This is a genomic window from Pseudomonas sp. NY15354, assembly GCF_048068075.1.
GTDB lineage: Bacteria > Pseudomonadota > Gammaproteobacteria > Pseudomonadales > Pseudomonadaceae > Aquipseudomonas > Aquipseudomonas guariconensis_C.
Map to the genome: position 1 here is coordinate 55547 of NZ_JBLUPV010000015.1, position 54440 is coordinate 109986.

General features: G+C 64.3%; 54 protein-coding genes (1 of these 54 cut by a window edge). 25 read left to right on the forward strand and 29 right to left on the reverse strand.

The window, feature by feature from the left end:
* Positions 1-304 precede the first annotated feature (304 nt).
* Complete coding sequence (gene sutA / locus ACNFCH_RS15755; RefSeq protein ID WP_043213429.1) at positions 305-631, forward strand: transcriptional regulator SutA; 327 nt, start codon at positions 305-307, stop codon at positions 629-631.
* A gap of 142 nt (positions 632-773) precedes the next feature.
* On the opposite strand, the gene ACNFCH_RS15760 is transcribed toward sutA, so the two are convergent.
* The 6 genes from ACNFCH_RS15760 to lptM are packed head-to-tail and all read right to left on the reverse strand — an operon-like array spanning position 774 to position 5393.
* Positions 774-1469, reverse strand: coding sequence for an HAD family hydrolase (locus tag ACNFCH_RS15760; RefSeq protein ID WP_337157628.1), 696 nt, complete (start codon positions 1467-1469; stop codon positions 774-776).
* Positions 1466-2365, reverse strand: coding sequence for a tyrosine recombinase XerC (gene xerC, locus ACNFCH_RS15765; protein WP_337157627.1), 900 nt, complete (start codon positions 2363-2365; stop codon positions 1466-1468). The genes ACNFCH_RS15760 and xerC overlap by 4 nt, the downstream gene beginning before the upstream one ends.
* Positions 2365-3069, reverse strand: a complete 705-nt coding sequence (locus ACNFCH_RS15770; RefSeq protein WP_196163212.1) for a DUF484 family protein — start codon at positions 3067-3069, stop codon at positions 2365-2367. Before ACNFCH_RS15770 ends, xerC begins: the two co-directional genes overlap by 1 nt.
* A 13-nt stretch (positions 3070-3082) precedes the next feature.
* On the reverse strand, positions 3083-3913 hold the full coding sequence (gene dapF, locus ACNFCH_RS15775) for a diaminopimelate epimerase (RefSeq protein ID WP_196163213.1): 831 nt from the start codon (positions 3911-3913) through the stop codon (positions 3083-3085).
* A gap of 4 nt (positions 3914-3917) precedes the next feature.
* Positions 3918-5165, reverse strand: a complete 1248-nt coding sequence (gene lysA / locus ACNFCH_RS15780) for a diaminopimelate decarboxylase (protein WP_337157626.1) — start codon at positions 5163-5165, stop codon at positions 3918-3920.
* A 9-nt stretch (positions 5166-5174) separates the two neighbouring features.
* Positions 5175-5393, reverse strand: a complete 219-nt coding sequence (lptM, locus tag ACNFCH_RS15785) for an LPS translocon maturation chaperone LptM (protein WP_196163215.1) — start codon at positions 5391-5393, stop codon at positions 5175-5177.
* A gap of 303 nt (positions 5394-5696) precedes the next feature.
* On the opposite strand from lptM, the gene cyaY reads away from it, so the two are divergent.
* From cyaY to rnk, 3 genes are all read left to right on the forward strand, one after another.
* The gene (cyaY, locus tag ACNFCH_RS15790) at positions 5697-6029 is read left to right on the forward strand and encodes an iron donor protein CyaY (protein WP_043213409.1); all 333 of its coding nucleotides are present in this window, start codon (positions 5697-5699) and stop codon (positions 6027-6029) included.
* 1 nt (position 6030) lies between these two features.
* Positions 6031-6252: a DUF1289 domain-containing protein gene (locus ACNFCH_RS15795; protein ID WP_416743089.1), complete on the forward strand. Its 222-nt coding sequence runs from the start codon at positions 6031-6033 to the stop codon at positions 6250-6252.
* A gap of 133 nt (positions 6253-6385) precedes the next feature.
* Positions 6386-6796 carry a nucleoside diphosphate kinase regulator gene (gene rnk / locus ACNFCH_RS15800; RefSeq protein ID WP_337157624.1) on the forward strand — a complete coding sequence of 137 codons (411 nt, stop codon included), beginning with the start codon at positions 6386-6388 and terminating at the stop codon, positions 6794-6796.
* Between the two features lie 152 nt (positions 6797-6948).
* Here the strand turns inward: rnk and ACNFCH_RS15805 are convergent, their stop codons facing one another.
* The 3 genes from ACNFCH_RS15805 to ACNFCH_RS15815 all read right to left on the reverse strand — a co-directional run bounded on the left by ACNFCH_RS15805 (position 6949) and on the right by ACNFCH_RS15815 (position 10614).
* On the reverse strand, positions 6949-9813 hold the full coding sequence (locus ACNFCH_RS15805) for a class I adenylate cyclase (protein ID WP_416743090.1): 2865 nt from the start codon (positions 9811-9813) through the stop codon (positions 6949-6951).
* A gap of 182 nt (positions 9814-9995) precedes the next feature.
* The gene (locus ACNFCH_RS15810; protein ID WP_337157622.1) at positions 9996-10241 is read right to left on the reverse strand and encodes a TIGR02647 family protein; all 246 of its coding nucleotides are present in this window, start codon (positions 10239-10241) and stop codon (positions 9996-9998) included.
* Between the two features lie 64 nt (positions 10242-10305).
* Positions 10306-10614 carry a hypothetical protein gene (locus tag ACNFCH_RS15815; protein WP_084855390.1) on the reverse strand — a complete coding sequence of 103 codons (309 nt, stop codon included), beginning with the start codon at positions 10612-10614 and terminating at the stop codon, positions 10306-10308.
* A 145-nt stretch (positions 10615-10759) separates the two neighbouring features.
* Here ACNFCH_RS15815 and ACNFCH_RS15820 point away from each other — a divergent pair, with 145 nt between their 5' ends.
* Entirely contained in the window at positions 10760-11419 is a 660-nt protein-coding gene (locus ACNFCH_RS15820) for a glutathione S-transferase (protein ID WP_337157621.1), read from the forward strand.
* Between the two features lie 228 nt (positions 11420-11647).
* Here ACNFCH_RS15820 and argH read toward each other — a convergent pair whose 3' ends face one another.
* Entirely contained in the window at positions 11648-13042 is a 1395-nt protein-coding gene (argH, locus tag ACNFCH_RS15825; RefSeq protein ID WP_070572082.1) for an argininosuccinate lyase, read from the reverse strand.
* Between the two features lie 308 nt (positions 13043-13350).
* Between argH and ACNFCH_RS15830 the strand changes: the two genes are divergently transcribed.
* From ACNFCH_RS15830 to ACNFCH_RS15860, 7 genes are all read left to right on the forward strand, one after another.
* Positions 13351-14094, forward strand: a complete 744-nt coding sequence (locus ACNFCH_RS15830; RefSeq protein ID WP_337157620.1) for a LytTR family DNA-binding domain-containing protein — start codon at positions 13351-13353, stop codon at positions 14092-14094.
* Positions 14095-14199: 105 nt separating this feature from the next.
* A complete protein-coding gene (gene hemC, locus ACNFCH_RS15835; protein WP_416743091.1) occupies positions 14200-15141 on the forward strand; it encodes a hydroxymethylbilane synthase in 942 nt (313 codons plus the stop codon).
* A complete protein-coding gene (locus ACNFCH_RS15840) occupies positions 15138-15908 on the forward strand; it encodes a uroporphyrinogen-III synthase (RefSeq protein WP_416743092.1) in 771 nt (256 codons plus the stop codon). The genes hemC and ACNFCH_RS15840 overlap by 4 nt, the downstream gene beginning before the upstream one ends.
* A gap of 45 nt (positions 15909-15953) precedes the next feature.
* Positions 15954-17054 (forward strand): uroporphyrinogen-III C-methyltransferase, encoded by a 1101-nt coding sequence (locus ACNFCH_RS15845; protein ID WP_196163225.1) that lies wholly within the window; start codon positions 15954-15956, stop codon positions 17052-17054.
* A complete protein-coding gene (locus ACNFCH_RS15850) occupies positions 17051-18289 on the forward strand; it encodes a heme biosynthesis HemY N-terminal domain-containing protein (protein WP_416743093.1) in 1239 nt (412 codons plus the stop codon). Before ACNFCH_RS15845 ends, ACNFCH_RS15850 begins: the two co-directional genes overlap by 4 nt.
* 220 nt (positions 18290-18509) lie before the next feature.
* On the forward strand, positions 18510-19016 hold the full coding sequence (locus ACNFCH_RS15855; protein ID WP_337157617.1) for a disulfide bond formation protein B: 507 nt from the start codon (positions 18510-18512) through the stop codon (positions 19014-19016).
* Positions 19017-19248: 232 nt separating this feature from the next.
* Positions 19249-19719 carry an Rsd/AlgQ family anti-sigma factor gene (locus ACNFCH_RS15860; RefSeq protein WP_043213381.1) on the forward strand — a complete coding sequence of 157 codons (471 nt, stop codon included), beginning with the start codon at positions 19249-19251 and terminating at the stop codon, positions 19717-19719.
* 9 nt (positions 19720-19728) lie between these two features.
* Here ACNFCH_RS15860 and ACNFCH_RS15865 read toward each other — a convergent pair whose 3' ends face one another.
* Positions 19729-20391: an FKBP-type peptidyl-prolyl cis-trans isomerase gene (locus ACNFCH_RS15865; protein ID WP_337157616.1), complete on the reverse strand. Its 663-nt coding sequence runs from the start codon at positions 20389-20391 to the stop codon at positions 19729-19731.
* Positions 20392-20615: 224 nt separating this feature from the next.
* On the opposite strand from ACNFCH_RS15865, the gene ACNFCH_RS15870 reads away from it, so the two are divergent.
* Positions 20616-21680: an AlgP family protein gene (locus ACNFCH_RS15870; RefSeq protein ID WP_337157615.1), complete on the forward strand. Its 1065-nt coding sequence runs from the start codon at positions 20616-20618 to the stop codon at positions 21678-21680.
* On the opposite strand, the gene ACNFCH_RS15875 is transcribed toward ACNFCH_RS15870, so the two are convergent.
* Positions 21656-22138, reverse strand: coding sequence for a TIGR02444 family protein (locus ACNFCH_RS15875; protein ID WP_416743094.1), 483 nt, complete (start codon positions 22136-22138; stop codon positions 21656-21658). The two genes, ACNFCH_RS15870 and ACNFCH_RS15875, sit on opposite strands and share 25 nt — an antisense overlap.
* Positions 22139-22207: 69 nt before the next feature.
* On the opposite strand from ACNFCH_RS15875, the gene abc-f reads away from it, so the two are divergent.
* The 3 genes from abc-f to ACNFCH_RS15890 all read left to right on the forward strand — a co-directional run bounded on the left by abc-f (position 22208) and on the right by ACNFCH_RS15890 (position 25567).
* Complete coding sequence (gene abc-f, locus ACNFCH_RS15880; protein WP_070093896.1) at positions 22208-24118, forward strand: ribosomal protection-like ABC-F family protein; 1911 nt, start codon at positions 22208-22210, stop codon at positions 24116-24118.
* On the forward strand, positions 24118-24705 hold the full coding sequence (locus ACNFCH_RS15885) for a mechanosensitive ion channel family protein (RefSeq protein ID WP_337157613.1): 588 nt from the start codon (positions 24118-24120) through the stop codon (positions 24703-24705). Before abc-f ends, ACNFCH_RS15885 begins: the two co-directional genes overlap by 1 nt.
* A 229-nt stretch (positions 24706-24934) precedes the next feature.
* Complete coding sequence (locus ACNFCH_RS15890) at positions 24935-25567, forward strand: LysE family transporter (protein ID WP_337157612.1); 633 nt, start codon at positions 24935-24937, stop codon at positions 25565-25567.
* A 56-nt stretch (positions 25568-25623) separates the two neighbouring features.
* Here the strand turns inward: ACNFCH_RS15890 and ACNFCH_RS15895 are convergent, their stop codons facing one another.
* Both ACNFCH_RS15895 and ACNFCH_RS15900 read right to left on the reverse strand, forming a co-directional pair.
* Complete coding sequence (locus tag ACNFCH_RS15895; protein WP_337157611.1) at positions 25624-26376, reverse strand: slipin family protein; 753 nt, start codon at positions 26374-26376, stop codon at positions 25624-25626.
* A 2-nt stretch (positions 26377-26378) separates the two neighbouring features.
* Positions 26379-27725: a nodulation protein NfeD gene (locus tag ACNFCH_RS15900; protein ID WP_337157610.1), complete on the reverse strand. Its 1347-nt coding sequence runs from the start codon at positions 27723-27725 to the stop codon at positions 26379-26381.
* Between the two features lie 95 nt (positions 27726-27820).
* On the opposite strand from ACNFCH_RS15900, the gene ACNFCH_RS15905 reads away from it, so the two are divergent.
* The 3 genes from ACNFCH_RS15905 (at position 27821) to ACNFCH_RS15915 (ending at position 29291) form a co-directional block, all read left to right on the forward strand.
* Positions 27821-28279 carry an aminoacyl-tRNA deacylase gene (locus ACNFCH_RS15905; protein ID WP_043208200.1) on the forward strand — a complete coding sequence of 153 codons (459 nt, stop codon included), beginning with the start codon at positions 27821-27823 and terminating at the stop codon, positions 28277-28279.
* Between the two features lie 60 nt (positions 28280-28339).
* Positions 28340-28582, forward strand: a complete 243-nt coding sequence (locus ACNFCH_RS15910) for a DUF2789 domain-containing protein (protein ID WP_070094712.1) — start codon at positions 28340-28342, stop codon at positions 28580-28582.
* A gap of 70 nt (positions 28583-28652) precedes the next feature.
* Positions 28653-29291: an NADH:ubiquinone oxidoreductase subunit N gene (locus tag ACNFCH_RS15915; RefSeq protein ID WP_070094711.1), complete on the forward strand. Its 639-nt coding sequence runs from the start codon at positions 28653-28655 to the stop codon at positions 29289-29291.
* A gap of 120 nt (positions 29292-29411) precedes the next feature.
* Here ACNFCH_RS15915 and ACNFCH_RS15920 read toward each other — a convergent pair whose 3' ends face one another.
* From ACNFCH_RS15920 to ACNFCH_RS15985, 14 genes are all read right to left on the reverse strand, one after another.
* Positions 29412-29849: a CBS domain-containing protein gene (locus ACNFCH_RS15920; protein ID WP_416743095.1), complete on the reverse strand. Its 438-nt coding sequence runs from the start codon at positions 29847-29849 to the stop codon at positions 29412-29414.
* A 116-nt stretch (positions 29850-29965) separates the two neighbouring features.
* On the reverse strand, positions 29966-31240 hold the full coding sequence (locus tag ACNFCH_RS15925; protein WP_416743096.1) for a VWA domain-containing protein: 1275 nt from the start codon (positions 31238-31240) through the stop codon (positions 29966-29968).
* An 8-nt stretch (positions 31241-31248) separates the two neighbouring features.
* A complete protein-coding gene (locus ACNFCH_RS15930) occupies positions 31249-32487 on the reverse strand; it encodes a VWA domain-containing protein (protein ID WP_337157607.1) in 1239 nt (412 codons plus the stop codon).
* A 49-nt stretch (positions 32488-32536) separates the two neighbouring features.
* Positions 32537-33040, reverse strand: coding sequence for a hypothetical protein (locus ACNFCH_RS15935; RefSeq protein WP_070090851.1), 504 nt, complete (start codon positions 33038-33040; stop codon positions 32537-32539).
* A gap of 10 nt (positions 33041-33050) precedes the next feature.
* Entirely contained in the window at positions 33051-33788 is a 738-nt protein-coding gene (locus tag ACNFCH_RS15940) for a hypothetical protein (RefSeq protein WP_372340657.1), read from the reverse strand.
* A 26-nt stretch (positions 33789-33814) separates the two neighbouring features.
* A complete protein-coding gene (locus ACNFCH_RS15945) occupies positions 33815-35362 on the reverse strand; it encodes a formylglycine-generating enzyme family protein (protein ID WP_337157606.1) in 1548 nt (515 codons plus the stop codon).
* Entirely contained in the window at positions 35352-36575 is a 1224-nt protein-coding gene (locus tag ACNFCH_RS15950; protein ID WP_337157605.1) for an ABC transporter permease, read from the reverse strand. The genes ACNFCH_RS15945 and ACNFCH_RS15950 overlap by 11 nt, the downstream gene beginning before the upstream one ends.
* On the reverse strand, positions 36559-37257 hold the full coding sequence (locus ACNFCH_RS15955) for an ABC transporter ATP-binding protein (protein ID WP_070090848.1): 699 nt from the start codon (positions 37255-37257) through the stop codon (positions 36559-36561). Before ACNFCH_RS15955 ends, ACNFCH_RS15950 begins: the two co-directional genes overlap by 17 nt.
* A 6-nt stretch (positions 37258-37263) precedes the next feature.
* On the reverse strand, positions 37264-39222 hold the full coding sequence (locus ACNFCH_RS15960; RefSeq protein WP_337157604.1) for a vWA domain-containing protein: 1959 nt from the start codon (positions 39220-39222) through the stop codon (positions 37264-37266).
* On the reverse strand, positions 39219-40277 hold the full coding sequence (locus tag ACNFCH_RS15965; RefSeq protein WP_337157603.1) for a hypothetical protein: 1059 nt from the start codon (positions 40275-40277) through the stop codon (positions 39219-39221). The genes ACNFCH_RS15960 and ACNFCH_RS15965 overlap by 4 nt, the downstream gene beginning before the upstream one ends.
* Before the next feature lie 5 nt (positions 40278-40282).
* The gene (locus ACNFCH_RS15970) at positions 40283-42985 is read right to left on the reverse strand and encodes a virulence factor SrfC family protein (RefSeq protein WP_416743098.1); all 2703 of its coding nucleotides are present in this window, start codon (positions 42983-42985) and stop codon (positions 40283-40285) included.
* A complete protein-coding gene (locus ACNFCH_RS15975) occupies positions 42982-46062 on the reverse strand; it encodes a virulence factor SrfB (RefSeq protein WP_337157601.1) in 3081 nt (1026 codons plus the stop codon). The genes ACNFCH_RS15970 and ACNFCH_RS15975 overlap by 4 nt, the downstream gene beginning before the upstream one ends.
* Positions 46063-46079: 17 nt before the next feature.
* Positions 46080-47510: an SrfA family protein gene (locus ACNFCH_RS15980; protein ID WP_416743099.1), complete on the reverse strand. Its 1431-nt coding sequence runs from the start codon at positions 47508-47510 to the stop codon at positions 46080-46082.
* Between the two features lie 209 nt (positions 47511-47719).
* Positions 47720-49453, reverse strand: coding sequence for a dipeptidase (locus ACNFCH_RS15985; protein ID WP_416743100.1), 1734 nt, complete (start codon positions 49451-49453; stop codon positions 47720-47722).
* Positions 49454-49733: 280 nt separating this feature from the next.
* Between ACNFCH_RS15985 and ACNFCH_RS15990 the strand changes: the two genes are divergently transcribed.
* From ACNFCH_RS15990 to ACNFCH_RS16000, 3 genes are all read left to right on the forward strand, one after another.
* Positions 49734-50873 carry a hypothetical protein gene (locus tag ACNFCH_RS15990; protein ID WP_416743101.1) on the forward strand — a complete coding sequence of 380 codons (1140 nt, stop codon included), beginning with the start codon at positions 49734-49736 and terminating at the stop codon, positions 50871-50873.
* 55 nt (positions 50874-50928) lie between these two features.
* Positions 50929-51354 (forward strand): lysozyme inhibitor LprI family protein, encoded by a 426-nt coding sequence (locus tag ACNFCH_RS15995; RefSeq protein ID WP_070090840.1) that lies wholly within the window; start codon positions 50929-50931, stop codon positions 51352-51354.
* Between the two features lie 332 nt (positions 51355-51686).
* Positions 51687-52913: a tyrosine-type recombinase/integrase gene (locus ACNFCH_RS16000; RefSeq protein ID WP_416743102.1), complete on the forward strand. Its 1227-nt coding sequence runs from the start codon at positions 51687-51689 to the stop codon at positions 52911-52913.
* Here ACNFCH_RS16000 and ACNFCH_RS16005 read toward each other — a convergent pair.
* Complete coding sequence (locus ACNFCH_RS16005; RefSeq protein WP_416743103.1) at positions 52898-53449, reverse strand: hypothetical protein; 552 nt, start codon at positions 53447-53449, stop codon at positions 52898-52900. The genes ACNFCH_RS16000 and ACNFCH_RS16005 overlap by 16 nt on opposite strands.
* Before the next feature lie 211 nt (positions 53450-53660).
* Here ACNFCH_RS16005 and ACNFCH_RS16010 point away from each other — a divergent pair, with 211 nt between their 5' ends.
* The 3 genes in view from ACNFCH_RS16010 to ACNFCH_RS16020 are tightly spaced (each overlapping or abutting the next) and all read left to right on the forward strand, a layout consistent with a single transcriptional unit that may run on beyond the window.
* On the forward strand, positions 53661-53834 hold the full coding sequence (locus ACNFCH_RS16010; RefSeq protein ID WP_416743111.1) for a helix-turn-helix domain-containing protein: 174 nt from the start codon (positions 53661-53663) through the stop codon (positions 53832-53834).
* On the forward strand, positions 53798-54277 hold the full coding sequence (locus tag ACNFCH_RS16015; RefSeq protein WP_416743104.1) for a hypothetical protein: 480 nt from the start codon (positions 53798-53800) through the stop codon (positions 54275-54277). The genes ACNFCH_RS16010 and ACNFCH_RS16015 overlap by 37 nt, the downstream gene beginning before the upstream one ends.
* On the forward strand, positions 54274-54440 hold the 5' portion of the coding sequence (locus tag ACNFCH_RS16020; protein WP_416743105.1) for a hypothetical protein. It continues 88 nt past the right edge of the window; 167 of the gene's 255 nt are visible here — the first part of the coding sequence; its start codon is at positions 54274-54276; its stop codon lies off the right edge, out of view. Before ACNFCH_RS16015 ends, ACNFCH_RS16020 begins: the two co-directional genes overlap by 4 nt.

A 54440-nucleotide genomic window follows, 5' to 3' on the forward strand; every position in this document is an offset into this window, starting at 1 on the left:
CGAGCGCGCTAGAATGCGCGCCGAAGGGTGTTCGATGAGCTGTCCCCACACTTCTCCACCCTTTGCTAGGCTTGCCAGTAGCGCATGGCCAGCAGGTGCTGCCGGCGCTTTTTTCCGGCCGATGGCTCGATGATTTTTCAGGCTCTGCCAGGAGCAGGGCCTGTTGGGCGACAGTCTCCACATCAGGAGAGGGACGCCCGGGCAGTGGCCAACCCACGGCCAGTTGAATTTTCACTGGTGGCTGCCGGTCTACGGCTCCACTGGTCTATAACTAACCTGCTTTTCGCAAGTCATGAGGTAGAACATGAGCGACGACGATCTGGAAAATGACGACCTCGAAGTAGGCGATGAAGACGAGGCCGATGAGGGCCTCGAAGCTGCGGCTGACGACGGCGCGGAAGACGCCGGCGAAGACGACAGCCCCGCACCTGTAGCCAAGGGTAAATCCAAGGCGGCGGTCTCGGTGGACGAGATGCCAAGCATGGAAGCCAAGCAGAAAGAGCGCGATGCGCTGGCCAAGGCCATGGAAGAGTTCCTTGCGCGTGGTGGCAAGGTTCAGGAGGTCGAAGCCAACGTGGTCGCCGATCCGCCCAAGAAGCCGGACAACAAGTACGGCAGCCGCCCTATCTGAGTGGCTGAACGCAAAAAAGCCCGCCGTCGCTGCGGGCTTTTTTGTGGGCGGGGAAAGGGGACCACTCTGTGGCCCTTTCGCGGCACAAGGCCGCTTCTACAGATTGGCGTCGTGCCTGCGATGGGGCGCAACGCGGCCCTGATCAGCGCCAGCGCGACAGAACGTCCGGCAACTGCGACAACCGCTGGATCTGTGCATCCGGTGCCTGCTCACCCGCCCAGTCCTTGCCCTGGGGGTTGAACCACACCGCCCGCAACCCGGCGCGTTGGGCGCCTGCGACGTCGTCAGCGGGATGGTCGCCGATGTGCACCGCGGCATCGGCCCCGACTTCGCCTCGGCGCAGGGCTTCCATGAACGGCGCAGGGTCCGGTTTGCCGATGCCCAGGTCCTCGGCGCACAGGGCGAACTTGAAGTAGTCCGCCAGCCCCAGGCGTCGCACGTCGGCGTTGCCGTTGGTGACCACGCCGAGCATGTACTGGTGGCGCAGGATCTCCAGCACCGGCTGTACTTCAGGAAACACCTCCACTTGATGCCGGGCGTGCAGGAACACCTCGAAACCTTCGTTGGCAAGCTCAAGGGCCTGCTTCTCGCTGTAGCCGACGTCTTCCAGCGCATGGAACAGCACGCGGCGGCGCAGGGCACTGATGCGGTGCTTGAGGCCCGGTTCGGCCTGCACCAGGCGCTCGCGGATGGCGAACAGGTGCTCGACCGGCACGCCGCCCAGGATCGGGGCATTGGCCGCGAGCCAGTCGCGCAGGACGATTTCGGCGCTGGCGATCACCGGTGCGGTGTCCCACAGGGTGTCGTCCAGGTCGAAGGTGATCAGCTTGATGCTCATGAGTCTGTGCCTTTGCTGCGTTTGGCCCGAGGATGGGCGCTGTCGTACACCGCGGCCAGGTGCTGGAAGTCCAGGTGGGTGTAGATCTGCGTGGTGCCGATGTCGGCGTGGCCAAGCATCTCCTGCACCGCGCGCAGGTCCTGGGACGACTCCAGCAGGTGGCTGGCGAAGGAATGGCGAAGCATGTGGGGGTGCAGGTGCTGGCCCAGCTCGCGTTCGCCCGCGGCCTTGACCCGCATCTGGATCGCTCGTTGGCCGAGGCGGGTGCCTTGGCGGGTCAGGAACACCGCGTTGTCCCGAGGCGCGCTGATGCCGCGCAGTTTGAGCCACTGCTGCAGGGCCTCGCGGGCCTTGCGTCCGACCGGCAGCACACGCGACTTGCCGCCCTTGCCATGTACCTGGACCAGCCCGGCGGTGAGGTCCAGTTGGTCCAGGTCAAGATTGGTCAGCTCCGACAGGCGCAGCCCGGACGAGTAGAAGAGTTCGAGAATGGCCTGGTCGCGACGGGCAATGAAATCATCGTCCACGCCACCGTCGAGCAACTGCAGGGCGCGATCGGTGTCCAGGACCTTGGGCAGGCGGCGCTCGCCCTTGGGTGCGGTCACGCCAATGGCCGGGTTGTGCTGACACAGGTCTTCGCGGTTCAGGTAACGGTACAGGCCGCGCACCGCCGAGAGCAGGCGTGCCAGGCTGCGGGCGGACTGGCCATGCTGATGTTGACGCACCACCAGCTGGCGCAACTGCGGGACCTGCAGGGCATTCCAGTCGTCAATGCCCTGGGTGTTGCAGAACTCGATGACGTTCTGCAGGTCGCGACGGTAAGCCAGTTGGGTGTGCTCGGACGCCTGGCGCTCATTGCGCAGGTACGCGCAATAAGCCTCCAGCTGGCGCTCCATCAGCGCACCGGTCGCAGGGTTTGGGTGAAGCGTGGGACGACGCGGCCGAGCACTTCGGCGATGTAGCCCAGGAACAAGGTGCCGACGCTGCTCTTGTAGTGCTGTGGGTCGTGGCTGCCGATCGCCAGTACGCCATGCAGCCCTTGGTATTCGAGCGTGGCGACGGCGCTGGAGCCGACTTCCTTGCGCTGCTCGTCGCCGAACAGGAAAGCCAGCTCATGCTCGCGCAGGTTGCCGCTGACGGTCTTGCCGCTGCCCAGTAGCGCGCCGATGGCCTGTTGCGCCTCCCCGTTACTGGCCCAGCGCCCGACCGGGGCTGCGCTTTCGCCAAAGAGGATGAGGCTGACGAACGGCACCTGGAACTCCTGACGCAGGCTGTCCTCGACGGCCATGACCACTTCCTCGAGGCTGCCCGCATCGAGCAGGTCGAGGATCAGGCGACGGGTCTTGTCGAACAACCGGTCGTTGTCCCGGGCCACGTCCATCAATTGCGAGAGGCGATGACGCATCTCGATGTTGCGGTCGCGCAGCAACTTGAGCTGGCGCTCCACCAGCGACACGCTGTCGCCGCGCTGGTGCGGGATTCGCTGCTCGATCAGCAGCTCGTCGTGCTCGGCGAAGAAGGTCGGGTGGGCGCGCAGGTAGGCGACCACGGCTTCGGCGTCGAGGTTCTGCTCGGGTACAACCTGGGGCTGATCGGTCATGGCAGTTACTCGTTTAGAGACGAACCTGTCCTTCGTACACGCGTACGGCTGGGCCGGTCATCAGTACGGGCTTGCCGGGGCCGGCCCATTCGATGTTCAGACGGCCGCCCGGCAGGTCGATGCTCACCGGAGAGTCCATCCAGCCCTGGCTGATGGCTGCTACCGCGGCCGCGCAGGCCCCGGTGCCGCAAGCCTGGGTTTCGCCAGCACCACGTTCCCAGACCCGCAGGTTGGCGTGATGACGGTCGACGACCTGGATGAAACCGGCATTGACCCGCTGCGGGAAGCGCGGATGGTGTTCGATTTTCGGGCCCAGCTCATGCACCGGGGCCGTGCGCACGTCATCGACACGCAGCACCGAGTGCGGGTTGCCCATGGACACGGCGGCGATCGAATGGACCTGGCCGTCGACTTCCAGTGGGTAGTTCAGGGCCTGTTCATCGGCGACGAATGGAATCTCGGCCGGGACGAAGCGTGGCGGGCCCATGTCGACACACACCTGGCCGTCGTTGCGCACGTCCAGCTCGATGATGCCGCCCTTGGTTTCCACGCGGATGCGCTTCTTCGCGGTCAGGCGCTTATCCAGCACGAAGCGGGCGAAGCAGCGCGCGCCGTTGCCGCACTGCTCGACCTCGGAGCCGTCGGCATTGAAGATCCGATAGCGGAAGTCCACATCCGGATTGCTCGGCGCCTCGACGATCAGTAACTGGTCGAAGCCGACGCCGGTATTGCGATCTCCCCACTGCTTGGCATGCTTGGGCTGGATGTGCGCGTGCTGGCTGACCAGGTCCAGGACCATGAAGTCGTTGCCTAGCCCGTGCATCTTGGTGAAACGCAGCAGCATGGGCTCACTCCGGCAGCAGGCTTTCGCCGGCGAACAGTTCGGCAATGGTTTCACGGCGACGGACTTCGAAAGCCTCGTCTCCATCGACCAGCACTTCGGCGCAGCGGCCACGGGTGTTGTAGTTCGAGCTCATGACAAAACCATAGGCGCCAGCGGACTGAACGGCCAGCAGGTCGCCTTCGGCCAGGTTCAGGACGCGGTCCTTGGCCAGGAAGTCGCCGGTCTCGCAGATCGGGCCGACCAGGTCATAGCTGCGCCCTTCGCCTGCACGTGGCTTGACCGCGCTGACGCCCATCCAGGCCTGGTACAGGGCCGGGCGGATCAGGTCGTTCATTGCCCCGTCGATGATGGCGAAGTCTTTGTGTTCGGTGTGCTTGAGGTATTCGACGCGGGTCAGCAGGACGCCGGCATTGGCGACGATGTAACGGCCCGGCTCGAACACCAGGGCCAGGTCACGCTCGCCGACGCGCTCGCGGATGGCCTGGATGTAGTCCGACACCAGCGGTGGTTCTTCGTCGCGGTAGCGAACGCCGACACCGCCGCCCAGGTCCAGGTGACGCAGGTGGATGCCGCATTCGGCCAGGCGGTCGACCAGCACCAGCAGGCGGTCCAGGGCATCGAGGAAAGGCTCGACGGTGGTCAGCTGGGAGCCGATGTGGCAGTCCACGCCCACCACGTCCAGGTTGGGCAACTGCGCGGCGCGCACGTAGATGGCCTCGGCGTCGGCGATGGCGATGCCGAACTTGTTTTCCTTGAGACCGGTGGAGATGTACGGGTGGGTACCGGCGTCGACATCCGGGTTCACGCGCAGCGAGACCGGGGCGACCTTGCCCATCTCGGCGGCCACCACTTGCAGGCGCTCGAGCTCTTCGGTGGATTCGACGTTGAAGCAGTGCACACCGACTTCCAGCGCGCGGCGCATGTCGTCACGGGTCTTGCCGACACCGGAGAACACCACACGATCGGCGCGTCCGCCAGCGGCCAGCACACGCTCCAGTTCACCGCCGGAGACGATGTCGAAGCCTGCGCCCAGGCGGGCCAGGACGTTCAGCACGCCCAGGTTGGAGTTGGCCTTGACCGCGAAGCAGACCAGGTGCTCAGTGCCTTGCAGGGCGTCGGTGTAGCTGCGGTACTGGGCCTCGATGTGGGCGCGCGAGTACACGTAGGTCGGGGTGCCGAAACGTTCGGCGATGGCCGACAGGGCCACGCCTTCCGCGAACAGCTCGCCGTCGCGGTAGTTGAAAGCGTCCATTGGATTTCCTTAGTACTGCGCGGGCTGCGACTCTGGCTGGGCGGGTTCGGCAGGCTCGAGCGTCTCGGCCGGTTGAGCCGGCTGGGTCGCTTGATGCTGGTGCGATTTGCGGGCGTCCTTGCCGTCCTTGCCGTCTTCAGGCAGGTACAGGGGGCCCTTCTGACCGCAGGCCGAAACGAGGCAGGCAACCGCGACCAGCGCCGCGAGGGAGGAAATCAGGCGCTTCATTGGCGAATCCTTTGAAATATGCAGTATTGCGCCCGAGTATACCGAGCGCCTGCTGGATTGCCTATGCAAGGACCGGTCCGCCTGGCGGAGGGCCAACCCCCGAGTTGATTTGGCTATTCTTGTCCGGTCAGCGACGCCCGATCGCCGGGCAAGTCCGCGCCTGCAAGACGTAACGCAGGCCTTGTAGGTGCGGGCTTGTCCCGCGATTGGGCCAGTATGGACTGGCGCTAACCTTTGCATTCCCGGCACGTCGCCCGTATCTTGCCCGGCTTGCCGTAAGCAGCCAATTTCGAGGTTCCTGCAATGAGTTTGAGCGAAGCGCGTTTCCACGATCTGGTCGACGCGACCCAACAGGCCCTGGAAGACCTGTTCGATGAGAGCGGCCTGGACGTGGACATGGAGAACTCCGCCGGGGTGCTCACCATCAAGTTCGACAGCGGCAGCCAGCTGATCTTCAGCCGTCAGGAGCCGCTGCGCCAGCTGTGGTTGGCCGACCGTTCCGGGGGGTTCCACTTCGACTACGACGAAGAGAGCGGCAAGTGGGTCTGCGAGAAGAGCGAGGAGCTGCTGGGCGAGATGCTCGAGCGTATCGTCTGGGAGCGGGCCGGCGAGAAGCTGGACTTCGACGAGATCTGAGATGAGTGACCAATCCCGGCCGCCCAAGCCGCTCTACAGCAATGTCAGCCCGGCGGTGCCGTCGCCCTGCATCAGTGTGTGTCGGCTCGACGAGCGCCGGGTCTGTACGGGATGTTTTCGGCATGTCGAGCACATCCGCGAATGGCGTTCGGCCGACGACGAACGGCGTCGGCAGATCTGTCACCAAGCCCAGACCCTGCGCGAGCAGCACATCGGCCATTGACGGACCGGGCTTGAGTATTTGTCCGACTGTGGTAGTGTCGGGCTTGCGTCGATGACGCCAAAAGCATTCACAAACCCCGCCCTTGGGCGGGGTTTTGCTTTATCTGCCTGTTAAAAAGGAGTCTGACTGGATCATGAGCACCAAGCCTTCCCTCATCCTCACCCGATTGGACGTACAGCGTCTCGAGCGCCTGATCGACAGCCTCGACGAAAGTACGCCGGGTGTGCTCGCCCTGCAGGACGAGCTGGACCGCGCCGATCAGGTGGTCGGTCACGAGGACGTCCCGGCCGGTGTAGTGACCATGAACTCGCGCGTGCATTGCCGCGAGGAGGCCAGTGGCAAGGACTATCACCTGACCCTGGTCTATCCGAAGGATGCCGGTCCCGAGGGCAGTGTCTCGATCCTGGCACCGATCGGCTGTGCGCTGCTGGGGTTGTCGGTGGGCGACCAGATCGACTGGCCGGCCCCGGGCGGCAAGACCCTCAAGCTCAAGCTGCTGGCGGTCGAATACCAGCCGGAAGCGGCGGGCGACTTCGATCTCTAAGACTCGTTGTCTTGCATTGCGTGATCGGACACTTTCGCGGGTAAACCCGCTTCCACAAGGATCACCGCTGGCCCTGAGGAAGCGGGTTTACCCGCGAATACGATGCTTGTCTCACCGCCAGGCTCCCGGACCAGCCCGCGTCCTCGGAGGCATCAAGGCTCCAAGGTTGCCTTCAACTGTTCCAGGCCATCGTTGAGCGCCCGCTCCAGCTGGCTTTTGTAACGCAGGTAAAGCGCCGTGGAGCCTTGGTCGTCGCCCAGCAGTTCGGACAGGTCCAGATCGGTGATATAGCAGCGATAGCTGCCCGCGCTACGCCGTTGCCTCAGGATTTGCCGAGCGACCATGGCGTACAGCTGGTCGCCATGCTCCAGCTCGGAGAACTCCTGCTGGTTGCAGTAGAGGGTGATGTGTACCTCATCCGACGCGCTGGCCTGCAGGATCGCCTGGACTTCATAGTACGGCTGGCCTGCGCCTTCGCGCGGTGCCGGGCGTGGCTCCAGGCTCCGCGCCTTGCCAGGGCTCGATGGCAGCAACTGGTAATACATGATCTCCAGCGATGTCTGCTGCAGGCTGTCCAGTGGCAGTTGTGCATCGTGTCGCATCAGCACAGAGCGCAGGAAGCGTTGCAGTGGCAGCAACAGGTGTGCCTCATCCTGCAACAGCAGGCGCTGGTGCCACAGTGCGTTGTGCTCATCCAGCACGTACAGGTCGGCCCACCCCTCCAGCAAGCGATAGAACACCTGCAGGCAATCGCGGCGGCCCTGTTCCAGTACCAGCGGCAGGTCATGGTCCTGCAAGGCATTGGCGTCCAGATGCAGTGGGCTGTACTGGCCGCGCACCTCGCCCAGACAGCCGATGACCGCGTCATGGTCGGACAGAGTGGTCAGGGTGACTTGCCCTGGTTGCAACTCCAGTACGTGGGTGTGTTGCGCCACCTGGAGCAGGTAGCGGTGGTTGAGGTTCTGCTCCAGCAGCAATTGCGCCGTGTCGAAGATTTCCTCGACCCGCAGGGCGATGGCCTGGGCGCGATTGCGGCAGAAGCAGCGCACCCGGAGCCGAGGGCGTTGAACGCGCTGGCCGAGGCCGTTGAGGAGGTCTCGCAGGCAGCGCACCAGCGCGTGCTCGCCGTCATAGCGCTGGACCAGCACCTCGTTCCAGCTGTTGAGGGTGATCTGGTCGAGCGTCAGCACCAGGTTCTCGCGGACGCCGGCGTAGCTCAGCGAGTCGGTGCGTTCGGTGGTCATCAGGATGTTCAGGTCGCGGTGATGACGCAGCGGGTCGACGCCGACATTGACCAGCAGCAGGATCTCGTCGGCCACGCTCGGTTGCAGCAGGCGGACCTCGCTGACTGCTTCCAATGGCAGCGGGATGCTCTGCTGCAGGCTGCCCAGCAGGTTGAACAGCTCGAAGTCGGTCAGGTCACTGTCGCCGGGATGCAGGGCCAGGCGCGTGGTGTTGTCGATCACGCCATTGCGATGGGCCCAGGTGAGCAGCTCGAGCAACTCGCGGCAACGCTTGATGGGGCTAAAATGCTCCCATTCGTGTACGCCCAAGTTGCCGTTGTACAGGCCCCAGTGGGTTGTGCCTGGTTCCTTGCGATTGGGTGACTGGACCAGGGTCAGGGTGTCTTCGGCCAGGTCTGGTGCGATCCCGGGGTTGATCACTTCTATCTTGCCCGCCCGGCGCTCGAAGGCTGCGTACAAGCGACGGCCCAGTACATTGAGGTCGCGCTGGTCGGCCCGACTGCTGGCGCTCTGGTCGCGGGCGAATTGGGTGAGGAAGCGATAGCTGTGGTTGAGCTCGGCCACCAGCTCACGACGTTCGGCGGCCACCTGGCGGACTTTCCATTGGGCGCGGGTGTCGAGCATGGCCAGTTGGCGCTCGTCCCAGCCCCACTCATCGGCCAGGCGTGCGAGTAATTGGCGCTGCCAGCCGTCGGCGCGGGAGCGGCCGAGCTCGCTGAGTTTCCTGTTCACTTTCAGGTACAGGCTGCGCCGCACCAGCTCCAGACGAGTGGTCTCACCCCGTTGTTGCAGGTACTGCTCGATGCGCCGGTAGACCATCACGTAGGGGTCGAGTGCGTCGAGGTCCAGCTGGTTGGCGAACACCGCCTGTTTGTACTCCAGGCTCAGGCAACGCACATCGGGGTGTTCGCTGGCGTAGACCTCGGTGAGCAGCAACTTGAGCAGTGACTTGTAGGGTGAGTCGATACCTTTGAACAACTGCCACAAGCCGGCACCGACGAACTCTCCGGGCGGAATGTGCGCCAGGTGGCCGAGGTCCAGGTCGTCCTCGGCGCGGATGAAGCGCTTGGACAGCAGGGTCTGGGTGTAGGCCTGATAGTTGTGCTCCTCGTACACGGGCACCAGCCACCACAGGGGCGTGCGCCCCGCCAGCCAGATCGCGGTGCGATAGAACTCATCGAGCAGCAGATAGTGCTGGGTGGTTCCGCAGTCGTCGGAGCTGAGTTGGCCCTCGCGTTCGCCCTGGACGAAGCCCTGGGGTTCGATGAGGAAGAAATGCGCCTCGGCGCCCTGGCTGGCGGCCCAGGCCTCCAGAAGCTGGCATTTTCGCCGCAGCTCGGCCAGTTCGTCTTCCCGCAGCCCTGGGGCGTGACACACCCACAGGTCCATGTCGCTTTGCTCGGCCTGGGCCAACGTGCCCAGGCTGCCCATCAGGAACAACCCATGAATCGGCTGGGGCGAAGTGCCGTGGCGGGGTTTGTAGGTGAAGGAGCGGGCCAGGCGCTGGGCTTCGGCCAGCAGATCAGGGCCTGGCTCGAAGCCCGAAACCCCCGCCGGCGTCGTACCCGAGACATACCCAGGGAGCACGGGATGGTTGACGTGAAACAGCAAGGGCAATGCGGTCAGCACCTGCTGTTGACGGGTGGACAAGCCCTCCAGTGCCCGCGCCAGGCGGCCCTGGTTCAGGTGCAGAAAGCGCGCACGCAGCTTCGCCAGTTCCTTGCGGTCGATGCCTTGCTCGAGGTCGGGGCGGATTTCGTGGGGGCTGTTCATTGCGCACTCAGGACAGGGCCAGGGAAGCATCGGCGAGTTTAGCCTGAGTGATGGGGTCGGATAAGCAGAAACTGTTTTCTTGACGTCATTTCCCCGTCATCGCATTTCTTGTGCACAGCCGAGCCCGCCCCGACACAGGCGTGTATCGGGACGGGCTCGGCTGCAAAGGGGGGGCGAACGGTTCAGGCTGGCTGGGCGGTCTTGAGGATGGTCAGCACTTGCTGGACGCTCTGGGCGGCATCCAGCCCCAAGCTGGTCAGGTAGCCACCATCGGGCTGGTCGGTGAGTTGTTTGTCGTACAGGCGGCGGGCGGCGGCCACCAGGGCAGGGGCAGCATTGCTGTGGACCTTGATGCCTTCCTGGTGGGAATCCAGGTTGAACAGGGAGAGGACTTCCAGTTCGGCGATCAGTTCGGGGGTAAAGGACATGGCGACTCCTGACTTCCAGACAAGGACGGAGGCACCGTGGTCGGTGCCTGATCCTGGAGTGTAGTCAGGCTTCGTCGTTGTCGCCTTGATCTGCTTCAGGTGGCAGCTCGGGCAGGGCGCGCAGGGCGTTCTCGTACCACTCGCCGTTGAAGGGACGGTCCTCGTCGAGCATGGCATCGATTTCGATGGCCAGGACATGGGCCATGAGGTTGAGGATGTCCTCTCGCTCGTAGCCGACCAGGGTCAGCTTGTTGAACGTGGCCTTGGCCGCCGGCGGCTCGCCGCTTTCGATCTGGTTTTCGATGGCCTGGGTCAGGGTTGCCTCGACGAAGGCTTCCTCTTCGTTGTTGTCGATGTCGCTGGGCTCGCTCATGGCAGTGCTCCTGGGGTGGGATGCACAGTGTGCCATGCCTGCGCAGGCGATGCCTGGTCATCGACCGGGCCGATGATGCTGGTCAGCGCTTGGGGATGGGGCTATAAAAGCCGGGCCATCCCCACACGGCCTGGAGGCTGTAACAATGCTCAAGCTTCACGGATTCGCGGTCAGCAACTACTACAACATGGTCAAGCTGGCCCTGCTGGAAAAAGGCCTGCCATTCGAAGAGGTGCTGTTCGTTCCCAATCAGACCCCGCAGGCGCTGGCCATCAGCCCACGTGGCAAGGTGCCGGTGCTCGAGACCGAGCACGGCTTTCTCAGCGAAACCACAGTGATCCTCGACTACATCGAGCAGACCCAGGGTGGCAAGCCGCTGCTGCCGGCAGATGCCTTCGCCCAAGCCAAAGTGCGCGAGCTGATCAAGGAAATCGAGCTGTACATCGAGTTGCCCGCGCGAACCTGTTATTCCGAGGCTTTCTTCGGCATGGCGGTCGAGCCGCTGCTCAAGGAGCGCGCTCGCACCGAGTTGCTGGCCGGCTTTGCCACGCTCAAGCGCAACGGCAAGTTTGCCCCGTATGTGGCGGGCGAGATGCTGACGCTGGCCGATTTGATGTTCTGCTTCTCGGTGGACCTGGCCTGCGCGGTGGGCAAGAAGGTGCTGAACGTCGATTTCCTGGCGGAGTTCCCGCAGGCCAAGGCGTTGCTGGAGAAACTGGGGGCGAACCCGCACATGGCGCGGATCGTGGCGGACAAGGAAGCGGCGATGCCGGCGTTCCAGGAGATGATTCGTAGTAAACGCTGAGAGAAGAACCGGCCATATGCGGCCATGAGTAGCGGGTTCGCAATGTCTGGCACCGGCTGCGCCGGTGTTCGCGGCGGTTCGACGCCTCGATGAACCCGCTCCCACAGGTTTTGCGCTGCTCTGACTGCCGCCGCTGGACCTGTAGGAGCGGCTTTAGCCGCGAAACAGACGGCGCGGTTCTGGCGCCGGCTTTGCCGGTGTTCGCGGGCAAAGCCGGCGCGAGGTGGCTTAGCGCGAAGCCAGAAGCGCTTTGCCGCGCGCCACGGCAGCGCGCACCTGGGCAGGTGCGGTGCCGCCGATGTGGTTGCGCGCGTTGACCGAGCCTTCCAGGGTCAGCACGGCGAACACGTCCTGCTCGATCTGGTCGCTGAACTGGCGCAGTTCGTCCAGGCTCATCTCGGCCAGGTCCTTGCCGGTGTCGACGCCGTATTTCACGGCGTGACCAACGATCTCGTGGCAGTCACGGAACGGCAGGCCGCGACGGACCAGGTAGTCGGCGAGGTCCGTGGCGGTGGAGAAACCGCGCAGGGCCGCTTCACGCATGATGGCGTGCTTGGGCTTTATTGCCGGGATCATGTCGGCGAACGCGCGCAGGGAGTCGCGCAGGGTGTCGGCAGCATCGAACAGCGGCTCTTTGTCTTCCTGGTTGTCCTTGTTGTAGGCCAGCGGCTGGCCTTTCATCAGGGTCAGCAGGCCGGTCAGCGCGCCGAACACGCGGCCGCTCTTGCCACGTACCAGTTCCGGGACGTCCGGGTTCTTCTTTTGCGGCATGATCGAGCTGCCGGTGCAGAAGCGGTCTGGCAGGTCGATGAACTGGAACTGCGCGCTGGTCCAGAGCACCAGCTCTTCGGAGAAGCGCGACAGGTGCATCATCGCCAAGCTCGCCGCAGCGCAGAATTCGATGGCGAAGTCGCGGTCCGAGACGCCATCCAGCGAGTTGCCGGCCACGGCCTCGAAGCCCAGCAGCTTACAGGTCAGCTCGCGGTCTATCGGGTAGGTGGTGCCGGCCAGCGCGGCGCTGCCCAGCGGCATGCGGTTGGTGCGCTTGCGGCAGTCGACCAGGCGCTCGTAGTCGCGGCTGAGCATCTCGAACCAGGCCAGCAGGTGATGACCGAAGGTCACCGGCTGGGCGGTCTGCAGGTGGGTGAAGCCGGGCATGATGGTCTCGGCTTCACGCTCGGCCTGCTCCAGCAGGCCCTGTTGCAGGCGAGTGATCTCGGCCAGGATCAGGTCGATCTCGTCGCGCAGCCACAGGCGGATGTCGGTGGCCACCTGGTCGTTGCGGCTACGGCCGGTGTGCAGCTTCTTGCCGGTGATGCCGATACGGTCGGTCAGGCGTGCCTCGATGTTCATGTGCACGTCTTCCAGGTCGACACGCCAGTCGAAGCTACCAGCCTCGATCTCGCCCTGGATGGTCTTCAGGCCATCGATGATGGCATCGCGCTCGGCGTCGGTGAGTACGCCGACCTGCGCCAGCATGGTGGCGTGGGCGATCGAACCCATGATGTCGTGGCGGTAGAGGCGCTTGTCGAAATCGACCGAGGCGGTGAAACGGGCGACGAAGGCGTCGACGGGCTCACTGAAGCGGCCGCCCCAGGACTGATTGGTCTTGTCGGTGCTCATGGATTCACTCGTTGAAGGCGTGAACGAAAAAGTGGCGCCGATCATAGCAGGGTTGGAGCGCGCGCCGCAGGGCGCTGGTCGAGAGAAATCTCGCAAAACGCTGGGTGAATCGGTAGGTGGGGATATTCAACGATTGAACGGCAGTGTTCCACGGACCGTCTACAGTTGGACAGAGGACTGGCGGCGAATCTGCCGGGCCAGTGAATCTTTGGCCGTCGCATCGGTCTAGAGCGTGACCGCGTGTCGGTCGCCCTACACTTTGTCTACGCTATACCCATGCGAGACTCACTCAGGAATCCAGCGTAATTATGAATGTCCTGATCGTTGATGACGAACCCCTGGCCCGTGAACGCCTGACCCGGATGCTTGGCGAGCTGGAGGGCTACACCGTGCTGGAGCCCAGCGCCACCAACGGCGAGGAGGCCCTGGCCTTGATCGACAGCCTCAAGCCCGATGTGGTGCTGTTGGACATCGGCATGCCTGGCCTGGATGGCCTCCAGGTCGCCGCCCGGCTGTGCGAACGCGAAGCACCACCGGCGGTGGTGTTCTGCACCGGTGACGATGAGTACGGGAGCCAGGCCTTCCGGGAAAGCACCCTGAGCCATGTGACCAAGCCCATCCAGCCCCAGGCCCTGCGCGAAGCCTTGCGCAAGGCCGACAAGCCCAACCGCGCCCAACTTGCCGCGCTCACCCGTCCGGCCAATGAAGGCGGCGGCCCACGCAGCCATATCAGTGCTCGAACCCGCAAGGGCATCGAGCTGATCCCCTTGCCCCAGGTGATCTACTTCATCGCCGACCACAAGTACGTGACCTTGCGCCATGAGTCAGGGGAGGTATTGCTGGACGAGCCCTTGAAAGCCCTCGAGGACGAGTTCGGCGAGCGCTTCGTGCGCATCCACCGCAATGCCCTGGTCGCCCGGGAGCGTATCGAGCGCTTGCAGCGCACGCCACTTGGGCACTTCCAGCTGTTCCTCAAGGGGCTCGATGGCGATGCGCTGACGGTCAGCCGCCGGCATGTGGCGGGCGTGCGCAAGATGATGCAGACGCTCTGAACCGGCGGCTGTCGGCCAGGGAAGGCCGGGTGATGACCTGAATCTGCTAGGTGCGCTGGCGGAGCTGTTATCATCGGCGGCATTTCTCCTGGATCGGGGCGTTCCATGTCCACTCGTGAAATCCGCATTGCCACCCGTAAAAGTGCCCTGGCCCTGTGGCAGGCCGAATATGTCAAAGCCCGACTGGAAGAGGCCCATCCCGGTCTGGTCGTGACCCTGGTGCCCATGGTCAGCCGTGGCGACAAGCTGCTCGACTCGCCGTTGTCGAAGATTGGCGGCAAGGGCCTGTTCGTCAAGGAACTGGAAACCGCCCTGCTCGAGCACGAGGCCGACATCGCCGTGCATTCGATGAAGGACGTGCCCATGGACTTCCCTGAAGGCCTGGGCCTGTACTGCATCTGCGAGCGCGAAGACCCGCGCGATGCGTTCGTTTCCAATAATTTCGCCAGCCTCGATGCACTGCCGGCCGGCAGTATCGTCGGCACCTCCAGCCTGCGCCGCCAGGCCCAGTTGCTGGCACGCCGCCCGGACCTGCAGATCCGCTTCCTGCGCGGCAACGTCAACACTCGCCTGGCCAAGCTCGATGCCGGTGAGTACGACGCCATCATCCTCGCCGCGGCTGGCTTGATCCGCCTTGGTTTCGAGGACCGCATCAGTTCCACCATCAGTGTCGACGAGAGCCTGCCCGCCGGTGGCCAGGGCGCGGTGGGCATCGAATGCCGCAGCGCCGACCACGCGATTCATGCCTTGCTGGCGCCGCTGCACCACGCCGACACCGCCGACCGGGTGGTGGCCGAGCGGGCGTTGAACAAGCGCCTGAACGGCGGCTGCCAGGTGCCGATCGCCTGCTACGCGGTGCTCGAAGGCGAGCAGCTGTGGCTGCGTGGCCTGGTGGGCCAGCCCAACGGCGGTACCTTGCTGGTGGCCGAGGCCCGAGCCTCGCGTACCCAGGCCGAGGCGCTGGGTGTGCAGGTCGCCGAAGACCTGCTTGGCCAGGGCGCCGAGGCCATCCTCAAGGAAGTCTATGGCGAGGCTGGCCACCCGTGAGCCCTTGGCGCCTGCTGCTGACCCGTCCTGAAGAGGAGTGCCAGGCGCTGGCACAAAGCCTCTCGCAGGCCGGGATCGTCAGCAGCAGCCTGCCGTTGCTGGCCATCGAACCGGTGGTACTGCCGGCAGGGCAGTACCAGCACCTGGCGGACCTGCACCGCTACCAAGTGATCATCGTGGTCAGCAAGCCCGCCGCCCGCCTGCTGCTCGAGCGCCTGGGCCAGGCAGGCCTGCCGCCGCCGCGACAAGGCTGGTTCACCGTGGGGGCTGCAACCGCGCAGGTGCTCCAGGCGCAGGGCTTAAAAGTTGACTTTTCGGCGCAAGGCGATGACAGCGAGGCCTTGCTCGCGCTGCCGGTCCTGCGCGAGGCTATGACCCGGGTCGCTACCCCCCGCGTTCTGATCGTGCGGGGCGTCGGAGGTCGCGAACTGCTGGCCGGGCGTCTTGGAGAGCAAGGTGCTAGTGTCGATTATCTGGAACTGTATCGACGCAACCTGCCGGTGTATCCGGCCGGCACCCTGCTGCGCCGCGTCGAATCGGAACGCCTGAACGGCCTGGTGGTCAGCAGTGGACAGGGGCTGGAGCACCTGTTGCAGCTGGCGGGCGCCGACTGGCCACGCCTGGCGCACCTGCCGTTGTTCGTGCCAAGCCCTCGGGTGGCCGAACAGGCCAGGGCGTTGGGCGCCCAACAGATTGTGGATTGCCGTGGCGCCAGTGCCGCGGCCTTGATGGCAGCTGTGCAGCGAAGTGCTGCACCTGCCGACTAAGGCGCTAAGCTCAATGCGACGCGCCCCCATGCAAAGGATGGATACGTGAGCGAAACTGTCTTGTCCAACAACGAACAATCCACGGCGTCCGAGGCGCCGGAATCCACCTCCGCCACGCCTGCCAAGCGCTCTGGCAACGGCCTGGCACTGTTGGCCTTGCTGCTCGGCGCGGCTGGGGTCGCTGTCGGGGGGTGGGGTGTCTGGCAGGTCCGTCAGCTGCAAGGCAGCGAGCAGGGTCAGGGCCAGCACCTGCAGGCCCTGAACGAGCGCACCGAGACGTTGCAGCAACGCGAACAGCAGATCAGCGCGCAATTGGCCACCCTGCCGGCGGCCAGCGAGCTCGAAGACCGCCGTCGCCTGGTGGCGCAACTGCAGGGCGATCAGCAACGCCTCAGCCAACGCCTGGAAACCATACTGGGCGAGAGCCGCAAGGAGTGGCGCCTGGCCGAGGCCGAGCACCTGCTGCGCCTGGCGACCCTGCGTCTTTCTGCGCTGCAGGACATTGCCAGCGCCAAGGCGCTGGTCGAGGGTGCGGACGAGATTCTTCGCGAACAAAGCGATCCAGGGGCCTTCGCTGCCCGCGAACAGCTGGCGCGTAGCCTCGCGACCCTCAACAGCACCGAGCAGCCGGACCGCACCGGTTTGTTCCTCAAGCTTGCCGCCCAGCGCGAGTTGGTCCAGCAGCTCAGCGCCCAATCGCCTGAATTCGAAACCAAGGCCGACGCCCTGGGCGCCCTGACCGCCGATGGCGATGGCGCCAGCCGCCTGTCCCAGTGGTGGGCGGAGATCTCCAAGTACTTCCAGATCGAGTTCAATGCCGACGACAACGTGCGGCCGCTGTTGTCCGGGCAATCGCTCAACCAATTGCGCCTGGCGCTGAGCCTGACCATCGAGCAGGCACAGTGGGCGGCGCTCAATGGCGAAGCGAAGGTCTATACCCAGGCCCTGGACGATGCCCGTAGCGTGCTGCTGGCCAATTTCAACGCCGACAACCCACAGAGCAAGGCCATGCTCGCCAGTCTCAACGAACTGGCCGAGCAGCCGGTCTCGGTGGTCACGCCTGACCTGTCCGAGAGCCTGGCCGCCGTGCAGGCGTACATCCAGCGTCGCCACCTGCCGGCCGAAGCCGAAGGAGGCAAGCCATGAAGCGTGTCTACCTGCTGGCGGTGCTTGCCATCGTGGTAGCCGCGGCGCTGGGCATCGCGGTCGCCAAGCATAGCGGCTACGTGCTGGTCGCCTATGGTGGGTTCCGCTACCAGTCCGGGCTGTGGGCGGCATTGGCGGCGCTGGTCGCCATTGTCGTGGTGCTCTGGCTGGTGCGTTATCTGATCGGCCTGGTGCTGACGTCGAGCGGCGTGGTCAACCCGTGGTCGCGGCGCAACCGCAGCCGCCGTACCCGCATCGCCATCGAGCAAGGACAGTTGGACTTGGCGGAGGGTCGCTGGGCCAGTGCCCAGCGTCATCTGCACCGCGCCGCCGAGGCTGAGCGCCAGCCGTTGCTCTACTACCTGGGTGCTGCCCGCGCCGCCAATGAATTGGGTCGTGCCGAAGACAGCGACAATCTGCTCGAGCGCGCCCTGGAGCGTCAGCCCCAGGCCGAGCTGGCCATCGCCCTGACCCATGCGCAATTGCAGATGGACCGCGGCGACATCGGCGGTGCCCATGAAACGCTGCTGGCCATGCAGGAGCGTCACCCTCACAACAACCAGGTGCTGCGCTTGCTGTATCGCCTGCATGCGGAGCAAGGCGACTGGTCGGCCTTGATCCGTCTGCTGCCGGAGCTGCGCAAGGGCAAGGTGCTGCCAGCCAAAGAGCTCGCTGATCTGGAACAACGCGCCTGGGGTCAAAACCTCGGTCTGGCGGCGACTCGCGGGGAGGATGCCCAGGCGGCCCGCCAAGCCCTCGAGCGGGCCTGGCAACAGCTCACCGCCGCCCAGCGCCAGGAGGCGCAATTGGTCTCGGCCTACGCTGAGCAACTGCGCCAGCTCGGAGCCCAGGGCGAAGCCGAACAGGTGCTGCGCACGGCGCTCAAGCGTCAGTACGAAAGCCATCTGGCTCGTCTGTATGGTTTGGTGCGCGGCGATGACCCGGCCCGTCAGTTGCAAACCGCCGAAGGCTGGCTCAAGGATCATCCACAGGATCCGAGCCTGCTGCTCACCCTGGGTCGCCTGAGCCTGCAGAACCGCCTGTGGGGCAAAGCGCGGGATTACCTCGAAAGCAGCCTGCGCATGGAGCGTAATCCGGAAGCCTGTGCGGAGCTTGCCCGCCTGTTGGCCGGGCTGGGTGAGACCGAGCGCAGCAACCAGTTGTTCCAGGAGGGCCTGGGCCTGCTGGACGAGCGCCTGTTGGCTCTGCCGTTGCCCGAGGGCGTGCGAGCCTGACCGAACCAGGTACCCACGCCGAGCCGTGGGTACCTGGCGCTGTAACTTCTCTTGTTAGCGTGACGGGATTTACGCTGGCTCTCTTCGGAAATCTCCTACTCAAAGTTGCAGACTTTCCTTTTTCAATCAGGGAGTTGTCTCTCCTGTAGCGCCTTGAAACAAAGCGCCTCTTTCCACTACCGTTCCGGGCTACTTCATTTGACCCGGGACCCACTCGCTCATGCTGCCGGCCCGCTTGCGCACCTTTTTTCTCATTGGCGGTTTCGCCTCGGCGGCGGTCCTGCTTGCTTCGTTCTGTCTCGAAAACACCCTTGGCCTGGTGCCCTGTTCCCTGTGCTTCAGTCAGCGTTTGCTGCTTGGGCTGTACGCAGGGGTAAGCGTGTGCGCGGTGTTGCACTCGCCGGGCATGGTCGGCAAGCGCAACTATGCGGCGCTGGCGCTGGGTTGTTCGGTGAGTGGGGCACTGCTGGCATCCCGGCATGTCTGGCTGCAAGGTGCGGGGCTGACAGCCGACGCCTGCCAGATGCCGTTCGGGTGGTTGCTGGAGCAGTCGTGGGACCAGGCGTTGAGGATGTTGGTGCTGGGCGGCCCCGATTGCACCTCGCTGACCTGGAGCTTCATCGACCTGACCTTGCCCGAGTGGAGCCTGCTGGCATTCCTGTCGCTATCGGCCCTTCCACTGAGCTGGTTGCTGGGCTACCGCATGCGCCAACTCGGCAAAGTTTGATCCACGGCAAATCGTCTCGGGATCGCACGACCAGCGGTGCCCTACCTGGGTATTAAACACTTGTATGAACTTTGTCCGCTGCGTACCTTGAAGCCCAGCACGTGCGGGAATAATCTCGCAGCACGCATACCGAAAACACAACTGCTCGATGCCGTCCTGCTGATGTCACCTTTGTGCCGCGGTATTAGCGCACGAGGTGCAGCGGCATCTACCCAGAAGGGAAGAGATCGCCATGCTCGATAGTTGTCAGAACGCTCAGGAACGCTGGGGTGGGGTTCACAAGCTGATCGACCGTTGGCTCCAGGAACGGGCGGAGCTGGTCCAGGCCTTCCGCGCCTTGCGTGACGCCAAACCGGCCTTCGCCGACAAGGACAAGAACCGCGACTTCTGCGCGGTGCTGGTCGACTATGTTTCGGCGTGGCATTTCGAAGTGAGCGAGCAACTGGTCACGGAAGCCAAGGCGTTCGGTGACGAGGGTGCCCTGCAGCTCGCCGAACAGATCAATCCTCGGATCAACGACATCACCCAGATTGCACTGGCCTTCAACGACCATTGCGAAAAGGGCGAGTGCAAGGACCCCGAGCGGTTCTCCAAGAAACTGGGCGAGCTCGGCAGCCTGCTGCATGAGCGCTTCGAGCTCGAGGACTGCCTGATCGAGGTGCTGCACAACGCGCACAAGGAAGAGGGCGCGGTGCAAGCCTGAGGCTAGGCGTCAGTCGGCCACCGCCAGCAGTTCGATTTCGAAGACCAGGGGGGTGTAGGGCGCAATCAGGTCGCCCGCACCTTCGGCTCCATAGGCTTGTGCCGATGGGATGACCAACCGCCACTTCGCCCCTGCCTTCATATGCGGCAATGCCACTTGCCAGCCTTCGATCACCGAGTCCAGGTTGAACCATTGGGGCTGTTGGTTCTGATCGAACACCGAGCCGTCGGGTAGCTTTCCTGTGTAGCGCACCTGTACCTTGCCACCGGCTTTGGGTGAGCTACCCGTGCCACTTGCCAGTTCGGTGTAGAGAATGCCTTCGGGCAACTCGTGGACGCCGGCACGTGCGCGCTCGTTGGCCAGGAAGCGTTTCTCCGCGGCCAGGCTCTTGTCGACCTGAGCCTGTTCAGCGGCCGCGCTGGCTTGTTCTTCGTGCTGCTGGAGGATGGCTTGCATGCGCGGCTTGTCGAGCTTGAGGGGCTGGCCCTGATAGGCCTGGCGCAGGCCCTCGACCAAGGCATCGAGCTCGAGGCCGGGCACTTCGTCACGCAGGCGCTCACCCAGGCTGGCGCCGAGGCTGTAGGCCAGGTCGTGCTTGGAGGGGGACGCTTCAGGATTGGCCCAGGCCAAAGGCGTTGCCAGGCACAGGCCGAGAATAAGGTAACGAGGCACGGTCAACTCCTGCTGCGATGAGCGCAAAGTATGCCAGCCTTGTTGGCCAACGATGTGTAAATATCAGCAACACTTTATTGGGCAACTACACTTGCACCGAGCTGCAAGATAACAACTTTGCCCAGGCATGCAACGCGGCGCCAACAATACTGTCCACATGCCCTAGCGGCGGTAGCAGCAGAAGCATAGTATGAGCCGCAATCTCGTCAGCCAGGAGGTAAACCATGTCGGCCAAGAAGAAGCCAGTCAGTACGCCGTTGCACCTGCTCCAGCAACTTTCGGGTAGTCTGCTCGAACATTTGGAAGATGCCTGCTCGCAAGCGCTGGCGGATGCCGAGAAACTGCTGGCCAAGTTGGAAAAGCAGCGTGGCAAAGCCCAGGAAAAACTGCACAACGCACGCCTGAAGTTGCAGGACGCCGCCAAGGCCGGTAAAGCCAAGGCTCAGAGCAAAGCGCAAAAAGTATCCGGCGAACTTGAAGAGCTGCTTGATTCGCTCAAAGACCGTCAAACGCAGACCCGCACTTATATTCAGCAACTAAAACGCGATGCCCAGGAAAGCCTGAAACTGGCCCAGGGCGTGGGCAAAGTGCGCGAGGCCGCCAGCAAGGCGCTCGATCAGCGCGCGACTGCTGCCAAGGCCCCGGCCAAGCCGGCTGCGACCAAAGCCACTGCCCGTCCGGCTGCCAAGACGACTGCAAAGCCAGCCGCTAAACCGGCCGCCGCCAAACCCGCTGCTGCCAAGGCTGCCGCTGCCAAATCCGCTGCTAAGGCACCTGTGAAAGCGGCTGCCAAGCCAGCCGCGAAAGCGCCGGTCAAAGTCGCCGCCAAGCCTGCAGCCAAGGCCCCGGCCAAGGCCGCCGCCAAACCGACTGCTGCCCGTACCGCTGCTGCCAAGCCGGCCGCCAAACCTGCTGCTGCCAAGGCCACCGCCAAGCCGGCTGCGACCAAGACTGCCGCCAAGCCTGCTGCCAAAGCCGCAGCGGCCAAACCGGTTGCCGCCAAAACTGCAGCTGCCAAGCCAGCCGCCAAGCCCGCAGCAAAACCGGCCGCAGCCAAGGCCACTACCGCCAAACCGGCGCCAACCAAGACCACTGCCGCCAAGCCCGCGGCTCGCAAGGCCCCGGCCAAACCCGCGGCAGCCAAGCCTGCCGTCAGCAAGCCTGCGCAAACCAAGCCCGCCGCACCGGTGACCAGCAGCCCAGCGCCAGCGACCAACTCGGCAGCGCCTGCCGCCACGTCGCCGGCACCTGCCAGCACCCCGGCTCAGTCGGCTCCCTCGGCCTCCTGAAGCCCATCGGCCGCGACGCGCAGCTCACGCAGCGCGTCGTGGTCGCGGGCTTGCTCGGGCACCAGCCACTGCAACCAGTCGCCGGGCGGGTCGTTCGAATCCGCCGGCCAGCTCCCCGCACACGCCTGCAGGCGCGCCAGCAAGGTGCGCTCGGCTTCCAGCTCCAATCCCTTGACCTGCTCACGTAGCGACGCCAGTTGCGCATCGCCTTGCGCCGCTTCGCGCCATTGTTGGCGCAACACCCTCAGCGGAACCACGACCTGCTGCTGCCATGGGCCGGCAATGGCTTGTAGCGCGGCTGCGCGCGTGGCATCGGGTGCGACACGGCGGGCCTGCAGCCAGGTCCCGCTAAGCAGCAGGCAGACATCAGCCCCCAGTTCTTGCAGTGCAAGGCAGGCCGCTTCGACCCCTGGCCGTCGATACAGCGCCAGGGCGTGGCTCCACAATTCGTTTTGCATGTTCGGACTCGCCAGTGGTCAAGGTGGCCTGTGTGCCCAGAAGGGAAGCTGATAGACTCCGCGACCATCATGATCAGACTATCGAATCTCACTTTACAGCGTGGTCCGCAGCGCTTGCTAGAAGGCGCCGAGATGACCCTGCACGCCGGTCACAAAGCCGGCCTGATCGGTGCCAACGGCGCCGGAAAATCCAGCCTGTTCGCCTTGCTGCGCGGTGAGCTGTCGCCTGATGCCGGCGATTGCCAACTGCCCGGCGACTGGCGCATCGCCCACATGCGTCAGGAGGTCGATACCCTCGATCGCCTGGCGGTGGACTATGTGCTCGACGGCGATGTGCGTTTGCGCAAGATCCAGGCTGACCTGGCCATCGCCGAGGCGGCCCACGACGGCACCGCCGTGGCGCGCCTGCACAGTGAGCTGGACAGCGCCGACGGCTATACCGCCGATGCCCGCGCGCGCAAGCTGCTGGCAGGTCTGGGTTTCACCACCGAACAGATGGACCGGCGCGTCGGCGACTTCTCCGGCGGTTGGCGGATGCGCCTGAACCTGGCCCAGGCCCTGATGTGCCCATCCGACCTGTTGCTGCTCGATGAGCCCACCAACCACTTGGACCTGGACGCCATCCTCTGGCTGGAAGACTGGCTCAAGGGCTATCCGGGCACGCTGCTGCTGATTTCCCACGACCGCGACTTCCTCGATGCCGTGGTCGATCACGTGCTGCATGTCGAGCAGCGCAAGCTCAACCTCTACAAAGGCGGCTACAGCGCCTTCGAACGCACCCGTGCCGAGCGTCTGGCACAGCAGCAACAGGCCTATGAGAAGCAGCAGGCCCGCCGTGCGCACATGGAGAAGTACATCGCCCGCTTCCGTGCCCAGGCCACCAAGGCCCGTCAGGCGCAGAGCCGGATCAAGGCCCTGGAGCGCATGGAGGAGCTGTCCGCCGCCCATGTGGACTCGCCGTTCGACTTCGTCTTCCGCGAGTCGGAGAAAATCTCCAGCCCGCTGCTGGACCTCGCCGAAGGCCGTCTGGGCTATGGCGACAAGGCGATCCTGGAGAAGGTCAAGCTGCAACTGGCGCCCGGTGCGCGCATCGGTCTGCTGGGCCCCAACGGCGCCGGCAAGTCGACCCTGATCAAGAACCTCGCCGGTGAGCTCGAGCCCATTGGCGGACGCCTGGTGCGGGGCGAGAACTTGGCGGTGGGCTACTTCGCCCAGCACCAGCTCGACTCCCTGGACGACAAGGCCAGCCCCTTGCTGCACCTGCAACGCATCGCACCGGCTGAGCGCGAGCAGACCCTGCGCGATTTCCTCGGTGGGTTCGATTTCCACGGCAACCGCGTCGACGAGCCGGTGGTGAACTTCTCTGGCGGCGAAAAGGCGCGCCTGGCCCTGGCGTTGATTGCCTGGGAACGCCCGAACCTGCTGCTGCTCGACGAGCCGACCAACCACCTGGACCTGGAGATGCGCCTGGCCCTGACCATGGCCCTGCAGGAGTTCAGTGGCGCGGTGGTGGTGGTTTCCCACGACCGTCACTTGCTCAAGAGCACCACCAACGACTTCCTGCTGGTGGCCGATGGCAAGGTCGAAGCCTTCGATGGTGATCTGGACGACTACAGCCGCTGGCTGATCGACTATCGCCAACGCAGTGCGCCGGTCAGCAATGCCCCGGCCAACCCGGACAAGACTGACAAGAAGGCCCAACGCCAGGCCGCTGCGGCCTTGCGCCAGCAACTGGCGCCGCACAAGCGCGCCGCCGAGAAGCTCGAAACCGAGCTGAACCAGGTGCATGGGCAACTGGCCGAGATCGAGACTGCATTGGGCGACGGCGGCCTGTACGAAGCGTCCCGCAAGGACGAACTGCGTGACCTGTTGGCTCGCCAGACCAAGCTCAAGCAGCGCGAGGGCGAGCTGGAAGAAGCCTGGATGGAAGCGCTGGAAACCCTCGAGGCCATGCAGGCCGAGCTGGAGGCGTTGTCCTGATGGAGGAGCTGCGCTCGCTGCTGCCAGGGCAATGGATGGACGCGTTCTGGCTCGGGCTGCAGATCCTGCTGATCCTGATCGCCGCGTTCATCCTGCAGCGTGTGATCGCGCGGGGGCTGAGCCGGCTGGGCAACCGCTACCCGCTGCCGGCAGAGCTGCTGGTACCGGTGCGCGGTGGTCTGCGCTGGCTGATCATGGGCAGTGCACTGTTGTTCGTGCTGGAGCGCATGGGCGTTTCGGCCACGGTGCTGTGGACGGCGCTATCAGGCTTCGTCGCGGTAGCGGCGGTGGCGTTTTTCGCCATCTGGAGCGTGCTCTCCAACCTGCTGTGCGCGGTGCTGATTTTCACGGTCGGGCCGTTTCGCATCGGTGACGTGGTGGAGCTGGTGGACACCCTCGACAAGCCGGGAGTCAAGGGCCGGGTGATCGCCATCAACCTGCTGTACACCACCCTGATGGAAACCCCCGAGGCGGGCGGGGCGCTGGTGCAGGTGCCGAACAGTCAGTTCTTCCAGAAAGCGGTGCGCCGTTGGCGGGGGACCGAGGTGGTGGCCGTGTCCAAAGGCGAGCCGGTCGAAGCGGATTGACCCGCTGACGGTGTTGATTTCTTCGCGGGTAAACCCGCACAAGGTTCACCGGTGCTCCAACAATGCCGATGTACCCACGATCAGGCCCCAGGCTGAGCTCGGTCGGAGCGGGTTTACCCGCGAAGCCGCCAGCACCAGCCCTGAAATAAACCACAAAAAAATCGCTGGTGATTTTTTCACCAACCCCTTAGCTTAACGTTTTGCAACAAATGTTCGAGCGAGGTGTGCGATGTCGATGGAAACCTGGTTGGCCTTCTTTGCCGCGTGCTGGGTCATCAGCCTGTCGCCGGGTGCCGGGGCCATCGCCTCGATGTCCAGCGGGCTGCAGTACGGGTTCTGGCGTGGGTACTGGAATGCCCTGGGCCTGCAACTGGGTCTGATCGTGCAGATTGCCGTCATCGCCGCCGGTGTGGGCGCCATCCTCGCCGCCTCGGCCACCGCCTTCCAGCTCATCAAATGGTTCGGCGTCGCTTACCTGGTGTACCTGGCCTACAAACAGTGGCGCGCTTTGCCCATGGACATGAGCGACACCTCGGGCGTGCGGCCGATCGGCAAGCCGATGAGCCTGGTGTTCCGCGGCTTCCTGGTCAACGTCAGCAATCCCAAGGCGCTGGTGTTCATGCTCGCGGTGCTGCCGCAGTTCATCAATCCGCATGCGCCGCTGGTGCCCCAGTACCTGGCCATCACCGCCACCATGATCACCGTGGACATGCTGGTCATGGCCGGCTACACGGGCCTTGCAGCTCGCGTACTGCGGTTGCTGCGCACGCCCAAGCAGCAAAAGCGCATGAACCGCACATTTGCCGGCTTGTTCATCGGTGCGGCGGCGTTTCTGGCCACCCTTCGCCGCGCGCCGGTCTGAACCTTTCGCCGCCCCCACAGGCTCGTCGCTGAGCGTGTGGGCGCCTGGGGCGGGGGTCAACGCGGTTTATCGACCAACCCCTTGAGCAAGTCCACCGGCAGCGGGAACACGATGGTCGAGCTCTTGTCCCCGGCAATCGTCCCCAGGGTCTGCATATAGCGCAGTTGCATCGCCCCCGGCTCCTTGCCCAGCATCTGCGCCGCCTGCATCAGTTTTTCCGAAGCCTGCAGTTCACCCTCGGCATGGATCACCTTGGCCCGCCGTTCGCGCTCGGCTTCGGCCTGGCGGGCGATGGCGCGCACCATCGATTCATTGAGGTCGACGTGCTTGATCTCGACGTTGGCCACCTTGATGCCCCAGGCATCGGTCTGGGCGTCGAGCACGAGGCGGATGTCTGAGTTGAGCTGCTCGCGCTCGGCCAGCAGTTCGTCCAGTTCATGCTTGCCGAGCACCGCGCGCAGCGTCGTCTGGGCCAGTTGGCTGGTGGCACCGAGAAAGTCCTCGACTTGGATGATCGCCTTCTGCGGATCGAGCACGCGAAAGTACAGCACGGCGTTGACCTTGACCGAGACGTTGTCGCGGGTGATCACGTCCTGGGGTGGTACGTCGAGTACCACGGTGCGCAGGTCCACCCGCACCATCTGCTGGATTCCCGGGATCAGAATGATCAAGCCCGGCCCTTTGACCTGCCAGAAGCGGCCCAGCTGGAACACCACGCCCCGTTCGTACTCGCGCAGGATACGCAGGGCCGACAGCAACAACAGGCCGACCACCGCCAGCAAGGCGCCAAAACCGAATTGAACGAACATCATCACTCTCCTTGCGCGGCGGGCGCGGTGGCACTGACCTCCAGCATCACGCCATGGCGGGCCGTCACGCGCACCTGTTGCCCAGGCTGCAACGGGGTCGCGCACTGGACTTGCCATTGTTCGCCCTGGGCCTGTACCGAGCCGCAGAACGGGTTGCCTGCCATCACCTGGGTCACCGTGACCAGGCTGCCTACCAGCCCCGCGTCGCCGCTGACCAGGGCCCGTCGTCGGGCCTTCAGGGCCATGCCCGCCACCCCGCCGAGCAGCAGCGCCGAGACCGCCGCCAAGGCGACGATCAGCGCCAGGGGGATGCCGAAACCGGGCGCGTCGGTGTCCATGAGGATGACCGCACCGACCACGAACGCGACGATGCCGCCAAAACCGACCACACCGAAGCTCGGCAGGAACGCCTCGGCGATCATGAACGCCACGCCCAGCAGAATCAGCGCCACGCCCGCATAGCTCACCGGCAGCAACTGCATGGCGTACAGGGCCAGTAGCAGGCAGATGCCGCCGATCACCCCGCCCACCCCTGAGCCAGGGCTCATGAATTCGAACAACAGGCCGTAGATACCGATCATGATCAAGATCAGCGCCACGCTCGGGTTGGTGATCACCGCCAGCAGGCGGGTGCGCCAATCGGGTAGGTGTTCGATGATCACGGCGCCGGCAGTTTGCAACTGACGCGGCTGGCCGGCGGCGACGAGGGTCTTGCCGTCGAGCTGATTCAGCAGTTGCGGCAGGTCGTTGGCCATCTGGTCGATGACGTTCAGGCGCAGCGCCTCGCTGGCCGACAGGCTCACGGCTTCGCGCACGGCCTTCTCCGCCCAGTCAGCGTTGCGCCCACGCAGTTGTGCCAGGCCACGGATGTAGGCTGCGGCATCGTTGACCTGTTTGCGCGCCAGAGGGTCGTCCGGTGACGGTTTGTCGGCGTCGGGCTTGCCCGGTGGGGCTGCACCGATCTGCACTGGCGTCGCGGCGCCCAGGTTGGTCCCTGGCGCCATGGCCGCCACGTGGCTTGCGTAGAGGATATAGGTGCCGGCGCTGGCGGCCCTGGCGCCGCTGGGGGCGACGAAGCTGGCCACGGGCACGGGGCTTGCGAGAATCGCCTTGATGATCTGGCGCATGGCGCTGTCCAGCCCGCCGGGGGTGTCCAGGCGAATCACCACCAGTTGCGCGTTCTGCGCCTGCGCCTGTTCCAGGCCGCGTATCACGTAATCGGCGCTGGCCGGGCCGATGGCGTCATCGACGTCCAGCAACCAGACGCTCGTGCCGGGCACCGCCAAGCCGCTCGGAACCATGCCGAGCACGAGCGTCAGCAGCAGCCAGCACCAGCCACGAGCGATCACCTGTCGTCACCTTGTCCGGGCCTGTCACTGAAGTTTAGTCGTGCCAGCCGGACCTCGGCCTAAACTTCCAGATGGGGGTAAACCGGAGGTGCATCATGCGTATGGCCAAAACCCTGCAGCAGCGCCTGGACAAGGCGAACTGCGACTACGACATCATTCCCCATCCTCACTCGGCCACGAGCCTGGAGTCGGCGCGCACGGCCGGCGTACCCGCCGAGCGGGTCGCCAAGTCGGTGATGCTCGATGATCGGCATGGCAACTACATCATGGCCGTGCTACCGGCCAACCGCCATCTGGACATGAGCAAAGTGCGCATGTCCGGCGCCTGGCAACTGACCCGTGAAAGCGGCCTGCCGAGCCTGTTCGGCGACTGCGAGCGCGGCGCCGTGCCGGCACTGGGCGATGCCTATGACATAAAAATGCTGCTCGACCCGAGCCTTACCCGCCAGGGCGATGTCTACCTGGAGGCGGGGGATCACGATCACCTGATCCACATGAGCATGGAGCAATACCTGAAGCTGGTTCCGCGCGCCGAAGTGCGCGAACTGTGCTGATGACCATCAACCCACTGCCGGGCTGGCGTCGTGGACGGCCGCCCGGCTCGAGGAGGCACCATGGAAGCACCGAACCATCCGTTCGCCGAACTGTTCAAGCAGCTGGGGCTGGCGGACGATGCCGAGAGCATCGACAAGTTCATCACCACCCATTCACCGCTCAAGAACGAGATCAAGCTGGTGGATGCGCCGTTCTGGAGCGAGGCCCAGCGGGCCTTTCTCAAGGAGAGCGTGATAGAGGACGCCGATTGGGCCGTGCCGTTCGATCAACTCAACGAGGCCTTGCGTCGCCCCCGCAAATAAAGCGCCGAGTGGCACCTGATGGGTGAATTGGCCGTTGCTATGCTCAGGTAAAACAACAGGGGATAGCGCGATGAAAGATCCCTACGCATCAGGTTTCTGGTGCTCCGTGACGATCCTGGGCACGCTGACGGCCGGTTATTTCTACGGCATCCGCCATGTCCACTCCATGGACCATGCGCTGCAGTTCATGTATGCCGCCGCCGCCATCACGGCGGCGGTGGCGCTCTGCGCGCTGGCCTGGATCGCCTGGCAGCAGTTGCGCCTGAACAAGCGCGAGGTGATCCAGGGCCATACGCTGGTGACCATCTGGAACACCAAGGTCGCCCTGCGACGGGTAGAGACGGTATTCGATCGCTATTTCTGGGGAAGCTACTGGCATTCCGGGCGGACCTTCGAGGAGGTCATGGGTGAGCTCAAGGGCACGCCACTGGAGCAGAGCCTGGACGCGCTCAAGCGTCAGTGCCGGGAGCTGGACCGCGAGATCCGTGACCACCAGCACCGCTGGCTGGCCAATGCCCGCGACCTTTCCAGCGTGGCCACGGCCATGGCGCGCGAGCGCTATCAGCTGGACCTGTGCGACCCCCAGGGCCGCGATGGCGGCAACACCGCGGTGCTCAATCGCGACCTCGAGGTGCTGGTGTATACCTGGTCAGCGCGCCTGCGCAGCTTCGACCACCAGTTGGACGAACTGGAGCGCGCTTACCACTAGGTGCATGGGGCCGCTGCGTGGCCTATTCGCGGGTGAACCCGCTCCCACAGGGAGTGCGCAAGTCTTGAGCGGCGCAATCCTGGGCGAAGCCTGCGAGGGGCTGCAAAGCAGCCCCAAACATCAATCGCCGCGGATGTACTGTTCCAGCTGCGCGATCAGGTTGGCCTGTTCGGCAATGGTTTCCTTGACCAGGTCGCCGATCGACAGCAGGCCGAGCAGCTCGCCGTCGCTGACCACCGGCAGGTGGCGCAGGTGTCGGTTGGTCATCAGGTTCATGCAGTACTCAAGGTTCTGCTTGGGCTCGACCGTGACGACCGGCGCACTCATGATCTCGCGTACCGGCGTTGCCGCCGAAGAGCGCCCCTTGAGCACCAGCTTGCGGGCGTAGTCGCGCTCGCTGACGATGCCCACCACCTGGTTGTCCTCGACCACTGGCAGGGCGCCGATGTTCTTTTCAGCCAGCAGCTTCAGGGCGTCGAGCACCGAGTCGTCAGGGCCGATGGTGTAGACGGTCTGATGTTGGGACTTGGTCTTGAGCAGTTGTTCGACGTTCTTCATACAGGCCTCTGCTGGGTGGAAAAACCGATGTGTCGGTGTAAATAAAGCATCCGGCACGCCAGCCTGCACGGCAATGCAGGAAGCGGCATCGAGCCGATTGAAAAACGTCATGGGTGTCAGGAACAGCCTCCCGCGCTCACCTCCTGGCTGGCCTGTTTGAGCGCCTCGGCCACCGCCGCGGCGTCATTGGCGGTGTAGACGCGCCCGCCGGTGTTGCTGGCCGCGCAGTTGGAGCCTGTGGCGGCACTGATATTGACCACATTGATACGCAGGCGCGGTTGGCGTTGGGCGATCTGTTCGGACACCTCGCACACGCTGGTGCCGCAACTGTCGCGACCGTCCACGAACATGACGATCACGCCATCCCGGTCACGGCCGTTCATCGTCAAGGCCGCAGCGCCCAGGCTGTCACCTAGTGCGGTGCCGCCCCGGGCCTTGAGGGCCGCGACCTTATCGAGCAGTCCTGCGCGTTGGCGCTGGTCGAATACGCCATGGTCAAGCGGTCGGCCACAACCCTCGAAGGTCACCAGACGCATGGCCACCCCATCGTCCAGGTTCTCGATCACCGAGGTCAGCGAGGTTTTCGCTACATCCATGCGGGTGACGCGCTTGGGCCCGCTGCTAGGCAGCAGTTCTTCGACGATCGGGATCTTCGCCAGCAGGGTCATGTACCACGGGTCATCTTCGCGTTTGACGCGGATGCGGGTGTCCATGGAGCCTGAGGTGTCCAACACCACGGCGAACTCGGACGGCTCGAAGGTACTGCCCGGCGTGCAGGTCTGCGTCGCCTGGCGGTAGTCCTGCCAGCGCTGATAGAGCGCCGGCCAACTGAGGTAGAGGCCATAGAGCAGGGCCAGCAGCAGACCGAGCAGCAGCCAGGGCCATAGCCGCAGGCGCCTGCGCTCCACGGCGACCGCCGTGGCCACCGGCGCCGGGGTGGGCCTGGCCAGCGGTGGCTCGGGTATGGGGAGTGGCACAGGCGGTGGTGGCGAGGCCACAGGCGGCAGTTGCCCCCAGCGAATTACCAGCGGCTCGTCGTTGATGCTGTACAGATTGTTCAGGTCAGGTGGGCCGATCAGCGTGCGCAGCGCCGTCGATGCGCTGGCCTGGCCGCGTCGCTCAAGCTCCTGGGCCAGTTGCTCGACGGCGGCCTGCCGTTGATCGTAGCGTTCGAGCAGCGCCGCTTGCCGGTCGCGGTCGAGGGTGGCGAACAGATGGGGCTGTCCGGCAAGTTCCGACCACCACTCCAGTACGCCATCGCGGCCTTGCCTGGGAATGGCGTACAGGTGCGCGATGCTCGGCGGAAAGTGTTGGCGAATCAGCGCCACCGTCTGTTCCAGGGCGGTGGCGGCGCTTTGGCTGGCGTGGGTGTCGCGTAGTACCCGTTGCATGGCGCGTCCTAATCACAATTGGCCGAGCTGGAGACTTCCTGGCTGGCCTGCTTGAGCGCGGCCGCCATCTGCGAGGCATTGTCGGCGGAATAGACCCGGCCGCCGGTGCTCTCGGCGATGCAGTTGGCTTGGCTGTTGTTGCTGATGTTGATCAGGTTGACTCGCAGCCGGGGTTGCTCGCGGGCGATCCGCTCGGCCACCGCGCAGGCGTTCTGCCCGCAGCCGTCCGGGCCATCGACGAACATCACGATCATGCCGTCACGGGTGCGTCCGTCCATGGCCCGGGCCGCCACATCGAGGCTGGCGCTGAGTGCGGTGCCATCGTTGGGCTCCAGGGCTTGGATGCCCTGGATCAGCGCCGGACGCTGGGCAGGAGTGAACACACCATGGTCCAGGGGCGCGCGACAGCCATCGAAGGTCACCACGCGCATGTCGATGGCCGGATGCAGGTCTTCGATCAGGTGCGTCAGGCTGGTCTTGGCGACGTCCATGCGCACCGGCGCGCGGGTGATCTGCGCCAAGCGCTGCGGGTCGGTGGCCTGATCGTTGATGTACTGGAAGAACCACTGTTCGTCTTCGGCGGTGGCTTCGACGCTCAGGCGCATCGAGCCTGAGGTATCGAGTACCACGGCGAATTCCGGCGGCTGCACTTGGGCGTCCTTGACACAGGCATAGGGTTGCGTGGGTCGGGTGTCCAGCCAGCGTTGCAGGTAGGGCCAGCCGAACCACAGGGCCAAGGCCAGGAGCAGCAGGCCGAGCAGCGGCAGCAGGAACCACGGCAGCCAGATCCAGCGGCGGCGCACCGGCACTGGCGTCGGTGGCGGCGGCGGGGGGACGGGCGCAGCGGCGGGAGGGGGAACCGGCTGGCCCCAACGGACCACCAGCGGGTAGCCATTGACGCTGTAGAGGTTGTCCAGGTTCGGGGGGCCGATCAGGCGTTGCAGAACCTTGGCCTCTTCCTGCTGGCCGCGCCCCTGCAGTTCGCCGATCAACTGGCGCACGGCGTCCTGGCGCTGTTCGTACAGCGCCAGCAAGGCGCTTTGCTGCTCGGCACCGAGCTCATGGAAGCGGCGCGGCTGCCCTTCGAGCTCCGACCACCACTCACGCACGCCGTCCTGGCCGGTACGCGGTGTCGCGAACAGGTGTGCGATGCTCGGGGGGAAATGCCTGACGATGATCGCCATGGCCTGTTCCAACGGCTTCGGGTCATCCTGGGCCGGGCTGGTGTCACGGGTGACCCGCTGCATGTCGGTATCCTGAAAAAAGAGCCGGCAGCCGAAGCTGCCGGAGAGGGACTTACTCGTAACCCAGGCTCAGTTGCAGGCGGCTGACCTGCTGCTGCAGCGCCTTGAGCTCCTGCTTGCGGGCTTCGACCTGGGCACTGCTGGCATTGCTCGCAGGCGCCACCTGGCTGGCCTTGAGGCGTTGCTCGAGCCCGGCGATCTGTTGTTGCACGTCGGCCTTGTTGGCGTGGCGCTTCTTGAGCGTGGCGAGCAGGCCGTTGAGCGACTGCTCAAGGCTTGCCTGCTGGCGGCGTTGGGTTTGCAGGTCCTGGCGAGTGGACGCCTGGAGGGCGCTGAGCTCGTCATACACTTGGTTGAACTGGCGGTTCTGCTCCTGGGCCGCGCGCAGGTCCTGCTCGCTGCTGCGCACCTCGTCGGCGTAGCCGCCACCGTAGTCGCAGTTGAGCTTGCCGATCAGGCTGGCGCTGCTGTCGGAGGCCTTGCATTGGGAGGCGGTGGTGGCGCAGCCGGTCAGGCCGGCGAGCAGCAGCAGGCACAGGCAGTGACGTACGAACATGTGCCGATCCTCAACCCAGGGTGATGGCCGAACGCTGGTTGTAGAGGCCATCGACCTCCTGTTGCAGCGAGGCGACCTTGGCGTTCATCTTGGCGATCTCCGCCTCGACCTTCTGCACTTCCTCAGGGTTGGCGCCGCTCTGGCGTTCGAGCTGGGCCACTTTTTCGAACTCGCTGACGGTCGCCTTCATGTTGGTCACGTCCTTGCGCATCCGGGTGATGTTCTGGTCGATGTTGGCGATGTCCTGCTGGGCCTTGGCCTTGTTGACGGTCTTGCTCTGGATGTCCTTCTGGATGGCCGCGATCTGTTCTTTGTCATCGGCGATGACCCGTTGCAGGGTGTTGGTGCGCTCGGCGACCTGGGCGGTCTTGTTCTGCACGTCGGTGGTCATGACGTTCAGGCGCTGGGTGGTGTCGGCGTACTGGCTGCGGCGTTGGTCCAGGTAGTAGTTGGCGCCCATGGCCACGCCGCACGCGGCAAGGCCAGCGACCACGGCGCAAGCGGCCTTGTTGCCGGAGTTGGACAGGGCGCAGGCCAGCACACCGGCACCGGCAGCCACGGCGCAGGCCTGGTAGCCGGAGGTGCTGAAGAACTTGGCGTCGTTGCCTGCGGTCAGGCGTGGGTCGGTGGTGCCGCCATTACCGCCGAGCATGGAGCTGCCGGTGCTGGCGCAACCGGTCAGGACAAGGGTGGCGGCCATCACCAGGCTGATCCACTGGCTGATTCTTCCAGGTTTGCTGTGCTTCACGGTTTCGATTCCTTGCGGTGTTGTTGTCAGTGCGCCACGGCTTTGCAGCTGTCGAGCCATGCCGTGGTGTCGATTTTCTGGGTCTTGAGGAACGACTGCTGGTTGGCCCAATGGGTACGCAGGTAGGGGGTCAGCTCCTTGAGGTTCTTGTTGGCCGTCAGCACCCCTTCGAGCACCGGGACCTGCGCCTGCAGCAGGTCCTGGCCATACAGCGAGCCGGACTCGACCAGCGAGCTGGCGTAGTAGCGGCTGAGCTTGTGCAGGCGCGCGCTCTGTTCGTCGAGCTTGGTCTTGCGCATGCCGCAGGTGGGGTCTTCCTCGCCGGTCTTGCAGTTGCTGGCGTAGTTCTTCTGCAGGAAGTCCAGGTACTGGCCATCGTCGAGCATCTTGGTGCAGAGGAAGGCGCCCAGGTTGAGGCTGGCGCGGATCGCCTGGTCGCGGGCTTCCTGCTGTTGCTGGTTGCTGGCGCGCAGCTGGTTCTCGACGCTTTTGAGCTGGTTCTTGAGCGCCTGGTCCTCGACGCCGGAGGCCAACTCCTCGAGGGCCTTGACCGTGCCTTTGTCCTTGCTCTGGGGCGCCGGCTGGTCGTTACCCAGGGAAGCCCAGCTCTTTTCGATGTTCTTGACCCGGTCACGCGAGGTCAGGGTGGGCGAGACCAGGGCCAGGCGCAGGCCGTTGGTCTTCTTGGCCACTGGGCCTTCGGCGTTGTAGTAAGGCTCTTCCTGGCGCAGGGCGGTGCGCAGTTCACCCTCACTGGTCAGGTAGTTGCCGCCGCGGACCACGAAACCACCGGCCTGGCCGTGCTGGCGGTCGAGCTTGTTCAGGCGGAAGGGCTCGAACATCATCTCGCTGGCGTTGCCAAGCATGTCGTGCAGGCCCAGGGGGTTGGGTTTGAGCAGGCCGCTCAGTTGCAGTTGGCCGTTGGCCGATTGCGCGCCGGCGAACCATTCGTAGGCGTTCAGGCCTTCGGCCATGGGGTAGCGATTGTCGCGAAACTCGGCCGTGCTGACCTGCAACCCACCACGGGCGGCGAACTCCCACTCGACCTCGGTGGGCAGGCGCAGGAAGCCCAGCGCGCCATCTTCGCGGGGCAGCTTGTCGGCGGCATTGGCTCGCAGCCAGCGGTTGTACTTGTCGGCGGCCTGCAGGGCATCGAGCCAACTGACCGAAACGATCGGCAGGCGCTGCTTGTTCGAAGGCGTCGGGCAGGTTTCGTCCATCAGGGCGCGGTACTGCAGCTGGGTCATCTCGTACTTGGCCAGCAGGTAGTAGCGCGACTTCTCGCCCTTGGCACTGGTGAAGCTGCCGGCGATGAACGCAGGGCGGGTCTGTTCCACGTAACCCCATTCGGCGCTGTCCTGACCGATGTTGATCGGGTAGTCGTCCAGCGGCCCGGCCACTGGGATCAGCACCTTGCGAAACACCATGGCGCCGTCGCAGGGCATGGGCAGGACCACGTCGTCGGCCTCGGCCATGGGGTTGTAGAACTTCTCGTCCCAGGTTGCCGCAGACGCTTGCAGCAGGAAGCCGAGACCCAGTGGCGCCAGGAGCAGGCGGCAGGCTTTAGAGTTCACGCAGACTCTCCGCAGGTTGAATCCGTATCGCCCGCAGGGCGCCGATCAAGGCGACCAGGCCGGCGACCAGGAAGGCGAGCAGCAAGGCCACCAGGCCGTGCCAGACAGTGATGTGACAAATGAAGGCGCCAGTGGCCTGGCTGGTGCGCAGCAACTGGTCGAACAGCAGGCTGCCCAAGTAGTAGCAGCCCAGCCCGCCCAGGTAGCCGACCAGGCTCAGCACCAGCGCTTGCAGCACGACATAACCGGCCACGGCGGTGCTGCCGAAGCCCAGCAGCCGCAGCACCGCCAGGTGGCGGCGCTTGCGGTCGATGTTGGCCAGGAAGGCGCCGACCAGCGAGGCGATGCAGCCGACCAGCGCCGCGCCAGCGATGACGCCGAAAATCAGCCCCAGCACATGGTTGATGGCCCGCACGCTTTCGATCTCTGCCAGACGGCTGGCGGTTTCGATGCGTTGCTCGTTCAGCCAGCGCTCCAGCGGGGCGACACTGTCGATGTCCCTGGCATAGACCCGGGCGCGGGCGTAACCGACCTTGACGCCCTCCAGCGCTTGCCCGGTCATGGCCCCCAGCGTCGCCACCTGGTAGCCATCGCGGTAGTGCTCCAGCTCCAGCAGGATCTGCGGGCTGACGAATGCCGCCGGGCGGGCGAAGCGCACGTTGTCGACGATGGCCTGCACCTGCAGGGTGCGTTCGCCGCGTTCGTTGACCTCATCCAGGCGCCGGGCCACGCGCAGGCGGACCGTGCCGCCGACCTTGGCGTCCAGGCGTTGCGCGGCGCGCTCGCTGAGGATTACCTGATCGCCCTGCAAGGCGCTCAGGGCGGTGGCCAGCAGCGGGTCGCCAGCAGCGGTAGGGATGACCTCGACGTTGTCGGCGAAGCGGCCATGTTCGCCGAGCAGGTCGGCCTGAGTGTTGAGCGAGCGGGTCTGGCCGATGGCGAAGCCTACGTCGTGGCGCTGCTGCAGGCGCGCGAGCCAGGCCTGGTCGTAGTGACCGCTGCTGAGCATCTTCACTTCGAGGTTGCGCGGGTCGCGCAGCAACTCGTCCTGCAACTGGCTGACCACCCCGTGTTTGAGGCCGAACAGCAGCAGCAGCGGGGCGATCACCGCCACCAGCGAGGCGGCCATGCACAATGAGACGTTGCGGTCGTGCCAGAGGTCGGCCAGGGTCAGGCGCACCAGCAGGCCAAGGCGCTTATGCCATGGGTTCAAAGCGCGTCTCCCCTTCGCCATTGATCGCGCCCAGGCGTTGCAGGCCGAAGCGCTCGACCAGTGCCCAGTCGTGGGACACCACCAAGGCGGCGATACCCAGCTCGGCCACCAGGTTCAGCAGCAGCTCGAACAGGCGCTGGGCGTTGTGCGGATCGAGCGCCGCGGTGGGTTCGTCGGCCAGCAATACGCGCGGCTCATGGGCAATCGCTCGGACACAGGCCACCCGTTGGCGCTCGCCGATGGACAAGGCCTGGGGCAGTTTGCCCAGCAAGGGTTCAAGGCGCAGGGCGGCGATGGCTTTGTCCACCGCAGCGCTGTGGGCAGTAAGGCCCAGCAGGCGGCGGGGCAGGAGGATGTTCTCGCGCACGCTCAGAAACGGCAGCAGTCCGCCGTTCTGCAGGACGAACCCCAGCGCCCGTGAACGCAGCGCGGCCAGCGCCGGCTCCCGGCCTTCGGCCAGCAGCCGGGCGACGTCCTGGCGTTGTGGTCCCAGCTGGTAGTGCGCCAGTCGCTCAGGCTTGAGCAGCAGGCCGATGGCTTCGAGCAGGGTGCTCTTGCCGCAGCCGCTCTCGCCGGTGATCGCGCGCACTTCGCCGGGGCGCAGATGCAGTTCGTCCAGGCGCACCCGGTGCGCTTGTGGTCCGTCGCCACGGACCACGCTCAGTCCCTTGATGTCGAGCATGGGAGGTCAGGGCATCATTTCCAGTGGTACCGGGTAGACGTTGTCGCGGCTGTCGGCGCCTGGCGCCAGGGCCACCCAACGGTCCACGTCGGCGTTGTAGCGCTGGTAGTGGCGCAGCTTGGTGCTCAGGTTGCGGATGAATTTTTCCTGGGCCAGGCCGTCCCAGCCTTTCCAGGTTTCTTCGTCCAGGTTGAGCACTTCGCTCTGGTAGGGCAGGTCCTGCAGGTACTCGCCGAGTACGCCCAGGTCGGCCACGCGGGTGGTCGAGCCTTGCTTGAGCTGGTTCGGGTCGGCGCCCATGGTCGCGGCCACCGAGCGCAGCCGGGCGAACATGTCGCTGGGCGAAATCATGCCTTCGTTGGCAGCGTCCAGGATCTGCTTGAGCACATCGCTCAGGTCACTGAGTTGTGCCTTGGTCAGCAGCACCCGCACGTCGGTGGTCGGCACGTTCTGCTTGATCAGGTCGCGGTCGCTGATCCAGGCCTCGAACACGGGCGGTGCCTGGGTCCCGGTGGTCTTGCCCAGGTAGGCCAGCTGCATGGCGTGGCCGATCAGCGCGGCGTCTTCGAGCATCTTCTTGTCGGCCGGGTCGGCCTTGGCGTTGGTCGCGCTGCCGATGGCATCCTCGCCCAGGTAGGCCGATTTGACCTGCTGGGTGATGGCCGCGGCCAGGCTGTCGACCTTGCGGCCGAAGGCTTCCACGTCGCCGGCATTGACCGGGTAGTACAACGAGGTGTTGGTGCCGGGGTAGTTCGACAGGGTGCGGTACTGGGCTTCGGCGGCACTGTGGTTCTTGGCGCCGCTCGGGGTCTTCAGGTGCAGGGTGTAGAGCGCGACGCCGGGGTTGCTCGCCTCGATCTTCACCTGCTCGGCTCCCAGGCCGGTGCTCGACAGCTTGTCGCCGCCATCGATGGCGCCGGCGTCGGTGATCAGCACCACGTAGCGGGCACCGAACTGGCTCCAGTCGACTTTGTCCACGGCATGCATGACACCGGCATAGGCGTCTTCGTCGAAGGCGCTGCTGGAGACCTTCGCCTGCTTGAGGTCGGCGACCTTGGACAGGAAGTCGGCGCCATCCTTCACGGTGTTGGGGTCGGCGTACATCTTGCTGACGTACTCAAGGCCTGGCACCGCCTTGGTGCTGGAGCGGTAGGCGACCAGGCCGAACTTGACCTGCTGACCGAGGTTTTCCTTTTCGATCTGCGCGTAGACACGTTTGATCGCCTCGCGGGTGCGGTCGATGTACGGGTCCATGGAGATGGTCGAGTCGATGACGAACACCACCGCCGCGCTGAAGGCCTTGAGCTGGGTCTTGGTCGCCGGGCTGGCCGCAGCGGCACTTGGGGCCTGCGTGCCCTGGCCTTGAGCCTTGCTCACCGAGGCCACGTTGAGGATGCGGGTACGGAAACCTTCCTCGGTCATCACCTCTTCGCCACTGAGCACGGGCAGCAGGTAGAAGTTCTTCTGCATGTCGACGAAGAACTCTGGCTCCTGAGCCAGCACGCCGGGGGCTTCGGTGTTGTGCTTGAGCTTGGCGCGTATCGGGGCGACCTGGCTGACCGGGTCCGGGGCGTCGAGGATGCCTTCGAGCTGGTTGCGCTCCTTGAAGAACAGCAGACGGTCGCGGTTGGCCGGGTTGGTGAAGGCCAGGGTCAACTGCATCTTCCAGGCGACAGTGCAGTCGCCTGGCAGCCAGCCGATGCTCTTGCCTTGGGTGTCGGGACCGACCCGCAGCCATTCATGGCCGTCGGCCTGGGCGCGCTCGTAGACGTAGAAGCGGCTGAAGGCCGGCTGCGCGGCCCCGGGCGCCGCGCCGGCGGCGTCGCTGAGCTTGCAGCCCGGCGTGGTCAGCACGCGCTGGAACAGGGTCTTCTTGCCCTCCTGCAGCAGCGGTTTGTCCGCCGCCTGCAGGGCTGGGCTCAGGCTCAGGGCCAGCAGTGCGGCGCCGAGGCCGCGCAGGCTCATGGCTTGAGCTCCTCGAAGCGCGCCTTGGCTTCGGCGTTGTTCTCATCGAAACCGAGGATGGTTTCGTACCAGTAGGCGGCGGTGGCGTTGTCCGGTGCCTTGAAGCACTCGCTGGCCTGGTGGTACTTGGGGTCGTACTCATGGGCATAGGCCATGGCGATCTGCACGTCACCGCCTTGGGCGCGGTTGGCATACAGGCGCTGGGCCACGCCGCAGTGATTGTTGGCCTTGGCGGTGTTGATCACCTCAAGCAGCTTGGCGCTGTCCGGCGCCTGCTGGATGCAGCTCTGCACGAAGGCCAGCTCGGCCTGGCCCTGCATGCTTTCCAGGGTGCAGGGGGCGGCAGCGGCGCTGGCCGGCTGCGCAACCGGTGCCGCCGGTTGCTCGGCCGCAGGCGGCTCGACGGGGGCTGGTTGAGGGCGCTGGGTGAACCACCACCAGGCCGCGACGGCCGCCGCGGCGATCAGGAGCAACAGGATCAGCGGCAGCAGCCAGCGGTTTCCCGATTTGGCCGGCGCGGGTGGAGCCGATGGCGCGGGTGGCACGGCTGCGACGGGCTCAGGCTGGACCTGCGGTTCAATGACAGCTGAGACGACGGGCTCGGGTTCCGGGGCCACGACCGGTTCAGGGGCGGGCGGCGCGACAGGCATGGCGGCTTCTGGCTCCGGCGCTGCGGGCATCGCTGGGCCGAGGTCCGCCGAGGCGACCAGCGTCGGGCTCAGGCGGACCATGTGCATGGCGCTTTCGCCGGTGGCGGGGTTGCTCACCTCGATGCGGAACGCCGACGTGCCGCTGGCCTGTAGCAGCGGGTTGACCAGGTTGGGGCCGATACGGGTCTCGATCGCGCTGCCGCCTTCGACGGCCGTCATGCCCTCCAGACGGAACCAGTGGGCGACATTGCTCCAGCGCCCGCCTTCATGCAGGAAGTCCTGGGTCTGGTTGCTTTGCAGGGAGCATTGCAGGCCCTCGCTGGAGCCCTCCCAGCCGGCGATCCGCAGCATGCCGTGGCCCGGCGTGTTCACGTCCAGCGGCAGCACATCAACTCTGATACCCATTGCAATCAACTCGCTTCGAAGGTGTTCAGCAGCACAGCCAGCTGGCGTCGCTGCTCGGTGGTGATTTCCGGATCGGCGCCGCTCTTGGCGTTTTCCTGGGTCAGCCAGGCCAGGCCCGACAGCCAGTCCACCTGGAAGTGCTGCTCTTGGTGCGACGGTTTTTCCGGCAGGATCGGCAGCTCGCCGACAGCGACCTTTTGATAGAAGTCGAACAGCGGGCCTTTGTTGCCCGCCAGGCGAGGCGGGCGCTGGTCGACCGGCTTGGTCAGCAGGCCGAACCAGGACAGGAAGTCACGCATCACCAGTTGCACCGCCATGACCTGGCGCTGCACCAACTGGTCGCGACGGGCGCCGCCGAGGATGCGCCGGGTCACTGCTTCGTCCAACTGCTCAAGCAGGGCCGGGCGGCGTACCGCGCTGACCAGTTCCTCGGTCAGGGCGTCCATCAGTTCACGGCTCATGCGCAGGCTGAGCAGGCGCTGCGGCTGGGTGCCGAGGTCGCGCATGTGCTTGATCCACGCTTTCAGCGCGGCCCGAGCGAAGCGCTGCTCGGAGGTCAGGCGCTTGGCCACGGGCTTGGCGGCCGACGCCGCGGACGGTGTCGGGGTGTTGTCGAACAGGTTGCCAAAGTCGATCGCCGGGGCCTTGTTGGCTGGCGCCTTGAACGCCGACTCGGCTTCGCCAGGCGCTTCGTCGTCGCCGTCGATGTCATAGACACCGCCCAGGTACAGCTCGCGCAACTGCTCGGTCGGCAGTTGCAGGGTGTGGATCAGCTCGCTGATGACGTCAGGGTCGGCGCCCAGGGTTCTGAGCAGGTATTTGACCTTTTCCCGCTTGCGCTCCAACAGCGACTCGAAGTCTTCCTCGCGCCAGGTGTAGAGGCCATGTTCGAGCAGGTCGGTGCGGCATTCCTGAAGCTGTTCCTCGATGCGCGAGAGCTTGAAGTCGACGTTCTCGAAGGCTTTCAGGCTGGCGCAGAAGCGGGTGATGCCGCCATCGTTGAACGCCAGCATCGCTTCCCAGGCCGCCTTGGGTTCGCTCAGGTGGCGGATGGCGGTAGGGCAGAGTTCGAACTTGCCTTGCAGACGCCGCATGTGATCGGCGTGCCGGGGCGCCAGCTCCAGTTCCTCGCTGCTGTCGTTACGCACGAGGAAGGACGACTCCAGGCGCGGTTTGCGCACCAGGTAGGTGTTGTTGAACGGCGTACCGGACCATTCCTTCATCCATTCCAGGTTGCCGAAGCGCTCCAGCATCGCCTGGAAGAACATGTTCTCGCAGACGGTGGCCAGGCCGCCGTCATCCTGGCTGAGGGTGCTGTCGATCCACATGTCCATCATGGTCAAGGCCCAGATCAGGCCCGGCGCGCGGTTCTTCCGCGCTGCCGGGGTCGCGCCCTGGGTGTTGTGGATCCAGCGGGTCAGTACCGGAGCGATGGTGACCACATCGACCTGTTTGTTGGCGTTGGTGCACAGGACCAGCCCGTGCATTTCCTGGGCCTCGCTGTAGCGCTCGAACAGGTAGGCGACCTTGCCGCGCAGCAGCATGCTCCAGATCGGGTTGACCTCGTCGGCAGGCTCCACGCCCGCCAGCTCGTTGATGTCGAGCAGCTGATAGCGGGTCCGGTAGCCGGGGAAGTCGATCAGGTCCACCTGCTCGAGCACGGCGTTACTGGGCTGATGGACCAGGCGGAAGGTCATTTCGACGGTCAGGGCGGTGAGTTGGGCGATGGTCACGCCAACAGCGCCGCGCAGCGTCCCGGCACATTCCGGCAGCACACTCACCGGCTGGTCGAGGCGGGTGTCCAGACGCTTGAGCATGTCCACCGACATGAGGTTGACGGTGCGCACGTAGTCACCGTCCTTTTCCTCCGCCAGGACGCCCAGTGGGGCGAAGACTTTTTCCGGGAACCCGAGTTTCTGCAGGGCGCCGGCGAGCAGGATGTACAAATCGGTGAGCGGCTTCTGCCCGCCCCAGAGGATCGAGAACAGGCGAGCGCGCTGTGGGATCGACAGGTGCGGTGCCAGCTCGATCGCGCGCGGCCAGTAGGTGCCTTCCAGGCAGCGCACGGATTTTTCGTAGTTCTTTGCCAGGTAATCCCAGAGCCGGACCACGTCGTCGCCATCCACGCCAGGGTGGCGGTTATCGACGGTCTGGCCTTCGAACTCACGAAGCACTGCCTCGATGGTCTTGTCGGTGATTTCGTTGTTGAGCCGCTCCTGGTCGAAGTCCTCGAACCAGCTGTTGCTCAGCATCATCGCCAACTCGACTTCGCAGAACAGCTTCAGCTCCACCGGATAGTTCGGGTCTGGGCTGGGTTTGGCGCGGCGGCTGAAGCGGGTGATCACCCCCGTGGCCTCCTTGCCCAGGCCAGGCGGGTTCACATGGCGGATGAAATCGAGGGTGTGCGGGCCGAAATCGCTCAGCAGTTTGCCATCGGTGGCGGCGGCCAGGGACGAGATCAGGTAAGACTTGCCCGCCTGGGAGCCGCCGAAGAAGCCGACGCCCATGGGCGTGGACGCGGCGTATTGCAGGCTCTTGGCTCGGTTGCGCGCACGGCGCAGGCGCAAGCTCAGGCCATCGGCCTCGGCCTCGACGCTGGCGGCGTTGCCGCGCACCTGCTCGATCCAATCCAGTGCCTCGCCGGCGCCCTTGTGAATGGCGCCCCAGGCATTCATCAACTGCTGTTGCTTTGGCGTAAGGTCGCTCATTTTCCTTTGACATTCCCGCTGTCGAGCCAATAGTCGCTGTCACTCAAGCTCGTGGTTGGCATGGTGTTGAGTGAGAGCTCCAGATCCCGGTCGTAATCGAAGTCGGCATCCTGGATGTTCGATTGCAAGTCGCAGATCACCAGCTTGTCGCTGACCAGACCCTGCTCGAGCAGCAGGTCCGAAGGCTCCTCGACGGCCAGGCGGATGCGCAGCACCGGGGCTTCGCCGCCCTTGCCCAGCGCGCGCGAGAAAGCAGCGCTGCCGCGCGGGGTGAAGCGCAGGGTGTAGAGCGGCGAGGCTGACCAGCGCTCGGCGGCCAGCTGGCGATAGCCCAAGTGCATGTCGCCGCGCATTTCCAGCCAGGGCGTGCCGCGCTGTTCGCCTTCGCCGACGATGGGCAGCTCGATGCGCCCTTTGGCCGACTTGAGGTCGTGATACAGCACATCGCCGTGCTTGATGGTGTTGGCGTTATCGATCTGGCCGAAGTGCTTGATGATCGAGTAAGGCTTGAGCTCGGCGGTGCGGAAATAGAAGTTCGGCACGCTGTGCTTGGAGCACAGCAGGCAGATCATCGCGCCCACCGAGGCGGTGCTCTTCGGGTCGTCGATCAGGCCGTTGCGGTGGAACGGGTACCAGCCGCCGGTGCGGTAGTTCTGCAGCGGCAGGATGCGCCCCGGTGGCAGTGGCAGGCACCGACGGATGAACGCCTGGATGCCTGGCAAGCGCGACGGCCGGCCGGTGAGCAGCAGCATGTCGCACGGGTAGTGGGCAACCACTTCACACAGCTCGACCAGGACTCGGGTGATATTGATCTGGCCGCCGATGAAGGCCGCGTGCACCTGTTCCAGGTCGAAGGTGAGGGGCGTGCCCAGCAGGTCAAGTGTGCCTTCGCGACCCACTTCGCGGCGCACCGCGGCATTGACGAACTCCACCACGCTGTCGTTGACCGCGTCGCTTCCCAGCACCTGTTGCCAGGTCTGCTCGATCGTCGCCTGCGGCTGCGCCGGGTCGTAGTGTTCGTAGGCCTTGAGCAGGGCCAGGCCCAGGGGTACGAACACTTGCAGGTTGAGCTGCTGGCGCAGGATGCGTTCCTGGGCAGTGGCATCGCCGTTGCCGCACAGGCGCGACATCAGCTCGTCAGGGGCTTGTACCCCGGCGTTGTGCAAGGCCTTGCGGAACGACGGCAGGATGAACTCCTGGATGACGTCCAGCAGGATGTCGTCGCCGGCGACCTTGAAACCGTCGCGAAAGCGCTGGCTAGGGATGATGTGCACGTTGGCGCCGGTGCCACCGTTGTTGCCGCGGTCCAGGCGATAGTCGGTGATCACAAGGTCCGTGGTGCCACCGCCGATGTCGATGGTCGCCAGGGTGATCTGCTCGGCTTCCTGTTTGTCCGGGCGGGCCAAGGCTGCGAAGAACTCTTCGGGATGTCCGGCGAAGTTCTCGCTGACCTCGTTGTACAGGTACACCAGCTGGCCGCAGCTGGCTTCGTCCCACTCCACGCGGATGCTCGGCAATGGCGTGCGCGGCACCACGCTCTTGTCCTTGAACGGGTTGCTCTCGCCGACGTGCCAGCCCAGGCTCTTCCACACCAGGCCCACGGCCTCGTACAGGCGGTTGCTGAGAATGCTGCGCTCGGCCTGTGGCATGCCTGGCGGCACGGTGAGCGTGATGCTGTTGAGCTGGCGCGGCACGCGGGCATGGCCCTGGCGCGAGCGCTGGGCCGGGCTGTTGATCTGCGACAGGGCCTGGGTGACCACCTCGGCGAGCATGAAGGTCATCAGGTTGCTGCGCGAATAGCGCGGTGTGAACACCGGCATGTCGTTCTTGGGCGGCAGGTACAGGGCCTGGCCCAGGTCGTTGATCAGGTGGGCGAAAGGCGCTGCGGTGGCCAGCGGCTCCTTGTCGGTCTTGACGTAGGAGGTGTTGAAGCGCCAGCCGTGGCCGTAGGCCTTCTCATCCCACAGGTAGCGTTTGGGGCTGGACAGGCCGGTGGAGCCCTCCGTGCCGCGACGGCGGCTGGCCAGACGGCCGGCTTCGCCACCGACCCGGGCGATGGTGGCCCACTGGAAGGCGTTGTGACGACCGCTCTTGACCGAGTAGTGGTCCTTGCCGAAATAGGCCTGGGTGAACTCGACACGGCTCTCGAAGGCCTGGTTGTAGACCTTCTCCGGCTCGCTCAGGTCGCGCAGTTCGAGCACGTAGTTGTGCTTCATGCCAGAGCCGGACTGGCCGTGATCTTCGATGATGATGCCGCAGGTGCGCGAATTGCCCACATCCAACACCAGGTCCACCGGAATCGGCTTGACCACGCCTTGGGTCTCGTTGGCGATCACCTTGATTTCCGGGATCTCGACCTTGGGCTTTTCGGTGCTCTGTTCGGCAGGCGTCGGTCGGCGCAGCAGGCTCAGCACGTTCAGGTAGTGGGCCAGGTGGCGGTTGCCCTGCAGGTCACGGTCCAGGCGCTCGCGGGTCCAGTCGGCGCGGGCCTCGCCATAGAGCTCGGCGAGCCATTCGCGGATCCAGCCGTGCGTCAGGAACCAGCCGTATTCACGGGCGCTGCAGGCCAATTTGAAGGCCACGCCGGCGCGCACGTCTTCTTCGTTGGGTGCCAGGTAGGCCGCGCCGTTGATGGTCGGCATGATGCGGCTGTCGAAGGCCAGGGTCAGGCGATGGGTGTTGCCGTCGACGTCGGGCTCGGCCAGCTTGACCAGGCGCATGCGCGCCCAGTTGTTGGGGCCTTCGTCGAAGCGATAGGGCGGCATGAAGCGCAGGAACGGGATCGGCAGCCAGGTGCCATTGAACAGCTTCAGGCTTTCTTCCATGGGTACGCGGAAATGGTTGTCCTCGGTGGTGTCGAACTCCACCTGCACCACTTTGTCTGGCTCGGGCTCGTAGAAGTCCTTGTACTCCTTGGACCACAGCAGCCGCGTGGGGACCATGCCGTTGTTCAGTTGCACGAACTTGCCGGCTTGCTCGCCATCCGGGCCGAGACGCAGGGCGAAATCCATGAATTGAATGCCGGTATCGCTGACCAGCGTGACCGTTTCTTCGAACTGGGTGATTTCGGGCAACATCTTCTGCGTTTTCCGTGTTATTGACCGGCTTGTTTCATCAGCATCGGGAAGGCTTGCGAGCCGTAGTTGCCGCTGCAGTCAGCGACGCCCTGGGCGCCCGGCTTGCAGTTCACCTGGGGAAGGTCATAGCTGCTGCCATCGGCACAGGTGGCCTGGCCTGAACTGTTGATCGACAGCAGGCCGCCGTTCATGGCGGCTTCGACAGGGGCATCGCAGCGCACGCCGTCGGAGCGGCTGACCGTGGCCTGGCCCTTGCCGTTCTGGAAGTCGTACTTCAGGCGCAGCGGCTTGCCGGTGCCCACCTCCTGGATACCGGCCCCGGCCCAGTCGCCATTGAGGAAGTCCGCTGTGCCGTTGCCAGCGTCCGGCGGAATGCTCAGCAGGTTCGGTTGGGCAGCGGCTGGCGGCGTTTCTTCGGGCAGCCCAGGCGGTGCGGGCGCCATGATGTTGCTCGCAGCCGGCTCGCTGGGCGCCGCTTGGCTCGCCTCGGGGGCGGACGCAGGAGCCTCTGCGGCAGGCGTTTCGGCATTGCTGGCGGGCGGCATGATCGCTGGCGCTTGGCCTGCGTCAGCGCTGCCCGGCGCGACGGGTACCCCGGCTACGCCGGCGCCAGCGCCGCTCGACGGCACGATGCCCCCGCTCGTGCCTGCGGTCGTGTACACCGGGTCGAGAGGTTGACCAGCGTTCAGGTGTGGCAGCCCAGGGACGTTCAGGGGTGGGATGCCCAGCGCTGGAACGCCGCAGCTACGCAGGCCGAGCAGCAGCAGGAGCAACAGCAGCAACAGCAACGGCAGCCACCACCAGCGGCGCCACCAGGATGGCCGTGCCGGTGGTACGGCCAGCGGCGGTACGGGCGCAGCCGGGGCCAGGGGAGGCGGCTCGATCGGCGGCGGTGGCACCAGCGGTTCGGCAGTCTTGGGGGTGCGGGGGTAGAGGCAGTGCAGAGGTTGGCGACCACGTTCGGCGCCAGCGTGAATGAAGCCCCAGAAGGTCAGGACCGGGCGACCATCGACCAGGTACACGAAGTTCTCGTCAGGGAAGGGGACCACGCACGTGAGCAGTTTGCCGAACACCGTGCGATCGCCCTGGGCACCGGCTTTGGCGCCGGACAGCGGTTGACCCTGGGCGTCCACGCCCAGCAACTCATTGCTCAGGTCGTTGATTCTGGCCTGGAGGATTTCCAATTGCGCGCGGGCTGGGGCGCGTTCTTCCTCGGTAGCGCTGCTCCAGGGGATGACATCCCCAGGGCGATCGCTGTACCAATCGATGGTGCTGCCCAGCTCATCGGTTTGCGGGATGGCCAGGTGCTCGACCAGGTCAGGGTGGGAGGGGTGCTTGCGGCGGATCGCTTCGCGGATCTGCAACGCGGCACGGTAGACCGGTTGGCCTGTCTCTCCCAAAGCGGTGAAATCTTCACTTTTACCGCTGCGTAGCAATACTCCGCGCATCCTTGACGACCCTACCTAGTCTTTGTTCCGAATCCATGCGGTATCCATGTCTTGATACCGAAAATCCCGGCAACACTAATGGCAAAATGATTTCGTCGTCAATTCAGGCGAATGGCTTTTTGATATTTAGGCGCCACAGCCGGTAGGGACTTTCCGGTCAGGGGCGTGCTCAGAGTGAGCGAAGGGGCCGCGATGCGGCCCCAAAAGGCTTACAATTTCGGCATCTGTCCGATCCGCGCGATCATCTCGCTGACGATCTGCAGATCCAGCATGAACTGCTCCACGGTCTTGAACTCGTTGTCGTTGTGCCCGGTGTATTTCACGTTGGGCATCGCCAGGCCGAACTGCACGCCGTTGGGCAGGTCGTGGACCGAGGTGGCGCCGGCGGAGGTGCCGAACTCGTGCGGCAGGCCCAGGTTCTGGCTGGCCACATCGAGCAGGGCCTTGACCCATTCACCCTCGGGGTTGCGGTACATCGGCTCGTCGAGGCTGTACTCGAAGGCCACCGAGGTGTGGCTGCCGCGTGCCCAGGTGCCCAGCTTGTCGGCCAGCTCATCCTTGAGGGTGGCCAGCGGCTTGCCTTTGGGGATGCGCAGGTTCACCGCGAGCTTGAGGGCTTTCTGGTCGAGCCCGACGTAGGTCAGCGAGGCGGTCAGCGGGCCCATGAACGTGTCTTCGAAGTTCACGCCCAGCTGTTTGCCCAGGTAGTCCAGCCCCCAGTTGTCCGCCGCATAGCGCGCCGCATCGGTGATGTGGTTTTGCTTGAGGGGCACCTGGTTGCCCAGGCCATTGAGGAAGACGAGCATCCGCGAAACCGGGTTGACGCCCGATTCAGGCTCCGAAGAGTGGGCCGAGACACCGGTCACCGTGAGGATCACTTCCTTGCCGGCCACCTTGGCGTCGATGGTGAAGTCGCCACCATTGCGCTTGACGTACTCGGCGCCTGCTTTGTTCAGGGCATCGGCCAGGGCGGCGGGGTTGTCGCCCAGCAGGGTCGCTACCGAGGTGGTGGGGATCTGGTTGGTGGCCAGGCCGCCGGTGAGCGTGGTGACTTCCGCACCTGTGCCGGTGGCCGGGCGACGGTGGAAGCTGGCCATGACGGTGCCGTAGCCTTTTTCGGCGATCACCACCGGGTAGCCGCCATCGAGCGCCAGGTTGTAGTTGGGCACGGGGTTGCGGGCGAAGTAGTAGGGGATGGCGTCACCGGTTGTTTCTTCGGTGGTGTCCACCAGCAGCTTGAACTGGCGGGCCAGCGGCAGTTTTTCATCCTTGGCGACTTTGAGCGCGTACAGCGCCACGACGATGCCGTTCTTGTCGTCCTCGGTGCCACGCCCGTACATGCGGTCTCCTACCAGGGTGACCTTGAACGGATCCAGGCGCGTGCCGTCGTCGAGTTTCCAGTTGTCTGGGTTCACCGGCACGACATCGGCGTGGGCGTGGATACCGACGACTTCCTTGTCGTTTTCGCCCAGGGAGATTTCATAGACCCGATTGTCGATGTTCCGGAAGCGCAGGCCGAAACCCTCGGCCAGGGCTTTGATCTTGTCGGCGATCTTCAGGAACTGTGGGTTCTCATGCTGCGGAACACCCTCGACCTGGAAGGTCGGAATGGCCACCAGCTCGCGCAGGGTTTCGGTGGCTGCCTTGCCGTACTTGATGCGGGTGTACAGGCCGAGCAGGCGGTTGATCTCATTCTGCTGTTCGGCGTTCAGGGGCTTGTCGGCCAGAAAAACCTTCAACGTGGCGCTCAGGTCATCGGCCTTGGCCAGGTCGCTGCCGGCCAGCTTGCCGAGAAAATGACGGAAATCAGCCGGATCGCTGCCGTTGTAGGTCTTGAGGATCGCGGCCGATTGCTGTGGCGTGAGGTTGGCCTGGGCCTGGTTGGCGAACAGCCCGAGGCTGGCCAGCAGTAGGGTGGCGGTCGTGAGTTTTTTCAGAGTCATGAGTCAGCGCAGTCCTTCGCGGATCGTTGATAGATGGCCCCGTTTTGTAAGAACGGGATGACACTCAAGCTAACACCAATGGCCGGGCTGTAGGGAGAGGCACAATGGCACTACCGTGCACGTTCAATCCCAGAAAGAAAAGCACACCTTGGGCAGTCCCCTGCGCGATGAGGCTGTGCTTTAATCGCCGGTGATGGCATTTTGCTATGCGGCACGGTTGAGCATTCCCCGTTCGAGAATGGATGCACGGCGTATTAAGGCTTGATAGGAGATCTTCGGGATGTTCGTTCGTTTTGCTGCGGGGTTGCTGTTGGCTGCCTTGTCGGGTCACTCGATGGCGGCAAGTTTCGATTGCACCAAGGCCAGCAACTTTGCCGAAAAGCAGATATGCCGCGACGGCTATCTTTCGACAGTCGATGGCGTGTTGGCCAGAACCTACAAAGAGGCCATGGCGGCGACGGATCAGCCGGAGGCGTTGCGCCAATCCCAGCGCGAGTGGTTGACGATTCGCAATCAATGCACCACGCAGAAGTGCCTGGACAAGGCGCTCGGTGGTCGTATCCAGTCACTCGAAGCATTCATTTCGGCAGAAAAGAAAAAGGCCTACGAGCGGGCGCACGAGCAACGGATCGCTGAACTGCGCGCGCAAGAGGCAGAGCGCACTCGCCAGCAAGAGGCGGCGTTCGCCCGTCAGGAGCAGGAGCGTCAACTGCGGACACAGGCTGCGCAGCAGGCGGCACTGGCTCAGCGCCCGGCCGTTTCCACGCAGGTCGCGCCGAGCTATCCGGCCGCCACCGTCCAACCGATCCAGGGGCAGCAGAGCCCTGTGAGCCCGGCGGTGCAGGCAAACAGCGTCTGGCAGGACGTCTTCAGTGTGCTGTGGAAGCTTGCGCTGATCGTGGCCGTTATCGCGTCCTGCTGGGCGCTCTGGCTGCACCATAAAGGGCAAGCCACGATCTACAACGACTATACCGATGCCGCGATCACCAACCTGTTGCCGGTCACGGGGCTGATCATCGGCCTGCTGTGTGGTTGGCTGGGCCTGCCCCATCAGGTTTATCAAGTGGCTGTGATCACCGGGATACTGTCCGCTGTGGCGTTTGCCGTCTACGCGGCGGCCATGACCAATGACGGGGCGTTGAACATCACGCTGACCTTGATCGCCAAGTTGACCTTCGTGTCCGTCTTTTACCTGGTCATGGGCTTGTTGATTCTTTCGTTGTTCGGCGGAGCCAGGCGCAAGGGCGAATCCCGCGCGCAAGCAGAGGCACGCCAACGTCGTGAGGCCAGGCAAACCAGGGCTCAGATCGCCGCCACTTCGGCGGGCTATACGTTCTTCACCGCATGGCTGTGCCGCCGGGCTGAATTCACCTCGCTGTCCGAGTGCCTGGAGTTCAGCGCAGAACCGCAAGCGGTATGACGCCTTGCGCGGTTTCGGGCCTGATTTCATGTCGACAGAAAATGGAGTTCCATCAATGCATCGTTACGCTGGCGTCGCGCTCCTTGTGACGTTGTCATCCTGCGCGCTGGCGCAAGAGCCCTATTCGCCTGAGTACGCCGCGTGCACGTCGCGCTCTGGCGGTATTACCTCGAACCTCAGTGACTGTGGTCATGAGGAGCTGGCCAGGCAGAATGCCCGACTCGATCAGGCATACAGGATGGCAATGAGCGTTTTGCCAGCTGAGAAGAAGCAGAGCCTGCAAGCCTCGCAAGCCCTCTGGGTGAAATTCCGCGAGGCCGATTGCGGCATGTATTACTCGCTCACCGGCGGCACGATGGACATTCTGGAAGGGATGGGGTGCGAGCTGAGCATGACGGCTCAGCGGGCCCAGTCGGTGGAGTGGTTTGCCCAGAACGGCGCTGAAGACGTCGGGGAAAGTGCTGAGCAGGATGCGTGGTAAGGCCGTAACGAAAAGGCCCCGCCAGTGATCTGGTGGGGCCTTTCTTTGACTGCTTCGGGGCGCTCGGCCGGTGGTTCGGCGCTGTCGATTGCTATCAGGCGATGCCCAGCCGCCAAACAAAAAGGGCCCAGGTTTGCACCTGAGCCCTTGATTCAATATGGCGCACTCGGCGGGATTCGAACCCACGACCCCTGCCTTCGGAGGGCAAAAAGAGACCCCGTATTTATTGGGGAAGGCCCGTATTCATTGGGCTTTGTCGTATGGTTGTGTATGGATATACAGGGCGGTATAGTCCATTCTGCTGTCAGCCTGCTGTCACAGACCGGAGTGCCATGAAAGCCAAGTTTACCAGTAAATTGCTCGCCACCCTTGAGCCCAAGGAAAAAGTCTACCGGGTACACGATACTCAGCAGCCAGGCTTATGCATCCGGGTGCTGCCGTCTGGCCACATGAGCTACATGGTCAGCTGGGGACGGAACAAGACCGCGACACTGGGCCGGGTTAACGTGATCACGCTAGAGCAGGCCCGCCGGGAAGCCGCCCAGTATCTGGCGGAAGCACATGAGCACGGTGAGCCCCTGGCGATCACCCAGGCACGGCTATCCGACGCCATGCCGACCCTGGACGGCTTTCTGCGCGATCAGTTCGAGCCCTGGGCGCTGGCGCACCAGCGCGATGGCGACAACAGCGTGCGTGCTATCCGCCACAGCTTTGCCGATCTGCTGGCTCTCCCCATGGACCAGGTTACGCAGAAGCGAATCGAGCAGGTGCGCACCGGGTGGTTGGCCGCCGGGCGCTCGCCGGCCACGGCAAACCGCAACGTCACCAGGTTGAAAGGCCTGCTGAGCCGTGCTGTTGAATGGGGCATTCTCCCCGAGCACCCACTGGCGAAGGTGAAGCGGCTCAAGGTCGACGGTCGCGGTCGGGTCCGCTATCTGGACCAGATCGAGGAGCAGGCTCTGCGCAAGGCCCTGGATGATCGCGAGGAGACGATACGCGCCGAGCGCGATAGCGCGAACGCCTGGCGCACTTCTCGCAAGCGGGAGTTGTTGCCAGACCTGCGCGCCGAGAAGTTTGCCGATCACCTGAAACCGTTGGTGCTGCTTTCACTGAATACCGGCATGCGCCGTGGCGAAGTGTTCAATTTGCATTGGCGTGATGTGAACTTTCAGGGGAAGTTTCTCACGGTCGAGGGCGAAACTTCAAAGTCCGGACAGACCCGTCATATACCGCTGAACAAAGAGGCGCTCGCTGTATTGAAGGCTTGGCGCGGTGATTTGGTGCGCGTTGGTTTTGTATTTCCAGCGAAAGACGCGGGTCGGCTCGATAATGTTAAAAAGAGCTGGGATGGTGTTTTGAAGTTGGCCAAGGTTGAGAACTTCCGCTGGCACGACTTGCGTCATACCTTCGCGTCGAAGTTAGTGATGGCTGGCGTTGCCTTGAACACCGTGCGCGAACTGTTGGGGCACTCGGATATAGCCATGACCTTGCGCTATGCCCATCTTGCCCCAGACACGAAGGCAGCCGCCGTAGAGCTGATCGATCAATCCCAAGCATAGCTTTCTGGGTAGTGGCCGCTTGCTAGGGCGGCATCGATTATGTCGTTGAGGTTTGTCCAATTTCGTCTGATCTTTCCAAGATCAACACCTTCGGATTGCTCCCAAAAAATCAGACATAGATCGCTCAGAAGCTTATCATAATCGGGGCTGCCGGCATTAAATCCTACTTTGTCTTTTCCTTTGAAGTATGGTTCGCTGAAAATTAAGTCCAATAAAGCCATGTCTCGAACCGAGATTGAGCCGGGGAAAAGGATGGCGGAACGAAATAGCCTAACTGGACCGTCAACAGACCAAGCATAAGCAAGTAGCATTCCGAAGTTAGCTTCTGGATACTCTTCGGAAAATAGCCTAGGCCTTCCAAGATCAAGCATCGTAATTGATTTATTCATAAATAAATCGCGCAATGCCCGCTCAATGATCGTTGTGAGCGATCTGTCTTCGAGCTTCGAAAGCATCTCCAATCCGAATTTCAGATCGGGCGCTACTCGCAAGGAGAGCGTTTCCGCTTTGGTCCTGTTCGGCTGTGCCTTCGCCATTCGTGAATCTCCAGGTTCGAGAATCTTTCAAGCATGACACGTCGCATGATTCGTGTCGATACGTGTCGATTAGTGTGTGGCAATGTCACCACATGTCAAAAAAATGTGGACATGCAAGCGCAGGCGAGGCTATGGTGGCCTCACATGTCGATACATGGCATTACACGAAGAAAGCGGAGGACATATGGAGCAGGCATTAACCGTTCAACCCATGGCAGTAGGCCCTGAGGAGGCTGCACGACTCACCGGCCATAGCCGTAGCGCCATTTATAGCGCGATCGCAAACGGCGATTTACAGGCATTCAAGTCGGGGAAGCGGCGGCTCATCTTGGTGAAGGAGCTTGAGGCGTGGATCAACCGACTGGCAAAGGAGAACAGCAGATGAAGGCCTCGGATTGCGTTCCAGGTGAGGCCGTTGTGGCGCTAAACCTGGAGCAGCGCCAAGCCCTCGCTGATTTGATCGACGCCGAGCGGGCGCACGCCAGCCGCTGGTGGACGATGCTCAACGAGATGCGGGCGCGGGGCCAGCTACCGGCCTGGGTGTATGAGCAATATGTGGGAACCGTCGCGGATCATGACCGGTGGTTGGATGACTGCACCGAGACAAACAGCGCGCTTTTCGGGAAGCGTCGACATATCCACAGCGAGGGCGAGCCGGAAGTGGTCGAGACGTGGGTGGAGGACATTCTGTTTGAGGTAACGCGGCGTCCCACCCCGGAGGGCGGGGAAGGGAACGCCGAGTCAGTAGAGCAGTTGCAGGAGGCGGTGCGCCAACACCTCTCCGGCGATATCGCATTGGTAGGCACCAACGAGAGGAAACCATCGTGACAGATCAAGCTCCTGATGACAACGACCTGATTTGCGATATCGCCGACTACGGCATTGGGACCCTGTCCATCGTGGAAACGGGCCTCGAGAGTATCGGCGCCGCCTGCCAGATGATCATGGACAAGCACCCTTCCGACTCCTTAGCAGCCGGCCTGGCGCAGCT

Bases quoted from the DNA above. Each gene is read 5' to 3' on its own strand.
- sutA (WP_043213429.1), top strand. From the start codon at position 305: ATGAGCGACGACGATCTGGAAAATGACGACCTCGAAGTAGGCGATGAA.
- ACNFCH_RS15760 (WP_337157628.1), bottom strand. From the start codon at position 1,469: ATGAGCATCAAGCTGATCACCTTCGACCTGGACGACACCCTGTGGGAC.
- xerC (WP_337157627.1), bottom strand. From the start codon at position 2,365: ATGGAGCGCCAGCTGGAGGCTTATTGCGCGTACCTGCGCAATGAGCGC.
- ACNFCH_RS15770 (WP_196163212.1), bottom strand. From the start codon at position 3,069: ATGACCGATCAGCCCCAGGTTGTACCCGAGCAGAACCTCGACGCCGAA.
- dapF (WP_196163213.1), bottom strand. From the start codon at position 3,913: ATGCTGCTGCGTTTCACCAAGATGCACGGGCTAGGCAACGACTTCATG.
- lysA (WP_337157626.1), bottom strand. From the start codon at position 5,165: ATGGACGCTTTCAACTACCGCGACGGCGAGCTGTTCGCGGAAGGCGTG.
- lptM (WP_196163215.1), bottom strand. From the start codon at position 5,393: ATGAAGCGCCTGATTTCCTCCCTCGCGGCGCTGGTCGCGGTTGCCTGC.
- cyaY (WP_043213409.1), top strand. From the start codon at position 5,697: ATGAGTTTGAGCGAAGCGCGTTTCCACGATCTGGTCGACGCGACCCAA.
- ACNFCH_RS15795 (WP_416743089.1), top strand. From the start codon at position 6,031: ATGAGTGACCAATCCCGGCCGCCCAAGCCGCTCTACAGCAATGTCAGC.
- rnk (WP_337157624.1), top strand. From the start codon at position 6,386: ATGAGCACCAAGCCTTCCCTCATCCTCACCCGATTGGACGTACAGCGT.
- ACNFCH_RS15805 (WP_416743090.1), bottom strand. From the start codon at position 9,813: ATGAACAGCCCCCACGAAATCCGCCCCGACCTCGAGCAAGGCATCGAC.
- ACNFCH_RS15810 (WP_337157622.1), bottom strand. From the start codon at position 10,241: ATGTCCTTTACCCCCGAACTGATCGCCGAACTGGAAGTCCTCTCCCTG.
- ACNFCH_RS15815 (WP_084855390.1), bottom strand. From the start codon at position 10,614: ATGAGCGAGCCCAGCGACATCGACAACAACGAAGAGGAAGCCTTCGTC.
- ACNFCH_RS15820 (WP_337157621.1), top strand. From the start codon at position 10,760: ATGCTCAAGCTTCACGGATTCGCGGTCAGCAACTACTACAACATGGTC.
- argH (WP_070572082.1), bottom strand. From the start codon at position 13,042: ATGAGCACCGACAAGACCAATCAGTCCTGGGGCGGCCGCTTCAGTGAG.
- ACNFCH_RS15830 (WP_337157620.1), top strand. From the start codon at position 13,351: ATGAATGTCCTGATCGTTGATGACGAACCCCTGGCCCGTGAACGCCTG.
- hemC (WP_416743091.1), top strand. From the start codon at position 14,200: ATGTCCACTCGTGAAATCCGCATTGCCACCCGTAAAAGTGCCCTGGCC.
- ACNFCH_RS15850 (WP_416743093.1), top strand. From the start codon at position 17,051: ATGAAGCGTGTCTACCTGCTGGCGGTGCTTGCCATCGTGGTAGCCGCG.
- ACNFCH_RS15855 (WP_337157617.1), top strand. From the start codon at position 18,510: ATGCTGCCGGCCCGCTTGCGCACCTTTTTTCTCATTGGCGGTTTCGCC.
- ACNFCH_RS15860 (WP_043213381.1), top strand. From the start codon at position 19,249: ATGCTCGATAGTTGTCAGAACGCTCAGGAACGCTGGGGTGGGGTTCAC.
- ACNFCH_RS15870 (WP_337157615.1), top strand. From the start codon at position 20,616: ATGTCGGCCAAGAAGAAGCCAGTCAGTACGCCGTTGCACCTGCTCCAG.
- ACNFCH_RS15875 (WP_416743094.1), bottom strand. From the start codon at position 22,138: ATGCAAAACGAATTGTGGAGCCACGCCCTGGCGCTGTATCGACGGCCA.
- abc-f (WP_070093896.1), top strand. From the start codon at position 22,208: ATGATCAGACTATCGAATCTCACTTTACAGCGTGGTCCGCAGCGCTTG.
- ACNFCH_RS15885 (WP_337157613.1), top strand. From the start codon at position 24,118: ATGGAGGAGCTGCGCTCGCTGCTGCCAGGGCAATGGATGGACGCGTTC.
- ACNFCH_RS15890 (WP_337157612.1), top strand. From the start codon at position 24,935: ATGTCGATGGAAACCTGGTTGGCCTTCTTTGCCGCGTGCTGGGTCATC.
- ACNFCH_RS15895 (WP_337157611.1), bottom strand. From the start codon at position 26,376: ATGTTCGTTCAATTCGGTTTTGGCGCCTTGCTGGCGGTGGTCGGCCTG.
- ACNFCH_RS15905 (WP_043208200.1), top strand. From the start codon at position 27,821: ATGCGTATGGCCAAAACCCTGCAGCAGCGCCTGGACAAGGCGAACTGC.
- ACNFCH_RS15910 (WP_070094712.1), top strand. From the start codon at position 28,340: ATGGAAGCACCGAACCATCCGTTCGCCGAACTGTTCAAGCAGCTGGGG.
- ACNFCH_RS15915 (WP_070094711.1), top strand. From the start codon at position 28,653: ATGAAAGATCCCTACGCATCAGGTTTCTGGTGCTCCGTGACGATCCTG.
- ACNFCH_RS15920 (WP_416743095.1), bottom strand. From the start codon at position 29,849: ATGAAGAACGTCGAACAACTGCTCAAGACCAAGTCCCAACATCAGACC.
- ACNFCH_RS15925 (WP_416743096.1), bottom strand. From the start codon at position 31,240: ATGCAACGGGTACTACGCGACACCCACGCCAGCCAAAGCGCCGCCACC.
- ACNFCH_RS15930 (WP_337157607.1), bottom strand. From the start codon at position 32,487: ATGCAGCGGGTCACCCGTGACACCAGCCCGGCCCAGGATGACCCGAAG.
- ACNFCH_RS15935 (WP_070090851.1), bottom strand. From the start codon at position 33,040: ATGTTCGTACGTCACTGCCTGTGCCTGCTGCTGCTCGCCGGCCTGACC.
- ACNFCH_RS15955 (WP_070090848.1), bottom strand. From the start codon at position 37,257: ATGCTCGACATCAAGGGACTGAGCGTGGTCCGTGGCGACGGACCACAA.
- ACNFCH_RS15960 (WP_337157604.1), bottom strand. From the start codon at position 39,222: ATGAGCCTGCGCGGCCTCGGCGCCGCACTGCTGGCCCTGAGCCTGAGC.
- ACNFCH_RS15965 (WP_337157603.1), bottom strand. From the start codon at position 40,277: ATGGGTATCAGAGTTGATGTGCTGCCGCTGGACGTGAACACGCCGGGC.
- ACNFCH_RS15970 (WP_416743098.1), bottom strand. From the start codon at position 42,985: ATGAGCGACCTTACGCCAAAGCAACAGCAGTTGATGAATGCCTGGGGC.
- ACNFCH_RS15975 (WP_337157601.1), bottom strand. From the start codon at position 46,062: ATGTTGCCCGAAATCACCCAGTTCGAAGAAACGGTCACGCTGGTCAGC.
- ACNFCH_RS15980 (WP_416743099.1), bottom strand. From the start codon at position 47,510: ATGCGCGGAGTATTGCTACGCAGCGGTAAAAGTGAAGATTTCACCGCT.
- ACNFCH_RS15985 (WP_416743100.1), bottom strand. From the start codon at position 49,453: ATGACTCTGAAAAAACTCACGACCGCCACCCTACTGCTGGCCAGCCTC.
- ACNFCH_RS15990 (WP_416743101.1), top strand. From the start codon at position 49,734: ATGTTCGTTCGTTTTGCTGCGGGGTTGCTGTTGGCTGCCTTGTCGGGT.
- ACNFCH_RS15995 (WP_070090840.1), top strand. From the start codon at position 50,929: ATGCATCGTTACGCTGGCGTCGCGCTCCTTGTGACGTTGTCATCCTGC.
- ACNFCH_RS16000 (WP_416743102.1), top strand. From the start codon at position 51,687: ATGAAAGCCAAGTTTACCAGTAAATTGCTCGCCACCCTTGAGCCCAAG.
- ACNFCH_RS16005 (WP_416743103.1), bottom strand. From the start codon at position 53,449: ATGGCGAAGGCACAGCCGAACAGGACCAAAGCGGAAACGCTCTCCTTG.
- ACNFCH_RS16010 (WP_416743111.1), top strand. From the start codon at position 53,661: ATGGCAGTAGGCCCTGAGGAGGCTGCACGACTCACCGGCCATAGCCGT.